General features: G+C 51.9%; 51 protein-coding genes, 7 tRNA genes, 1 pseudogene and 1 riboswitch (1 of these 60 running past the window's edge). Of the genes and pseudogenes, 22 read left to right on the plus strand and 37 right to left on the minus strand.

The features are described from left to right. Positions 1-217: 217 nt before the first annotated feature. The gene (locus tag ACNRUY_RS09110; RefSeq protein ID WP_488111346.1) at positions 218-1270 is read right to left on the minus strand and encodes a hypothetical protein; all 1053 of its coding nucleotides are present in this window, start codon (positions 1268-1270) and stop codon (positions 218-220) included. A 244-nt stretch (positions 1271-1514) separates the two neighbouring features. On the opposite strand from ACNRUY_RS09110, the gene acs reads away from it, so the two are divergent. The 10 genes from acs to ACNRUY_RS09160 all read left to right on the plus strand — a co-directional run bounded on the left by acs (position 1515) and on the right by ACNRUY_RS09160 (position 6712). Beyond that, a complete protein-coding gene (gene acs / locus ACNRUY_RS09115; protein WP_488111347.1) occupies positions 1515-3464 on the plus strand; it encodes an acetate--CoA ligase in 1950 nt (649 codons plus the stop codon). 132 nt (positions 3465-3596) lie between these two features. After that, positions 3597-3673, plus strand: a tRNA-Met gene (locus ACNRUY_RS09120). Between the two features lie 40 nt (positions 3674-3713). Next, positions 3714-3790 (plus strand) — tRNA-Met (locus ACNRUY_RS09125). Positions 3791-3839: 49 nt separating this feature from the next. Next, positions 3840-3916: transfer RNA gene (locus ACNRUY_RS09130), tRNA-Met, on the plus strand. Between the two features lie 49 nt (positions 3917-3965). Then, positions 3966-4042, plus strand: a tRNA-Met gene (locus tag ACNRUY_RS09135). Between the two features lie 49 nt (positions 4043-4091). Next, positions 4092-4168, plus strand: a tRNA-Met gene (locus ACNRUY_RS09140). Between the two features lie 48 nt (positions 4169-4216). After that, positions 4217-4293: transfer RNA gene (locus tag ACNRUY_RS09145), tRNA-Met, on the plus strand. Positions 4294-4449: 156 nt separating this feature from the next. Then, on the plus strand, positions 4450-5352 hold the full coding sequence (locus ACNRUY_RS09150) for a patatin-like phospholipase family protein (RefSeq protein ID WP_488111348.1): 903 nt from the start codon (positions 4450-4452) through the stop codon (positions 5350-5352). Positions 5353-5597: 245 nt separating this feature from the next. Beyond that, positions 5598-6176 (plus strand): DJ-1 family glyoxalase III, encoded by a 579-nt coding sequence (locus ACNRUY_RS09155; protein ID WP_488111349.1) that lies wholly within the window; start codon positions 5598-5600, stop codon positions 6174-6176. Between the two features lie 137 nt (positions 6177-6313). Further along, on the plus strand, positions 6314-6712 hold the full coding sequence (locus ACNRUY_RS09160; protein WP_488111350.1) for a hypothetical protein: 399 nt from the start codon (positions 6314-6316) through the stop codon (positions 6710-6712). 122 nt (positions 6713-6834) lie between these two features. Here the strand turns inward: ACNRUY_RS09160 and ACNRUY_RS09165 are convergent, their stop codons facing one another. Continuing rightward, positions 6835-8535, minus strand: coding sequence for an AMP-binding protein (locus ACNRUY_RS09165; protein WP_488111351.1), 1701 nt, complete (start codon positions 8533-8535; stop codon positions 6835-6837). A 311-nt stretch (positions 8536-8846) separates the two neighbouring features. Between ACNRUY_RS09165 and sctD the strand changes: the two genes are divergently transcribed. From sctD to ACNRUY_RS09185, 4 genes are read left to right on the plus strand one after another with little or no spacing between them, the layout of a single operon-like run. Beyond that, on the plus strand, positions 8847-10310 hold the full coding sequence (gene sctD, locus ACNRUY_RS09170) for a type III secretion system inner membrane ring subunit SctD (protein WP_488111352.1): 1464 nt from the start codon (positions 8847-8849) through the stop codon (positions 10308-10310). Beyond that, the gene (locus tag ACNRUY_RS09175) at positions 10288-10548 is read left to right on the plus strand and encodes a hypothetical protein (RefSeq protein WP_488111353.1); all 261 of its coding nucleotides are present in this window, start codon (positions 10288-10290) and stop codon (positions 10546-10548) included. Before sctD ends, ACNRUY_RS09175 begins: the two co-directional genes overlap by 23 nt. Positions 10549-10562: 14 nt before the next feature. After that, positions 10563-10832 (plus strand): EscF/YscF/HrpA family type III secretion system needle major subunit, encoded by a 270-nt coding sequence (locus tag ACNRUY_RS09180; RefSeq protein WP_488111354.1) that lies wholly within the window; start codon positions 10563-10565, stop codon positions 10830-10832. 28 nt (positions 10833-10860) lie between these two features. After that, positions 10861-11235, plus strand: a complete 375-nt coding sequence (locus ACNRUY_RS09185) for a tetratricopeptide repeat protein (RefSeq protein WP_488111355.1) — start codon at positions 10861-10863, stop codon at positions 11233-11235. Between the two features lies 1 nt (position 11236). Here the strand turns inward: ACNRUY_RS09185 and ACNRUY_RS09190 are convergent, their stop codons facing one another. The 5 genes from ACNRUY_RS09190 to guaB all read right to left on the minus strand — a co-directional run bounded on the left by ACNRUY_RS09190 (position 11237) and on the right by guaB (position 20427). Further along, positions 11237-14674: a DUF4135 domain-containing protein gene (locus ACNRUY_RS09190; RefSeq protein WP_488111356.1), complete on the minus strand. Its 3438-nt coding sequence runs from the start codon at positions 14672-14674 to the stop codon at positions 11237-11239. Positions 14675-14714: 40 nt separating this feature from the next. Further along, on the minus strand, positions 14715-15140 hold the full coding sequence (locus ACNRUY_RS09195) for a CesT family type III secretion system chaperone (protein ID WP_488111357.1): 426 nt from the start codon (positions 15138-15140) through the stop codon (positions 14715-14717). Between the two features lie 73 nt (positions 15141-15213). Beyond that, positions 15214-16806 (minus strand): Na+/H+ antiporter NhaC family protein, encoded by a 1593-nt coding sequence (locus ACNRUY_RS09200; protein ID WP_488111358.1) that lies wholly within the window; start codon positions 16804-16806, stop codon positions 15214-15216. Positions 16807-16948: 142 nt separating this feature from the next. Continuing rightward, a riboswitch (Lysine riboswitch) is annotated at positions 16949-17119 on the minus strand. Between the two features lie 123 nt (positions 17120-17242). Beyond that, entirely contained in the window at positions 17243-18820 is a 1578-nt protein-coding gene (gene guaA, locus ACNRUY_RS09205) for a glutamine-hydrolyzing GMP synthase (RefSeq protein WP_488111359.1), read from the minus strand. Positions 18821-18957: 137 nt separating this feature from the next. Beyond that, on the minus strand, positions 18958-20427 hold the full coding sequence (gene guaB / locus ACNRUY_RS09210; protein ID WP_488111360.1) for an IMP dehydrogenase: 1470 nt from the start codon (positions 20425-20427) through the stop codon (positions 18958-18960). A gap of 219 nt (positions 20428-20646) precedes the next feature. On the opposite strand from guaB, the gene xseA reads away from it, so the two are divergent. Further along, positions 20647-22008 carry an exodeoxyribonuclease VII large subunit gene (gene xseA / locus ACNRUY_RS09215; RefSeq protein WP_488111361.1) on the plus strand — a complete coding sequence of 454 codons (1362 nt, stop codon included), beginning with the start codon at positions 20647-20649 and terminating at the stop codon, positions 22006-22008. 52 nt (positions 22009-22060) lie between these two features. Here the strand turns inward: xseA and ACNRUY_RS09220 are convergent, their stop codons facing one another. The 12 genes and pseudogenes from ACNRUY_RS09220 to ACNRUY_RS09275 all read right to left on the minus strand — a co-directional run. Next, positions 22061-23530 carry a hypothetical protein gene (locus ACNRUY_RS09220; RefSeq protein WP_488111362.1) on the minus strand — a complete coding sequence of 490 codons (1470 nt, stop codon included), beginning with the start codon at positions 23528-23530 and terminating at the stop codon, positions 22061-22063. A gap of 84 nt (positions 23531-23614) precedes the next feature. Further along, a complete protein-coding gene (locus tag ACNRUY_RS09225) occupies positions 23615-23932 on the minus strand; it encodes a cupin domain-containing protein (protein ID WP_488111363.1) in 318 nt (105 codons plus the stop codon). A 78-nt stretch (positions 23933-24010) separates the two neighbouring features. Further along, complete coding sequence (gene der / locus ACNRUY_RS09230; RefSeq protein WP_488111364.1) at positions 24011-25453, minus strand: ribosome biogenesis GTPase Der; 1443 nt, start codon at positions 25451-25453, stop codon at positions 24011-24013. A 178-nt stretch (positions 25454-25631) separates the two neighbouring features. After that, positions 25632-26804: an outer membrane protein assembly factor BamB gene (gene bamB, locus ACNRUY_RS09235; RefSeq protein ID WP_488111365.1), complete on the minus strand. Its 1173-nt coding sequence runs from the start codon at positions 26802-26804 to the stop codon at positions 25632-25634. 4 nt (positions 26805-26808) lie between these two features. Then, entirely contained in the window at positions 26809-27492 is a 684-nt protein-coding gene (locus ACNRUY_RS09240; RefSeq protein WP_488111366.1) for a YfgM family protein, read from the minus strand. Positions 27493-27495: 3 nt separating this feature from the next. Continuing rightward, entirely contained in the window at positions 27496-28779 is a 1284-nt protein-coding gene (gene hisS / locus ACNRUY_RS09245) for a histidine--tRNA ligase (RefSeq protein ID WP_488111367.1), read from the minus strand. 293 nt (positions 28780-29072) lie between these two features. After that, positions 29073-30053 carry a RodZ domain-containing protein gene (locus ACNRUY_RS09250; protein ID WP_488111368.1) on the minus strand — a complete coding sequence of 327 codons (981 nt, stop codon included), beginning with the start codon at positions 30051-30053 and terminating at the stop codon, positions 29073-29075. Continuing rightward, the gene (gene pilW, locus ACNRUY_RS09255) at positions 30043-30804 is read right to left on the minus strand and encodes a type IV pilus biogenesis/stability protein PilW (protein ID WP_488111369.1); all 762 of its coding nucleotides are present in this window, start codon (positions 30802-30804) and stop codon (positions 30043-30045) included. Before pilW ends, ACNRUY_RS09250 begins: the two co-directional genes overlap by 11 nt. 206 nt (positions 30805-31010) lie before the next feature. After that, positions 31011-32171 (minus strand): dual-specificity RNA methyltransferase RlmN, encoded by a 1161-nt coding sequence (gene rlmN, locus ACNRUY_RS09260; RefSeq protein WP_488111399.1) that lies wholly within the window; start codon positions 32169-32171, stop codon positions 31011-31013. A gap of 115 nt (positions 32172-32286) precedes the next feature. Further along, the gene (ndk, locus tag ACNRUY_RS09265; RefSeq protein ID WP_488111370.1) at positions 32287-32718 is read right to left on the minus strand and encodes a nucleoside-diphosphate kinase; all 432 of its coding nucleotides are present in this window, start codon (positions 32716-32718) and stop codon (positions 32287-32289) included. A gap of 204 nt (positions 32719-32922) precedes the next feature. Beyond that, entirely contained in the window at positions 32923-35847 is a 2925-nt protein-coding gene (locus ACNRUY_RS09270) for a hypothetical protein (protein WP_488111400.1), read from the minus strand. Positions 35848-35874: 27 nt separating this feature from the next. Further along, positions 35875-36516 (minus strand): annotated as a pseudogene (locus tag ACNRUY_RS09275) (S1 family peptidase); the annotation flags it as partial. Here ACNRUY_RS09275 and ACNRUY_RS09280 point away from each other — a divergent pair. Continuing rightward, complete coding sequence (locus ACNRUY_RS09280) at positions 36409-36672, plus strand: hypothetical protein (protein WP_488111401.1); 264 nt, start codon at positions 36409-36411, stop codon at positions 36670-36672. The pseudogene ACNRUY_RS09275 and the gene ACNRUY_RS09280 sit on opposite strands and share 108 nt — an antisense overlap. A gap of 140 nt (positions 36673-36812) precedes the next feature. Here the strand turns inward: ACNRUY_RS09280 and iscX are convergent, their stop codons facing one another. From iscX to trmJ, 10 genes are all read right to left on the minus strand, one after another. Then, positions 36813-37010 carry a Fe-S cluster assembly protein IscX gene (gene iscX, locus ACNRUY_RS09285; protein ID WP_488111371.1) on the minus strand — a complete coding sequence of 66 codons (198 nt, stop codon included), beginning with the start codon at positions 37008-37010 and terminating at the stop codon, positions 36813-36815. Between the two features lie 18 nt (positions 37011-37028). After that, positions 37029-37367 (minus strand): ISC system 2Fe-2S type ferredoxin, encoded by a 339-nt coding sequence (gene fdx, locus ACNRUY_RS09290; RefSeq protein ID WP_488111372.1) that lies wholly within the window; start codon positions 37365-37367, stop codon positions 37029-37031. A 1-nt stretch (position 37368) separates the two neighbouring features. Further along, entirely contained in the window at positions 37369-39246 is a 1878-nt protein-coding gene (gene hscA, locus ACNRUY_RS09295) for a Fe-S protein assembly chaperone HscA (RefSeq protein ID WP_488111373.1), read from the minus strand. Positions 39247-39255: 9 nt separating this feature from the next. Continuing rightward, the gene (gene hscB / locus ACNRUY_RS09300; RefSeq protein WP_488111374.1) at positions 39256-39879 is read right to left on the minus strand and encodes a Fe-S protein assembly co-chaperone HscB; all 624 of its coding nucleotides are present in this window, start codon (positions 39877-39879) and stop codon (positions 39256-39258) included. Between the two features lie 178 nt (positions 39880-40057). Continuing rightward, the gene (iscA, locus tag ACNRUY_RS09305; RefSeq protein ID WP_488111375.1) at positions 40058-40381 is read right to left on the minus strand and encodes an iron-sulfur cluster assembly protein IscA; all 324 of its coding nucleotides are present in this window, start codon (positions 40379-40381) and stop codon (positions 40058-40060) included. Between the two features lie 140 nt (positions 40382-40521). Continuing rightward, positions 40522-40914 (minus strand): Fe-S cluster assembly scaffold IscU, encoded by a 393-nt coding sequence (iscU, locus tag ACNRUY_RS09310; RefSeq protein WP_488111376.1) that lies wholly within the window; start codon positions 40912-40914, stop codon positions 40522-40524. A 48-nt stretch (positions 40915-40962) separates the two neighbouring features. Beyond that, the gene (locus ACNRUY_RS09315; protein ID WP_488111377.1) at positions 40963-42177 is read right to left on the minus strand and encodes an IscS subfamily cysteine desulfurase; all 1215 of its coding nucleotides are present in this window, start codon (positions 42175-42177) and stop codon (positions 40963-40965) included. Between the two features lie 122 nt (positions 42178-42299). Beyond that, the gene (iscR, locus tag ACNRUY_RS09320; RefSeq protein ID WP_488111378.1) at positions 42300-42770 is read right to left on the minus strand and encodes a Fe-S cluster assembly transcriptional regulator IscR; all 471 of its coding nucleotides are present in this window, start codon (positions 42768-42770) and stop codon (positions 42300-42302) included. 328 nt (positions 42771-43098) lie between these two features. Beyond that, positions 43099-43941, minus strand: coding sequence for a serine O-acetyltransferase (gene cysE, locus ACNRUY_RS09325; RefSeq protein ID WP_488111379.1), 843 nt, complete (start codon positions 43939-43941; stop codon positions 43099-43101). A gap of 56 nt (positions 43942-43997) precedes the next feature. Next, a complete protein-coding gene (gene trmJ / locus ACNRUY_RS09330; protein WP_488111380.1) occupies positions 43998-44738 on the minus strand; it encodes a tRNA (cytosine(32)/uridine(32)-2'-O)-methyltransferase TrmJ in 741 nt (246 codons plus the stop codon). Between the two features lie 274 nt (positions 44739-45012). On the opposite strand from trmJ, the gene ACNRUY_RS09335 reads away from it, so the two are divergent. Then, positions 45013-45828, plus strand: coding sequence for an inositol monophosphatase family protein (locus ACNRUY_RS09335; RefSeq protein WP_488111381.1), 816 nt, complete (start codon positions 45013-45015; stop codon positions 45826-45828). Between the two features lie 51 nt (positions 45829-45879). On the opposite strand, the gene ACNRUY_RS09340 is transcribed toward ACNRUY_RS09335, so the two are convergent. From ACNRUY_RS09340 to queA, 7 genes are all read right to left on the minus strand, one after another. Continuing rightward, positions 45880-46098, minus strand: coding sequence for a hypothetical protein (locus ACNRUY_RS09340; protein ID WP_488111382.1), 219 nt, complete (start codon positions 46096-46098; stop codon positions 45880-45882). A 169-nt stretch (positions 46099-46267) separates the two neighbouring features. Further along, positions 46268-46936, minus strand: a complete 669-nt coding sequence (locus tag ACNRUY_RS09345) for a hypothetical protein (protein WP_488111383.1) — start codon at positions 46934-46936, stop codon at positions 46268-46270. A 209-nt stretch (positions 46937-47145) separates the two neighbouring features. Continuing rightward, positions 47146-48063: a protein translocase subunit SecF gene (gene secF / locus ACNRUY_RS09350; protein ID WP_488111384.1), complete on the minus strand. Its 918-nt coding sequence runs from the start codon at positions 48061-48063 to the stop codon at positions 47146-47148. A 10-nt stretch (positions 48064-48073) separates the two neighbouring features. Beyond that, positions 48074-49942 carry a protein translocase subunit SecD gene (secD, locus tag ACNRUY_RS09355; protein ID WP_488111385.1) on the minus strand — a complete coding sequence of 623 codons (1869 nt, stop codon included), beginning with the start codon at positions 49940-49942 and terminating at the stop codon, positions 48074-48076. Between the two features lie 131 nt (positions 49943-50073). Then, positions 50074-50412 (minus strand): preprotein translocase subunit YajC, encoded by a 339-nt coding sequence (gene yajC, locus ACNRUY_RS09360; RefSeq protein ID WP_488111386.1) that lies wholly within the window; start codon positions 50410-50412, stop codon positions 50074-50076. Between the two features lie 128 nt (positions 50413-50540). Beyond that, on the minus strand, positions 50541-51662 hold the full coding sequence (tgt, locus tag ACNRUY_RS09365; protein ID WP_488111387.1) for a tRNA guanosine(34) transglycosylase Tgt: 1122 nt from the start codon (positions 51660-51662) through the stop codon (positions 50541-50543). A 120-nt stretch (positions 51663-51782) separates the two neighbouring features. Next, positions 51783-52832 carry a tRNA preQ1(34) S-adenosylmethionine ribosyltransferase-isomerase QueA gene (queA, locus tag ACNRUY_RS09370; RefSeq protein ID WP_488111388.1) on the minus strand — a complete coding sequence of 350 codons (1050 nt, stop codon included), beginning with the start codon at positions 52830-52832 and terminating at the stop codon, positions 51783-51785. 375 nt (positions 52833-53207) lie between these two features. Between queA and ACNRUY_RS09375 the strand changes: the two genes are divergently transcribed. Then, a tRNA-Leu gene (locus ACNRUY_RS09375) sits at positions 53208-53294 on the plus strand. A 134-nt stretch (positions 53295-53428) separates the two neighbouring features. On the opposite strand, the gene ACNRUY_RS09380 is transcribed toward ACNRUY_RS09375, so the two are convergent. After that, the gene (locus ACNRUY_RS09380; RefSeq protein ID WP_488111389.1) at positions 53429-54142 is read right to left on the minus strand and encodes a transposase; all 714 of its coding nucleotides are present in this window, start codon (positions 54140-54142) and stop codon (positions 53429-53431) included. Positions 54143-54315: 173 nt separating this feature from the next. Here ACNRUY_RS09380 and ACNRUY_RS09385 point away from each other — a divergent pair, with 173 nt between their 5' ends. The 4 genes from ACNRUY_RS09385 to ACNRUY_RS09400 form a co-directional block, all read left to right on the plus strand. Beyond that, entirely contained in the window at positions 54316-55335 is a 1020-nt protein-coding gene (locus tag ACNRUY_RS09385) for a hypothetical protein (RefSeq protein ID WP_488111390.1), read from the plus strand. 203 nt (positions 55336-55538) lie between these two features. Next, entirely contained in the window at positions 55539-56273 is a 735-nt protein-coding gene (locus tag ACNRUY_RS09390; protein WP_488111391.1) for a hypothetical protein, read from the plus strand. A gap of 97 nt (positions 56274-56370) precedes the next feature. Further along, positions 56371-57384, plus strand: coding sequence for a hypothetical protein (locus ACNRUY_RS09395; protein WP_488111392.1), 1014 nt, complete (start codon positions 56371-56373; stop codon positions 57382-57384). A gap of 2 nt (positions 57385-57386) precedes the next feature. Next, positions 57387-57671 carry the 5' end (the start) of a hypothetical protein gene (locus tag ACNRUY_RS09400; protein WP_488111393.1) on the plus strand. Its footprint extends 636 nt past the window's final position, so 285 of the gene's 921 nt are visible here — the first part of the coding sequence; the start codon lies at positions 57387-57389; the stop codon falls past the right edge of the window.

The following is a 57671-nucleotide window of genomic DNA, read 5'->3' on the forward strand; positions in this document are numbered from 1 at the left end:
TGATTAGTATGAATCATAAGGGTTACCTTTTTACGATTTAGATTTCAGTGATTTCACCCTCTATCTAAATCGGTAACCCTTCCCTTTTTTGAAGAGGGAATTGTCAGATCAGATCTGAACTAATGCAAGTAATGAGTAGTCCTGAAAAGGAAGTTACACTTCCAAAAAGAAGAGGCCGAAAATCAAAACAAGCGGGACAGTTTCACTGCCCCATCAATTACTCTCGCTTTTCCACAAGCATTCCATACATAATCGCGACCATAATTGAACTCGAACCTTCTTTTTCATCTTTCATTAATTCACTTACTTGGCCATCCAATATAACCAGCAATTCTACCAAAACGCCCTCTAATAGTTCCTCCATACCCCTGCTGGAAGAAGAGTTCTTTTTTGACAAAAATCTAAAAAACTCCTCAACTGCCAATGACATTTTGGCTCTAGCCAAGCTGGCAAAAACATCTTTTAAAACCATCAACAGGCATGATTCACCGGTATCTATATATCGTTCAAACAGAGAAACAAAGATCTGATGATAAATTCTAACTACATCCTCATCCGACAACCCCGTACCATAGAGCATCCAATTAAAGCCGTCAGCATAAAATGCCTGAACTTGCAGGATGTATTTCTGTATTGCAATCACTTTCTGGTCAATATTTTCCTGCATACGAATTCTGTATTTTATAGTAGCCAGGCGAGTTATCATACTTTCACGAGGATCAAGCTGATCAAATACATCACTTTCGGCATCCAAAAGGGGTAATGGATAGTATTTATGCCCCGTTCTATTGCTAGAAAATGGGAGAACAGTCATTTCTTCAAAAGGCATTGAATAACCTCCAACCCCATTCTGAAATAATACCGCTCTATTCCAGACAGATAGAACCCCACCTATTACCTTTTCTCCATCAAATTCACATTTTATACCGAATACTGCCCCCCCTTTTCTTTCACTTCTCAAAGGCTCTAAACTCGCCCCATCTAAAGAGTAATTCGTGCTACTGGTTGAAATAAGGGCCGGTTTAACTGCCTTTTCCCCAGCAGGCAATAAACTGAACAACTTAGGTCGAATGTAATAAACCCAAACCGGTGCGAATGAAAACAGACCTTTGGCTAACTCTTTTTCAATATAAAAAAGCAGTCTAAACCCACTAACCTCTTCAGCTAACCCCTTATTAGAAGGCGTTAAAAAAATGAAAAACAGAAAGAAAGTTATAGCCCACTTTTTCTTAAAACCTCCATCAGTAGGATGGATCCGAAGGATAGACATAACTGGAATCTCCCATATCCGCATTGTCAACAGCCGTTATTCGACCAAGGTCTAATACCCGGCACTGAGAATAAAAGTAGACTGACAACAGGCAAAAACACACGTCTTATGACGCTTACAAGGGGTTTCATTCCCCCAACAATCAGGCACAATAGCGCTGTACAATTTTTATACTGCAGCTTAAATAGATCACAGTCCTACACTGGACGAGAGCCATAACAATAACAATGACAGGGGGTCAAGAATGACCGATATCTCCGTATACCCGGTAAAACCTGAAGCCAAAGAGCAGACCCTGGTGGACAATGATCAATACCAGGAAATGTATCAGCAATCCATTATCAACCCCGAGGGTTTCTGGCGGGAACACGGTCAACGAATAGACTGGTTCACCCCCTTTAACAAAGTCCGCAAGGTTTCCTTTGATGAGCACTTCGTCAGTGTCAACTGGTTTTACGATGGCACCACCAATGCTTCATGGAACTGCCTGGACCGCCACCTTGAAGAACGAGGGGACCAGGTAGCCATTATCTGGGAGCCCGATGAGGAAGGTGAAGCCAGAAAAGTCACTTACAGAGAGCTCCATGAACAGGTCTGCCGGTTTGCCAATGCCCTGAAAAGCCAGGGGGTCCGAAAAGGGGATGTGGTGGCCATCTACATGCCAATGGTGGTTGAAGCCACCGTCGCCATGCTGGCCTGCAGCCGGATTGGAGCCATTCATTCGGTGGTTTTTGGGGGATTTTCTCCAGAAGCCCTGGCCGGTCGCATCATTGATTCCAATGCCAAAATCGTCGTTACTGCCGATGAAGGTGTACGCGGGGGGCGTAAGGTATCCCTCAAAGCCAATGTCGATGAAGCCCTGACCCACCCGGATATCCGCAGCATTGAAAAGGTCATAGTCTATCGTCACACCGGGGCTGATATTGCCTGGCACCACCACCGGGATGTGGGATGGCAGGAGCTGACAGCCCTTTCCTCTCCCCACTGTGAAGCCCGGGAGATGAAGGCGGAAGACCCATTGTTTATTCTTTATACCTCCGGCTCTACCGGAAAACCCAAAGGGGTTCTTCACACCACCGGGGGCTATCTGGTGTATGCCTCAATGACCCATGAATACGTCTTTGACTACAAGCCTGGAGAAGTGTTCTGGTGCAACGCGGATGTGGGCTGGATCACTGGTCATTCTTATGTCACCTATGGCCCACTCCTTAATGGCGCAACCATCGTCATGCATGAAGGATTACCGAACTATCCTGAGACCAACCGCATCAGCAAAATCGTTGACAGGCACAACGTCAATATCCTTTATATTGCCCCAACCGCCATCCGGGCACTGATGGCTGAAGGCGACCGCTCCGTGATAGGAACCAGCCGAAAAAGCCTCCGTCTGCTGGGAACCGTAGGGGAACCCATTAATCCGGAAGCCTGGAGCTGGTACTACAAAACCGTAGGCGAGGAGCGCTGTCCCATTGTTGATACCTGGTGGCAGACAGAGACCGGTGCCGCGATGCTGACCCCGTTGCCCGGAGCCACAGACCTTAAGCCGGGCTCTGCCGCCCGTCCATTCTTTGGAGTACAGCCCGCCCTGGTGGACAACATGGGCCGTCTGATTCATGGCCCGGGAGAAGGCAACCTGGTCATTCTTGACAGCTGGCCCGGTCAGGCCAGAACGGTCTACGGTGATCATGACCGGTTTATCCAGACCTACTTCTCAACCTTCAAGGGGATGTATACCACCGGCGATGGAGCCCGCCGTGATGAAGACGGTTATTACTGGATTACCGGCCGGGTTGATGATGTTATCAATGTCTCCGGGCATCGGATGGGAACCGCAGAGATTGAGTCCGCCATGGTAGCCCATAACCAGGTAGCAGAAGCCGCGGTTGTAGGTTTCCCCCATGAAATCAAGGGTCAGGGGATCTATGTCTACGTCACTCTCAACTCGGGGACCGAAACCAGCGAAGAGCTGAAAAGCAGTCTCAAGCAGTGGGTCAGGAAAGAAATTGGCCCTATCGCTACCCCGGACATCATCCAATGGGCTCCCGGTCTACCAAAAACCCGATCCGGGAAAATCATGCGACGGATACTCCGGAAGATCGCAGCGGGTGAGCATGAAAGTCTGGGGGATACTTCAACTCTTGCTGACCCCGATGTTGTCAGTCAGCTGATAGCGAACCATTCTGTCGCCAGTTAACCTTTCTTCTACTTCTCACTTACACGACCATTCCCGGGCTTTTACAGCGGATCCGGGAATGGTTGAGCCTTTCACCTCAACGGTTTCCCTTGACATTACAACCAGCGTCCCTATAATTCGCCTCTCTTTTGATGCGGGGTGGAGCAGCCTGGTAGCTCGTCGGGCTCATAACCCGAAGGTCGTCGGTTCGAATCCGGCCCCCGCTACCAATTTCTGACAGTTGACGTTTTTTTACTGTCCAGCTTTAGTCGCGGGATGGAGCAGTCTGGTAGCTCGTCGGGCTCATAACCCGAAGGTCGTTGGTTCGAATCCGGCTCCCGCAACCAGTTTTAAGCAGTTGATGCACTTTTCAAAAGATCAGCTGAACAGATTTATCGCGGGATGGAGCAGTCTGGTAGCTCGTCGGGCTCATAACCCGAAGGTCGTTGGTTCGAATCCGGCTCCCGCAACCAGTTTTAAGCAGTTGATGCACTTTTCGAAAGATCAGCTGAACAGATTTATCGCGGGATGGAGCAGTCTGGTAGCTCGTCGGGCTCATAACCCGAAGGTCGTTGGTTCGAATCCGGCTCCCGCAACCAGTTTTAAGCAGTTGATGCACTTTTCAGAAGATCAGCTGAACAGATTTATCGCGGGATGGAGCAGTCTGGTAGCTCGTCGGGCTCATAACCCGAAGGTCGTTGGTTCGAATCCGGCTCCCGCAACCAGTTTAAGCAGTTGATGCACTTTTCAGAAGATCAGCTGAACAGATTTATCGCGGGATGGAGCAGTCTGGTAGCTCGTCGGGCTCATAACCCGAAGGTCGTTGGTTCGAATCCGGCTCCCACAACCAAATTCTTTGCCAGTAGGCCAACACTGAGAGCCAGGTCATTCACTCCTTCCATTGTTTTAAAGAGTGAGGCAATCAGCAAGGCTGTCGGACTGATTCATTCAACGACCAGGTCCGAGTTTTTCTTGTTACCAGTTAACTAAAGGTAGAAAAAAGCTGGTGTCAATTCTTCCTGCCCCCCCCCACCCCAATGATAATGACAGCCAACCAAAAACCGCTCTTGTGGTTGAAGGTGGAGGCATGCGTGGAATTTTCACTGCCGGTGTTCTGGATGCCTTTCAAGACAAGCGGGTTCATCCATTTGATGGCTATTATGGTGTTTCCGCCGGAGCACTGAATCTCAGCTCTTTTATTGCCGGTCAACGGGGTCGCAATCTTGACCTGTATACCAGCCTTTGTCTGTCACCGGAGTTCATCAGTCTGTCACGGCACCTCAAAGGAGGCAGCCTGTTCGACCTGGACTGGTTCTTTCGAAAAATCAACTTACAGCATTCACTGGATCTACGACGCTTCAGAGAAACCCTTAAGCAACGGAGCTTTACCGTTGTAACCAGTTGTATGGACACGGGTCAGCCGATTTATCGACAGATCACCGCTTCAACGTCCAGGGAAGAACTGATGGACACTCTGAAAGCCAGCAGTGCACTGCCCATGATTTACCGAAGACCGGTATCACTGGGTGATCACCGACTGATGGATGGCAGCCTTTCTGACCCCTTGCCTGTTCACAAGGCAGTAGAAGACGGTTACCGGAAAATCGTCCTTTTAAGAACCCGCCCATCCACCCATCGTAAAAAAAACACGGCTGCTGCCCAGGTACAAGCCTGGCAAAACCGGCGCAAGCCAGCCATAGCCCAACTGATTCGGCAACACCATCAGCTTTACAATGCCAGCACGGAATTCATTGAAAGCCTTGAAAAGCAGGGGGTCGAGCTGATTCAAGTGGCTCCGGAAAACACATTAAAAACCACAAGAAGCACCCGAAACCGAAATCTCCTGGTAGCGGATTACCATCAGGGCTACCAACAGGGGTATAACCTGGCAGAACAATTTAACCGCTAGATTGTGCTTTGCTGATAAGCCAGAAAGTAAAAAAGACCGCTCAGCCTGAAGCATTAAAGCCTCTGTAAAACCCGGCATGATAACCTCTTAACAATAACAACCAGAAAGCAATTGATTATCCCCCCTGCCTCACCAGCATCTGCTAGATTAAATCCTCTGTCACCCGGTTTTCCATCACCATAGATTCCGGCGGTTGATGGCGGAGTTGTTCGCTACCCAATGCCTGTTAATAAAGGGGGTCTGTCATGCCCAGAAAGGTTCTTGTCCCCATCGCCGATGGCTGTGAAGAAATTGAAGCGGTTACCATTATTGATACATTGCGCAGAGCCAGCGCAGAGGTCACTGTGGCCAGCTGCCAGGCTAACGGTAACCTGACTGTCACCGCTTCAAGAGGGACTGTAATAACAGCCGACACTCATATAGAAGCCTGTGTCAATCAGCCTTATCACCTGATCGCCCTGCCGGGGGGAATGCCTGGTGCCGAAAACCTGCGGGAGTGCCAGTACCTGACGACGCTACTGCTGGCTCAGAAGGCCAGTCATAAATGGTACGCTGCAATCTGTGCTGCACCCGCTGTGGTTCTGTCCCACCATGGACTTTTGGATAATGTTCACGCCACCTGCTACCCAAGTTTCATGGATCAGCTCGAAGGCGCCCTTCCCCACCCCGGAGACCCAGTTATCGTCGATGAGAAAAACCGGGTGATCACCGCCCAGGGTCCCGGCAATGCCATGGGATTTTCCTTTAAATTAATTAATGCACTCTATGGAAAAGACACTTACCGGCCGATAGCTAAGCAGATGATTGCCGATTGGGCACTCTGAAAACGCTTTCAAGCTTAACCCTCTGGTTCTCATGGAAATTTCACTTGAACTCAACCCTTAAAGAGCGTGTAGAATAGCAATAAGGGTTTTCCGAAATAGGCATGGAGGCCTGGAGCATCAACCTGAGAGGTACAAAAATGGAAAGTTTTCTCCTGATAGCCATAAGCGTATTTGCGCTTTACTACCTGAGCCAGAAACAGGACCGGATGGCGGATGGCATGATTGGCAGAGAGTTTACACGGTTTGAGCGCATTTATCACAATGTCACTTATTCCTGCCAGGATGCCACTGTCGTCAGAAAACAACTGGTCAGCGCCATGCCTTTACCCATGATTCCTTCCACACGGTACGATGCCAAAGCATTATGCCTCACAGAAGAAGGTCACTGGTTCTGGTTCGATGCCAGTATCCGGCGCATGAAACTTCATCGTACCAGCATTACCCCTGTTACGTCTGAAGAAGCTCTGAATGCCCTTAAAGACGACCCGGAAATTGTCCAGAGGTACTTTTCCAATTCCGATCAGCAGTCTGTCTGACTGCTATCCGCTTTCTTACTCTGAAGGACAAAACACTCAGTGAGTTAAAAAGTGGATTAGAAGAACATTTCCTCAAGACGCAAAGAAAGGCCATCCATGGCCACCTCTCCCATCTGCAGTAATCAGCCCTTAAGCACTTCCCTGCGCAGGTCTTTCCGAAGAATCTTGCCCACGGGCGTCATGGGCAGCTCATCGCGGAACTCCACACTTTTGGGAACCTTGTAAGCCGTAAGATACTGGCGAGACCAGCTGATCAACTCCTCTTCGGTCAGACTGTCATCCGCCTTGACAGCGAAAAGTTTGACTTTCTCCCCGGTGTTTTCATCGGGCACACCAATGGCTGCGCAGTTTTCAACCTTGGGATGGCCAGCCACCACATCTTCTATTTCATTGGGATAAACATTAAAACCCGATACCAGAATCATATCTTTAATCCGGTCAACGATCCGGACATAACCATCTTCCTGGATCAGGGCCACATCTCCGGTTTTCAGCCAGCCCTGTTCATCAATCACTTCCGCCGTTGCCTCAGGTCTCTGCCAGTAGCCAGGCATCACCTGGGGGCCTCTGACACAGAGTTCTCCAGCTTCGCCCTGGGGCATCTCGTTGCCCTGCTCATCAACCACTCTGAGCTCTGTGGATGGTATTGGCAGACCCACAGTTCCGGGCTGTGATAAATCTCCTGCAGGATTCATACAGACCGCCGGAGAGCACTCAGTCAGGCCATAAGCCTCAGAAACAACACACCCGGTTTCCTTATGCCACCTTTTTCCTGTTGCCTCCTGCAGGGCAGTCCCCCCGGAAAGCGTCAACTTTAACCCGGAAAGGTCGCACTCCTTAAACCTGGGATGATTCAACAAACTCACAAATAAAGTATTCAGACCAATAAAAGCGGTAAAACGCCAGGGCTTGATGAATTTGATAAAGGTGTTGGTATCCCTTGGGTTGGCAATCAAAACGCTGTGATTCCCCATAAACGGCATACACAACAGATGCACGGTAAAGGCATAAATATGGTAAAGGGGTAGAGGAGCCACAAGGATTTCCCGTCCTGGCTCCAGAACTTTCTGCCCCTGCTCATCTTCCTGGGAGAGCATCGACTTCGACTGAAGCATGTTGGCCACCAGGTTTCGATGGGTAAGAATGGCCCCCTTGGCGACTCCGGTTGTGCCTCCGGTATATTGTAAAACCGCCGGATCGGATAACTTCGCCCCTGGAGGTTGCTGATAAGACTGGCCCCGCCCCTGCTTCAGTGCCGACAGAAAAGGCACCGCTTGAGGAAGCTTGTATTTAGGCACCATTTTCTTCACATGCTTCACCAGAAAATTCACCACCTGGCGCTTCGGTGCAGGCACCATATCCCCCAGGCGGGTCACAATCAAATGCTCAATCCCCGTCTCGGCAACCACCTCCTCAACCAAATGACCAAAGTTCTCCATAAAAACCAGCGCTTTTGCCCCGGAATCTTTGAACTGGTGAAGCATTTCCCTGGCCGTATACAGGGGATTGGTGTTGACGATCACTAACCCCGCCCTCATTGCACCATAGGCAGCGATGGGATACTGCAGAAGATTGGGCATCTGAATAGCGATCCGGTCACCCGGTTGAAGGGTGGTGTAATTTTGCAGATAAGCGGCGAATTGCTGACTGTACTGATCAATATCCGCGAAAGTCATCGTATGACCAATGCCCGTAAAGGCCGGCCGGTCTGAGTGTTCGCCCAGAAAACCATTGACCACTTCAAGAGCATTGGGGAACTGGTCTGGGTTGATCGTGCTATCGACTCCAGCAGGTCTTTTGTCATTCCAGAAAGATGCATCCATAGCAACAGCGTCTCTTTTATTATGATTGTTTTAACAGGACATTTGCCTTTCCAAGGCCATTCTACCCTCTTAATTCCTTGCTCGTCAGCCATAAAATCACTTAATTTACCTTTAATTATCACCCGACATCTGGCAAACGGGGGGCATTTCCCTTAACCTAGGTTTATGGGTGCCCATGTTTAAGGGGATTCATGATCAGCAGCGCCTCAGGGATCGTTCACGGACAGGATGCTTCAACAGGATGTTGGCCTTAATACCCTTTTCAAACCCATTCAAAGCCACCTTGGCCGACTTTTTCCGGGAGGTCGGTGATGACTGAGTTTTATCTGAAGATACTCTCCGGTAACCATATTGGTGCTGAAATTCCCCTGGAGCCCGGACGCTACTCTGTAGGTACAGACGATAACTGTGACCTTGTACTGACTGATGCAAGCCTCCACGATATTGAGCTGATCATCGAGATATCCCCCGATGGCGCTCTGAAGGTTCAAACCAGCACACCGGACACCCCCCTCTATCTTAATGGAATCCCGTCTGGCTCAAGCATTCAGTGCAATCACTTTGACGTCCTTACTTCCAGCGGACTGTTCTTTGCCCTTGGCCCTTCGGATGCCCAGTGGCCCGACTTGCCTCTACCTGAGCTGGTGCGTCCGGAAGGAGGAGAAGAAACCGAAGAGAACGAACCCTCCGATGATGGCGATACTGAACAGAGCGAAGAGGAACTGATTTCCCCGGATTTTGAAAACACACTGTCAGATGAAGAAGACGACGATGAAAGTGAAGAAAATGAGGAGTATGAATACGAGGACGATGATGGTGAAAGCTCACTGTTCGAAAGGCTGAACCCTAAATGGTTACTCGCTATTCCTTTGGGCATTGTCAGTATCATTTTATTGCTACTGCTAATACTTCCCTCTCCCCCCGCTGAACCAGAGCCAGATACACCGGGCACAATTGAACAAGCAGAGCGGGCCCGGAAAGAACTGAAACTCAAAGACATCAAGTTCAAACAGCAGCCGGACCAGAGTTTGCTGATCACCGGGTATACCACCACCATTGAAGAAAAGAGTGAACTGCACAAACTCCTGAGAACCAGAGGCATCCCCTTCAATTCCCAAGTCGTGGCAATGAGTGAAATGCGATCCTATGCAGAAACGCTGCTGAAAAGCCTGGGTTATGAAAAGCTCAGCCTCGAACTGGATAACACTGCGGGATCCCTGGTTTTAACAGGGTATGTCGCCACATCTGAAGAGCTTGAGCGCATTATCGCCGCGTTAAAGCAGGAAATTCACGGCCTTGTTTCTGTGGTTGACCAGGTAGAAAACCAGGTCGGCAGAGTGAATACACTGAAATCCATGATTCGGGAAAAAGGGCTCAGCCCACGGATCCAGGCTATTGTCCGGGCAGACACGGTCACTCTGAAAGGCCATCTCCTGGATGAAGGCCAGGTCTACGACCTGCAGGAACTGGTCAGGCGTTTCAGGAAGCGCTACGCCAATAAACCGGCGGTTATCTTATCAACGAAATACGCAGGCGCTCCAATAGCCAATGAAAATAACCAGATTGTTCTGCCCTCACTGAATATTCGCGGTATCAGTATGGGAAAAGTCCCCTATGTTGTCCTGGTTGATGGTTCCAAATACCTGATCGGAGCAAAACTCTCCAACGGGTATATAATTGAAGATATTAACCTTGAGTATCTTTTATTAACAAACGGAACTGACCGAATCAAATACCGTCTTGGAGGGAACCGTGGCGGACAAGTCCAAAAATGATGACAAGATTCATCTATCCAGTACGGAAGAGCTTCTGATCAAAGACAGTGATGGCAGCTATCGGGATCAACTGCTTCAGGAGCTTTTTTCAGAAGCCGCACGACTGAAGTCACTGAAAGACCAGGGTGCCGCCCCAGAAGACTTCAGTAAAATTGACAGTCTGCTGACCGCGGTCGTAGCCGCCATGGAAGTGGTCGATAAGAGTTGGAAGCAACACCATAAAAACTCGAAAGCCTGAAAAGGAGTTGAGGCATGTCCTATCAAGATACCTACAACCAGCAATTCAACCAGCCCGGTAGCACCAGCTTCAGTTTCGACAAGGTCTCAGAAACCTTCGGGAGCCAGGCTGAAGCCCTGGATGCAGCCCTGAAAAACAAGGTTGCCACCATGGATCCGAACAGTACCAAGGACATGGTGGAATTCCAGGTTGAATTTAACAAATACATGATCGTTGAAGGGCTTCGCTCCAGTATTATCAAATCGATCAAGGACACCATCCAGAGCATCATTCAGAAACTCTGAATAAGATTATGAGCGGAGAGCGTGGACAATGATTAACGACAACCTTCTGAAAACCCTGGCGGATATTGGCTTTATGGCCAGCGGAACCGGACTCCCCAAACACGCATTTGGTATTTTTTCAGGCATTGAGGCGGCCCGTCCTGACAGCCCCCTGAGCACCATCGGGTTTGCCCTTGAATTCATGAACCGTAAGCGTCACCAGGAGGCCATCGATATTCTCCATAAGGAAGGCCTGGCCAGACACCCCGACCACCCTGCTATCAAGGCTTTTATTGGCATGGCGTTAATGTTTGAGGGCAGAAACAAGGAAAGTGAAGACTACCTTTCCCCTCTCACCGATAACGATGACCAGGAAACCGCTCTGATGGCCAGAGAACTTCTGAGCAATATCCACCAAAAATAAACTACCCTCGCTGTTCCCCCCTGAGGGCTTCAGGCAGGGATATTCCCGGTTGGAATTGTTCATTCAACCACTGCTTAAAGATGGCCGTCAGCACCGTAATAAACTGCTCACGACCGTCAGGATCTTCCGACATTCTTATTACCAGACTCATGACCCGATCCACAGGATCACATGGAAAATAATCCTCTTCAATCACTTTCACATTGCCACCATGAACGGTTCGCATCTGGACTGAAGAACAACCCAGCTCCCGGACAAAATAGGGTTCTGAACCCGATAGCAAAGCCCTTGAAACAGCATCCGCCAGCACACCACAGGACTCCTTCCACTCCGGCTCCACCCAGTGCTGCACTTCTTCACCGCCCAAGCAGATCCTTCTGGCCATTCGATTAAAGTACCCTTTCAACCGTTTTTGTGAAAACGATTGAAACCCTTGATAAGTCATCAAAGCACACTTCTGCCAGTGTATTTTTTCAAGATCCAGAAGCGGCAGGTGACCGACCTTCATGCCCTTGCATTGACGCAGCAGCTCCGACCAATCATCTGGGTGCTCACTGACCACCTCAATCACGTTCCGTATTCCCTGCTCCATGAAGGCATCGTATAAAGAAGCAAGAGGGGGCTGAACCGAATCCAGACTGGATCGCTCCCCCACCCTGATAAGATTATTCTGGTGGAGACAACATTGCTCAGGGGTCGAAGACCTTACTTCGCCATCATCGAGAGTGTATGAACAGGCCTTCAGCCAGCAGTAGTGGAAAGATTCCAGACCATGCTTCATCCCCGTCTTTTGAAGACTGCAATCCTCCATTCCCCGGGCAAAAGCGACCAGGGGGTTGGCCAGTTCAGCTTCAAATGCCCGTATCACCAGTGGGCTGAAAGCCACTTCCGCATCAATAAGGTAGGGATGTCCCTGGTTCGACACCAGATTTCGGTGATGTAAGTCTCCCAGGCCCAGCAATATGGCTAAACCCGATAACACACCCAGCTGTTGATAATAGCCAGCTGCCTGTTCTTCACTGAGATCATCATTCCCTTGGGGTGCAACGTATTCACAAAAGCCGTAGTTCCCCTGATCAGCCCCTGGCAATATTCTGTGGGTTTGTACGCCGGGCTTTCCACCCAGCCAGCGGTTAATACTGCCTGCGATATTGTTCTGACTCTCTGAAAAGCCAATGATATGGCAGTCGATTCTCACATCCCGGTTTTTGTAGATCAAATTCTCCCCATTATCGAGCTCAAGCAAAACCACTGAGCCGGGAGAGTGACCATAAGGAAAAGCGACCCTGACAATCTCATTGGCAGGCTGGCTCCAGACGGTTTCAAAGAGGCCATTAACGGCGTCACGGTCATGGTAAAAACGCCGGAACAGCCGCCGGCTATCCCTGAGCGTTCTCACAATGATGCGACGGTTCAGTCGGTACCATTGAGGGTAAGCAGCTGCCAGGTATTCCACCCCTCCCTTGCTGACAATATGATCCAGCACATCCGCATACCCACTGACACCCAACTCATTACTGATCCATCCGATCGCCTGGAGCAGCTGCTCGTCCAAGTGAGATACCAGATGACTCACCAGACCAGCACGCAACCATACATTTTCGGACTGCCCATGCATCGGAGCACAAAGATGGTCAAACCAGGCTAAAATCGGCTCAACCAGCTTGAAGCGGTGAGGTTCAGTACAATGAATCTGACTGAGCAGCTCCCGTGGCAGTTTGCCTTGATCCGACAAGACGAGCCCTCTCTGGGAAATCAGAGGAGGCCCTTGAGGTTTACCCGCCTCCAGCAACTGATACTTACACATCCAGAGAAGGGTAAAAACCAATCTGCTTGACTCACCTCCCCCATGAGAATATTGATTTTTTAACTCTCCCAGTGAACAACCTGAAAGACAAGCATTCGCCAGCTGATTAACCTGTTCAGGTTGCAGCAATCCCTCAAGTTCGGAGTAAAAAAAGCCTGGCTCGGAATTCAACAGCCTGCGAACGCCTCGATCCGTGGTAATGAACATCATCTCATCACTGACTTGCTCGCTGGGGTAATGGGCAAACACCTGCTGGTAGGGTAACCCCACAGGACGACCGCTGGCGCAGGACAGCTGTTCCGCTTCTTTATTCAGCCGACTTCCAAGCTCATGGTAGCTTTCTACCACCTGCTCCCAGCAGAAGTTCTGCAGCACCCGCTCCCGCCCCTGTTCGGCTACTTGCCGTAACAAGGTGTCATCGGTTAACAACTGGTGAACCACCTCAGCACACTGACTCAAATTCACCGCTGTTCCCTGGGCCTGAATCAAATGAGCCTGGCTACCAACCAGGGCTCCAGCGGGGCGGCTCAAACCATCATGGTCAGCGGAAAGCGTATGAATCAGAAAACCGCTATGACCGTCCTGAACCAGCTCTGAGTATCCGTTCCAGTCAGAGAGGACCACCGGCGCACCGTGAAGCATGGCTTCCAGCGGGGCAAGGCCAAAGCTTTCCTGAATGTTCTCCGCCAGAGAGATAAAAATATCGCAGGCTGCATACAACCAACGCTTGCGCTCATCATCAATGGACAGCTCAAAACGGATACTGTTTTCAAGGTTCAGCGCATAAGCCTGCTTTAACAGAGACTGAACACTCTCATGGGAGGCATCCCCTGCCCCGGCAATGACCAGCAGGACATCGCTGTGTCCATGTTGCTCAACCAGGTCATTCAGCACCAATAGCAATGGATGGAGATCCATTTTGTCCCCAGGAGAGATTCTTCCCAGAGTCAATATGACGGTTCCGTCAACTCGATAACCCAGCTGCTCACGGGCTTCGGACTGCGTTCCCTGATAGGCATCATCCGGTTCAACAGCCAGCGGCAACAACTCAACCTCGCCCTTATAGGGAATGGCAACAGCGATATGATCTGAAATACTGGCACTGGCTGCTGCCAGAAGTCGCTTCATCACCCTTTTCTGGGCCTGACTGCTGCACAGAATGGCATCACAACTTTTTAACGGAGACAACAACAGGTCCCTGGAACGGGAAAGGTGACTGTCTGTACTCAGGGTGTGCGCCCTGCCTGTCAATGGAAAGGGTTCACGGCTGTAAGCGTCTCGCAGGGAAGCCAGGTGACCAATATAGGGGTCCCCCTGATGAAACACCTCGTACCGGGTACTGGAAAAATAGCGGTAAAGTTCATGGGCCGGGAGGAAATGAATCTTTTTGTCGCTGCCATAGCGCCGGATAAAGTCTGACCAACTTGCCTTCACAGCATCCAGAGCGGCTTTCTCACAGAAAATATGGAGTTCCCTGAATCGGCTATAGCGAATCACCGCTCTCAGAAAATCATCATTAGCGCGCCGAAGGCCGTTATATCCGATCAGCTCAGAAGCCCTGTAAAGGCAACCAAAAACGGAACCGCGAACGCCTGGTTGTTGTGCCGGTGAACCACCGGGCTTTTTTTTCATTAGAGACATACCCTGTATATCGAACTTTCTGCTCGATCTGTTAGGGCATCATCATGAAGGAAGAAGGCGGAGACATATTATTCTGGTGGGCCCACTTTAAGAAAAGTTCAAAGTTATTGACCAACGTGGCAATGGAGGTCTCAATACTGTCCACATTCAATCCCTGCATAGGGCGGCAGAGATAGATCGCCAGCACACTTTGTTCGGGCTCAATACAAAGGGACACCCTTTCACTCATTAACAGGGCAAGGTTTTTCTGGAGCAGACCTTTAAGCAAGTCTTCCCGCTGACGGGCATCCTCGGGAAGCTCGGCAATGACACCATAAACATAAAATTTGCCATTAGCCTGGAAACAGGCCACTTCCATCTGACTGTCCACGGTCAGGTAAAAGCGGTTACTCCTGAATTCAAGTTCACCCATCTGCTTTTGGGCAGCAAAGGTCTTCATCAGGGCTTCAAGGCTCATGGCATCCGTGCTCCATCAGGAAAAAAGAACAGGGGAGGGTATCCTGCCCCACCCCTCTTTCAGTTCAGTGTAGCTACTCTCCGGCCAGAGGACGGGTGGTGGCCACAGAAGCATTAACGACAGAAAGCCGTCTGAACACAAGAATAGTGATAATGAAAGCCACCACTGCCGCCACAAATCCAGCCATAACGGAATGGCTGACACCCATCACCAGATAACCCACCATGGCTACCAACGCAATGCTGAGGGCATAAGGCAACTGGGTATTAACATGATCCATATGATGGCAGGAAGCACCCGTAGACGAGAGAATCGTAGTGTCAGAAATCGGTGAGCAATGATCACCAAACACCGCCCCAGCCAGAACGGCTGCCAACATAGGCAGCATCATGGAGATTTCAGCAGCGGCAGCCATATCACCGGCAATCGGCAACATAATCCCGAAGGTTCCCCAGCTGGTACCCGTAGCAAACGCCATTATGCCCGATACAACAAACAGAATCAGAGGCAGAAAGCTGGGAGAAATACTGTCACCCACCAGCCCTGCCAGATATTTGCCAGTTTCCAGCTCACCGATAATCCCGGTCAGCATCCAGGCCAGCACCAGAATATAAATAGCAGGCATCATTGAGCGCCCACCTTCAACAAACGCTTTCTTCCAGACGGCACCAGTAATACGCCTGGAAATCAACCTGCCAGCAGTAAACACCAGTCCAATTAACCCGCCCGTGATCAGGGATAACGTCACATCGGTGTTTTCAAAGGCGCCCAGAATAGAGAAAGGCAAATCCTCTCCCGCAAGGGCCTGCTGTCCAGTCCAGATCATGGCCGCCAGGGTGGCCAACACCAGCATAACAATGGGCGAAACCAGGTCAGACACTTGACCATTAGGATCCTCCTCCAGGCTGGGAGCACCGGGAGGGTTGCCCTTGTTGTGATCAAACAGCACCCCGGCCATGGCATTATTCTCATGGGTCTTCATTGGACCCACATTTAAATCCATTGAGGCTGTACACAAGACCAGTGCCAGTGCAAATACCGCATATAGGTTCATGGGCACCATGGACAGGAACGAAGATATCGGGCTGCCGCCATCCAGACCGTGACTGGCCATGATCGTGCCAATCAGGGCAATAATATAAGCCCCCCAGCTGGAAATAGGGGTAATCACACAAATGGGAGCTGCGGTTGAATCGATCAGGTAGGCCAGCTTGGCCCGGGAAACACGGTGGCGATCGGTCAGGGGACGGCTGATACTGCCCACGGCAAGGCTGTTAAAGTAGTCATCGATGAAAATGATCACCCCTAGAACAACCGTTAATAACTGGGACCCCTGGCGGCTCTTGACTCTTTTCCGGGCCCACTCCCCAAAGGCCTTTGCCCCCCCGGAAATACTGATCAGGCTGGTCAGGATACCCAGAACCACCAGAAACAGCAGAATATAAATATTGCTCAGATTGAGGCCTTCATCCCAGAACACCCCCACCAATGCCTGGGCAACATAAGACAGGGTTGCCAGAGGATTAAAGCCGGTCAGCAGCATGCTGCCCGTTAGAATACCCGCCCCCAGGGACCAGAGAACCTTGCGGGTCACTACCGCAAGGACAATGGCAACCGCTGGCGCCAGCAATGATAACGACGAATCACTGAAACTCGAAAATTCCATAAAACTGATCTCGCTTATGGGTTATTCATCACCATGAGAATCAGCGGACCCCCTCAGGATGAATAAGCCTTTTGTATTTGGATCAGGAGGCAGGTGTACATGGAGGAGACCTGTGCTGGAATCAGCACAAAGTTGCACTCTGGTACCCGTTAGCTCTCCACAGTAAAAACTGCGACAGTGATACACCTGTTCGATGCACCACCAGCAAGATCAATTGACCGTTGAACCTTGCTTCGGCGCCATTCCCTTTCAACTGGACTGCGGTGTCACCCTGTTCCAGCTTACTGATCAACGGCGCGCCTCTAACTTGGGAAGAGGATCACAGAGGGTAACCCGGTCATTCCTGACCAATGAGTCACCCCTGAAGTGATGTATTATGCACCACAACGACTCATATCAAAATGATATTAGCTCATCAGTTTATCTGATAGGCTTATCACTCCCACTCAATGGTCGCCGGTGGCTTGCTGGAAACATCATAGGTCACCCTGGACACTTGCTCAATTTCATTGATGATCCGGTTTGACACTTTCTCCAGCAATTCATAAGGCAAATGCGCCCAGCGGGCGGTCATGAAATCAATGGTTTCCACCGCTCTGAGAGCAATAACGTATTCATAGCGGCGCCCATCGCCGACCACTCCAACCGACTTGACCGGCAGGAAGACCGCAAATGCCTGGCTGGTTTTGTGGTACCAGTCCGCATTATGCAGTTCCTCGATAAAGATGGCATCGGCCTTTCGGAGAATGTCTGCGTAGGTTTTCTGAACCTCACCCAGAATCCTGACACCAAGACCCGGCCCGGGGAATGGGTGACGGTAAACCATGTCATAGGGCAGACCCAGCTCAAGACCAATCTTGCGGACCTCATCCTTGAACAGTTCCCTGAGGGGCTCCACCAGTTCCATCTTCATGTCTTCCGGCAGACCACCCACATTGTGATGAGACTTGATCACATGGGCTTTACCGGTCTTGGCACCAGCGGATTCAATGACATCCGGGTAAATGGTACCCTGGGCCAGGAAAGCGATGTCATTCAATTCACTGGCGTGCTGATCAAACACCTCAATAAAGGTATTGCCGATGATTTTCCGTTTCTCTTCCGGGTCCTGAACCCCTTTCAAACGCCCCAGGAACAGCTCTTCTGCATCCGCACGGATCACCCGCACGCCCATATTCTGGGCAAACATGGACATCACCTGATCCCCTTCATTCAGGCGAAGCAGACCATTATCCACAAAGACACAGACCAGCTGATCACCAATGGCCTTATGCAAAAGAGCCGCCACCACACTGGAGTCCACGCCGCCAGACAGACCCAGCAGAACCTGCTGATCACCTACCTGCTCACGGACCCGGACAATCGCATCTTCAATAATCTGCCCGGGGGTCCAGAGCTTCTGGCAACCGGCAATATCCATCACAAAGCGCTCCAGAATCCGCAACCCTTGCTTGGTGTGGGTGACTTCCGGATGGAACTGTACGCCATAAAACCGCTTTTCTTCACAGGCCATCGCCGCGATCGGACAGGAATCCGTGGACGCAGCAATAACAAAACCTTCAGGAATGGCTGAAACTTTATCGCCATGACTCATCCAGACATCCAGACTCAGTCGTCCCCCTTCGCCGACATGGTCTTCAATCCCTTCAAAGAGACGAACCTTCTCTTCCAGGTCCACCTGGGCATAACCAAATTCGCGCAGGTTGGATGTGCTCACCTTGCCACCCATTTGCTCCGCCATGGTCTGCATGCCATAGCAGATGCCAAGCACCGGTACACCCAGCTCAAACACCACACTGGAGGCTCTTGGGGAGTCATCACCGGTCACCGACTCCGGGCCACCGGACAAAATCACCGCCCTGGGCTGGAAGAAACGGATCGCTTCATCATCCATATCATAGGGATGAAGTTCACAGTAAACCCCGATCTCACGGACACGACGAGCAATAAGCTGGGTGTATTGAGAGCCAAAATCAAGAATCAGTATGCGCTCTGCGTGAATATCCTGGGACATGATTGTTCTCTGAGTCATCTAATGCCATGAATGGAACCGCCATGAGCGGGAAAAACCGCTCACCCGAACCATGAATAATGATCAGCCGGGTCAGGAAACCTGCCCGGCTGCTTTTAATGCCTGAACCTGAATACCCGTCAGCCAACCCGGTAATTGGGTGCTTCCTTGGTAATGGTGACATCATGAACGTGGGATTCGGCCATGCCGGCATTGGTCACCTTAACGAACTCCGGACGGGTTCTCATGGTGTCCATATCCCCAGAGCCGGTGTAGCCCATGGCCGCTCTCAAGCCGCCCACCATCTGATGGATAATGGCATGAAGAGGGCCTTTATAGGGAACACGGCCTTCAATGCCTTCCGGCACCAGTTTTTCGGCACCCTCATCGGCGTTCTGGAAATAGCGGTCACTGGAGCCGGAAGCCTGAGACATGGCCCCAAGAGAGCCCATGCCCCGATAGGCTTTGTAGCTCCGCCCCTGATAAAGCTCAACCTCGCCTGGCGCTTCTTCAGTACCGGCCAGCATACTTCCCAGCATGACGGTATTGGCTCCAGCCACAATCGCCTTGGCCAGGTCACCGGAAAAACGGATACCACCATCAGCAATCACAGGAACACCGGTTCCTTTCAGTGCTTCCACGACATTGGCTACGGCACTGATCTGCGGCACGCCAATCCCGGTCACAATCCGGGTGGTACAGATAGAACCGGGACCAATGCCCACCTTAACCCCGTCAGCACCCGCTTCAACCAACGCCTTACCCGCTGCAGCCGTAGCAATATTGCCACCGATAACCTGAACCTGGGGATAATTTTCCTTCACCCACTTCACCCGATCAATCACCCCTCTGGAGTGACCGTGAGCGGTGTCCACAATAATCACGTCAACACCAGCAGTCACCAGCGCAGCCACCCGGTCAGGCGTTTCCGGCCCGGTACCAACCGCCGCACCAACGCGGAGCTGACCGTGGCTGTCCTTGGAGGCATTGGGATATTCCTGGGCTTTCTTGATGTCCTTGACGGTCATCATGCCCACCAGATTGAAGTGGTCATCCACCACCAGCACTTTTTCAATCCGATGCTTGTGCAACAGCTTCCGGACGGTTTCCTGATCGGTACCTTCCTTGACGGTCACCAGGCCGTCTTTGGGGGTCATGATCTCGGAAACGGTTTTATCAAGATTGGAGACAAACCGGACATCCCGGCTGGTGACAATGCCCACCAGGTCATCACCGGAGAGCACTGGCACTCCGGAAATGCGGTGCCGGGCAGTCAATTCCAGCAGATCACGGACAGAAGCGCTGGCATCAATGGTAATGGGGTCTTTAACCACACCACTTTCATGCTTCTTGACCTTACGAACTTCATTGGCCTGCTGCTCAGGCGTCATGTTCTTGTGAATAATACCGATGCCGCCTTCCTGGGCCATGGCAATGGCCAGATTCGCTTCGGTCACGGTATCCATGGCCGCAGAGATGAGGGGGATATTCAGCTCTATGTCGCGAGTCAGTCGGGTTTTCAGGGAGACGTCTTTGGGGAGAACTTCGGAGTAGCCGGGGAGGAGGAGTACATCATCAAAAGTGAGCGCATCTTGTGCAATTCTCAGCATTGCCTGTTACCAAGATTAAAGGGATTACGGGGAAAAAATTCGGACAAGTATACCCTATTCAGGGCAGATAACTAAACCACTTCCACGCTTTTTTGTCAGCCCTGGCAGGCAACCCCTTGCAACCCACTTATTTCAACAGAGCCAGACCAGAAATGTCGCTTCACATCCTGACCAGATCAGGCAGAATAGAACCCGGCTCCCTGAACACAAGACCCCGGCATGCATACCACCCGATTCGCAAACAACAACCTTCCTGAAGCGCCATCCCCCCTCTCCGTCAGTGAACTGAACGGCAAAGCACGCCGCCTGCTGGAAATGAGTTTCAATAACGTCCGCGTTGAAGGTGAGCTGTCCGGCCTCGCCCGCCCCAGCTCGGGGCACTGGTATTTTACCCTGAAGGACAGCCGCTCCCAGGTTCGCTGCGCCATGTTCAGAAACCGGAACCAGGCACTGAAATTCATTCCCGCTGAAGGCATGCAGTTGCTGGTCAGGGGGCGGGTCAGCCTGTATGAAGGCAGAGGAGACTACCAGCTGATCGTTGATCACATGGAAGACGCCGGTGCGGGAGCCCTTCAGAAAGCGTTTGAGAAACTGAAACTGAAGTTGGCGGAAGAAGGGCTTTTTGACATCGAAAGAAAACGCCCTCTTCCGGAACACCCAAAACATATCGGGGTGATCACCTCCCCCACAGGTGCAGCCATCCGGGACATACTGACCGTTCTTAAACGTCGTTTCCCTTCTATACCGGTTACCGTCATCCCCAGCTCAGTCCAGGGCGACCAGGCAAAACATGAACTGGTGAAGGCATTGCAGATCGCCCGCCAGAGCGGACGCTTTGATGTCATCATTATCGGGCGGGGCGGCGGCTCACTGGAGGATCTCTGGCCATTCAACGAAGAAATGGTAGCCCGGGCGATTGCAGACTGCCCGTGTCCGGTGGTCAGCGCCGTTGGTCATGAGATTGATTTTACCATCTCCGATTTTGTCGCCGACTACCGGGCCCCCACCCCATCAGCCGCCGCAGAAGTACTGAGCCCTGATCGCCTGGCTCTGCTGGATCAGCTCAACCTGCTGGAAAGAAAGCTGACGACCATGACCCGCCATCACCTTCAGCTGGCCCGCCAGAAACTCACTGGCGTCAGCAGCCGACTTCGCCACCCGGGTGAGCGACTGAGAGAAAACAGCCAAAGGCTGGATGACCTGGAGATCCGGCTGAAACAGGCCATGATTCTAAAGCTGGAGCGAGCACAGTCACGGCTCAACAATAGCCGGGAACAAGTGCTTCATAACAACCCATCCCAAAAACTCAATGAGCTCAGCCTTCGGTACCAGCACCTGAAACAGAAACTCAGTCAATCCATCCTCAACAGTATCGGGAACCGCAGGCTTCACCTGAAAAGCCTGTCGGGGCAATTAAACGCCGTCAGCCCCCTGGCGACACTTTCACGGGGCTACAGCATTGCAAGGAAAGGAGAAGAGGTCATTCAGGACAGCCATCAGCTGAAAAAAGGGGATGAAATCACGACCCGGTTCCACCAGGGGGAGGCTCTGTGTGAGGTAAAAAAACTGGTTCACTCATAACAACAGTTTCAATCTCATTGAAAGGAGGCAGAAAAGCCTCCCGCTATGCCCTTCATTTCAACCCCTTCAGCAACCATCTCCCCAGAAAATCCCTGCAGGCCATACTCTTCCGCTGGTCACCATCAGCCTGCCCCAGGCTCTCAACCGGCTCCCACCCCCTTTCTATAAGCACTTCTTTCCTCTGCGTTTGATCTGCTTCGCTCAAGGCAATCAGAAACTTCGGCGTGATTGTTTTCACAGCTTTTATTATTAAGCCATCTTGTTCCAATTCGACCACACTCTCACCAACCATCATCGACGGCGGAAAACCTGGCAGCCTGTGCTTCCACAACCAGTCAACGGTATCCTGCACGGTTTCCGCTTTACTTAATTCAGCCGCAGCGTCAGGGGTTAGATATCGCTCATATTTAGAACTGGAAAGCTTATCAAACAACATCACTTTTCTTTCTGCGGGATTCTCAAACTGAAGGTTATACCGCTGAATTTCAGGCCCCAGATTCACATACAAGCGAGCCAGCTCTTCAAAGCCCTTAACGCCTTTGGATTTCTTCAGCAACAAGCTGGCCATTTTCCCCTGTATGGCATAAGCAACATCACTGGAATCATCAGGGTCACCACTGGGCTCAAGCCCCATAGTCTGAAACCCTGCAACCACCTCAGGAAGAATCTCCTTCGTGTCTGGCACTGCCGCCAAGTCACCCATCATTGCCAAATGACAAGCCCGATGCCAAATTGCATCCAATACAGCACCACTCAGCCCACCTCGCTCATGAGCGAGGGACAATAACTCAACGGCATTTTCAATAACCTTTTCTTGAGGATCAGCTCCTAAAAAAATGGTCATCAGATCAACAAAGCATTCTGCTTTAGCCTGATCGGTAAAATTGCCTGATGAAGCATCCAAACCACATAAAGCGGCGGACAATTCAACCCCTTGCTCCATAAACGGAAGGCCACTTTCAGCTCTCTCCTTCGCCAAAGATGCTACAAAATCAACCTGATATCTTTCATCAAATGTTTGCAGCCATGCCACCAGCACTACTCTCAGCTGATCATCATCAAGATTCCACAATTGATTGAAAAGACTGGTCGGCATACTGCTAATATCAGGCAGCCGGTTCTGAAGAGATAACTTAGACAAAGCTTCGCCAGCACACTGTAACAACTCCTGCTGGACAAGCATCGCGCCCTTGTAAGGAGGATTGGCCTGCAAAATATGGCAAACTCGTTCAAATGTTACTGCAGGGTTTTGATCATTGGCGACAACCTGTGTCAGCAGGTCAACCAGGGGTTTCACTTCCTTATCATTCGATTTAATAAGCTTGCCAATGCCGACATTGGCTGGAGGGGGAGGATCAGACACCTTTACTTTACAATCACGGAGGGACTTTGCATCCTTTCGCAAAGAGTCACCAGAAGGAATGTACTTCTCTCCCGGCGGGTTATTCTTTTTATCCACGGGGTCACCCGTTAACCCCCGGGTAACATGATTAGTGCTTCCTGCTGATTGAATACCTGCCATCCCTAGCTCCCTGCCTGGTGTTTATTGACAGTTTAGTTGCAAACTCAAGCCACAGAACGACAAAAACCTCAAAAGGCACAACGATCAGAAATGCACCGCCAGCCAGATGGAGTCTTTATCCGGATCAGTCCACTCCACCCGGTGCCGAAGCCCCGCTGGCAACAACAGGTAGTCCCCGGGCTTCAAGTCTACCGGTTGACTCTGCCCATCCAGGGTCAACCGCGCAGAACCGCTGAGCAAAACAACCCACTCACTCCAGGACTGGTCATACCACTCGCCCTCTGGCGTCCGGTGGCCACGAGAGACAATACGCTCAATTTTGACCTGGTCAGAACGCGCCAGAGTTTCAAACAACTCTTCTGGCAAGTCTGCCGGGATGTTCTCAAACAAGTTGCCTTCCATTACTCCCCCCCTATAAAGCGAAACGGGTAAGACAACTCAGACTTCCAGGCCAGAAGCCTGGAAATCACTTGAACTACCTTATGAAGACCGCTGTTTTCGCTTGCCTTTGGCATGCTGCGCTGACTTTTCAACACGGCGTTTGCGGTGATATCGGCGCTGATCCTCTTTTCCTGCTGCGCTTTCTGCAGCAAAAGGATTTTCAGAGGAACGGAATTCGATACGAATCGGTGTCCCCATGATCTTCAGCACCTTGCGGAAGGTGTTTTCAAGATAGCGCCGATAGGAATCCGGAACCGACTCTGTCTGGTTACCGTGAATGATGATGGTAGGTGGATTCATTGCCCCCGCATGGCAGTAACGTAACTTGATCCGGCGATTACGGACCATGGGTGGCTGATGTTCACTGACGGCATCTTCCAGAATTCGCGTTAGACGGTTCGTGGACAGTTTGGCAGTAGCGGACTCATAGGCCTCTTCAATGGAATCGTATAAATGCCCCACTCCAGTGCCATGCTTTGCAGAGATCATATGAAGACGGGCATAGTTAATAAAGCCCAGACGGCGCTTCAGCTCTTCCTTGACCTGGTTTTTCTGCTCTTCCTGCATGCCATCCCACTTATTGACCGCCAGGACCACTGCACGTCCGGCATCCAGCACAAACCCCAGAAGATGCAGATCCTGCTCAACGATCCCTTCACGGGCATCCATCACCAGAACCACCACATTGGCGTCTTCAATAGCCTGCAATGTCTTGATGACCGAAAACTTCTCAATGGCCTCTGATACCTTGCCACGGCGCCGGACACCCGCCGTATCAATCAGCGTGTATTCCTGCTCAAACCGTTCAAATGGGATATACACACTGTCCCGTGTGGTACCTGCCTGGTCATACACCACCACCCGGTCTTCACCCAGCATGCGGTTAACCAGGGTGGATTTACCCACATTAGGGCGTCCCACAATACTGATCTTGATCCCACGCGCTTTGGTCTCTGGCAACTCTTCAGCATCTTCAGAGGCCTCATCGACCTCCATGTGTCCAGAAAGCACCTCATTGATCATGCCACTGACACCTCGACCATGAACGGCAGCGATATGGAAGGCGGAACCAATACCCAGTGCCGCAAAATCCGCTTCTGCCTGATCCCCATCCACCCGGTCGACCTTATTCATGACCAGATGGTACTGCTTACCCTGTTTACGGAGGTGCATGGCGATCATTTCATCGGCGGCTGTCAGCCCCGCCCTCGCATCCACCAGAAACAGAACCACATCCGCTTCCTCAATAGCGGCCAGGGACTGTTCCGCCATGGCGGAGTCAATGCCTTCCTCATCGCCGGAAATCCCACCGGTGTCGACCACAATATAAGGGACCGACCCGACCTTGCCCTCACCGTATTTCCGGTCGCGGGTTAGCCCGGCAACGTTTGCCACCAATGCATCCCGGGAACGGGTAAGGCGATTAAACAACGTGGATTTGCCGACATTGGGACGACCCACGAGGGCTATAACAGGAACCATATTTTCTACCACAAACATCCTGGGAGAACGCCTCCCAGTCTACTGACAGCCATGAGCAGAAGCCCTGCCTCATAACCATCCAGAATCGAAAAGGGCTGACCCCAAACAGGGTCAGCCCGGCAACCACTTTAACAAGGCAAGCAACAGTCCAACGCAAGCTCCAGGAGCCTGCAGTCAGTTACTTCTTATCCGCTGCTTTCTGTTTAAGCGCTATTAACTCCCCATCGGAAGTCATGATAAAGATCAAATCGCCGTCCACCAGCGGCTGAGCCTTGATTGCAGAAGAGTCAACCTTGAACCGCCCGGACAGGCTGCCATCCACCTGAGAGAGCAGGTGAACATACCCTTCCAGGTCGCCAACCACCACATAGCTGCTGAACGCTGCCGGAGCCGTCAGTTGACGGTACTCAAGACTTTCCTGCCTCCAGCTGGAAGCTCCGGTTCTCTGGTCAAGGCCACTGACATAACTGTCTTCACTGGTCAGATAGAGAGAGCCAAATCCCTCCGCCATCCCCTTGTAGGTGGACATTTCCTTGGACCAGCGAACCCGGCCACTGTAAACATCCAGGTTCGCAACATTACCCTGGAAACTGGCCAGATAGAGAGAGTCTCCCACCATCAGGGGAGCTCCCTTGATATCCACCATCCTTTCCAGCTCAGTACTGCCTTTAGGAACGGCAACCCGACTGCTCCAGAGCGGCGCCCCGTTTTCCAGCCTGAATGCCTTTGCCTCGCCACTGGCAAAACCGGCAAAAACAGCCTCACGATACAACAGTGGTTCCGCGGACCCTCTCAGGGTCAGGGCCGGCTGAAGGGTATCCTGCCGCCAGAGCAATTCCCCGGTAAGGGCATTGAGCACCGTCAGACGGTCATCAATGCTCTGAACGGCCACAAAAGCACCGTCAGTCACCGGGGAACTGAGCACTTCACTACTGACACGGGTCTTCCAGAGGTCCTTGCCGTCTTCCTGGCTCAGCGCCACCACTTCGCCACTGAGCGTGCCCAGAAGAACCATGCCGGCCCCGGCACTGACACCACCGCCAACCCGGGTATTTTCCAGCCTCCGCTTCCAGAGCTCCTTACCGGTTTCCCGGTTCAGGGCAAGCACATTACCTTCAGCATCGCTGACAAAAACAACATCACCGGAAATCGCCGGCGTCAGGCTTTCGAAACGGTCACCAACCCCTTTCCCAACATTCCTGGACCAGGCCTTGGTCAATTGAACCGTCTCGGTAATGGCCTGGAGGGGTTTCGGAGTGCGCACTTCCTCTTCATCCGATGAAAACAGGCTACAGGCAGACAGGCCCAGCGCCATTAGCAGGATTAATGAGCCCCTGAAAAACCTCTCCATGCTGTTATCCCTCCTGTGGAGCCATTGCGGCCAGATCATCCAGTTTTAATTGCAGCAGAGGCCGGTTTTCACCGTTATCACGGGCCGTATCCAGGGCCTTTTGATAAGCGGCTTCCGCCTCCGCTTTCTGTCCCATAGCCAGATAAGCATCTCCCCGGGCTGACTCAATGGTCGCCCCATAGGCCTTATCCACCTTTAAACCGTCCAGAACATCCAGGGCCTTCCGGGCGTTATCATCGGACTCCCCCAGCAAGACACGGGCAAGACGTACACTGGTCATGGTCTCTATTTGATCCCCGGGCTTCCGGGCCAGCACCCATTCGAGGGATGCTCTTGCCTCAGTCAGCTGATCATCCAGCACCTGCTGCTGGGCCTGGAAAAGCGTTGCAAACTGGGCATAACGGCTATCCGTGAAATCATCCTGAAGGGTTTTCACCACATGGCTCACGGTGGCTTTCTGCTCTTTCGTCAAAGCAGCCTGTTGTGGTGCCTGCTGACCCAGGGTATCCAGCAGGTTCTGATAAAGGGCAGAAGCTTCAGCAGCTTGGTCATGCTGCACCTTATTCCAGTATTTATAACCTGAGACTCCAGCAAGGGTAATAGCTACGGCAAGAACAACCGGCTGCCCATAGTCTTTCCAGAGGCTTTTGAGCAGTTCCACCTGCTCTTCATCGGATTGGTAGCTCACCCTTTACTCCTGAAATTGTTCCCGCAAATAATTCGCCACGGCAGAGAGTTCCAACTGCTGCTGAGGCTCATCTGTTCTGAGTGATTTAACGGTGGCGGTTCCAGACGCCAGCTCATCCTCCCCGATAATAAGAGCAAAAGCTGCACCGCTTCGATCCGCACGCTTCATCTGGCTTTTAAAACCACCGCCGCCACAATTTACCATAAGCTTCAGGGAAGATAGCTCATCCCTGAGAGACTCTACAACCGGCAACACCTGATGACTGACCCGATCGCCCACCGCTACCACAGCAATATCCACATCATTGCTGACACGGTCAGGTACCCGGTTAACCGTTTCCAGCATCAGCACCAGGCGCTCTATACCCATAGCAAAACCCACCGCCGGGGTTGGCTTGCCACCGAGCATATCCACCAGAGCGTCGTATCGACCGCCGGCACAAACCGTCCCCTGGGCTCCCAGGCTGTCCGTCACCCATTCAAACACGGTTCGCCCATAGTAATCCAGCCCTCTCACCAGTCTCGGATTCACCGTATAGGCAATACCGGCCTGATCGAGAATCTGCTTTAACTGTTCGAAGTGAGCCTTTGATTCATCATCCAGATAGTCAAAAAGCACCGGGGCATCGGCAACAATTTTCTGGGTTGACCGGTCTTTACTGTCAAGAATTCTCAGGGGGTTGATTTCCAGACGGCGCTGGCTGTCTTCATCCAGCTGGTCTGCATACCCTTTCAAGTAACCCACCAGAGCCTCACGATAGCGCTGTCGGGCCTCAAGAGTTCCCAGGGAGTTCAGTTCAAGGGTGACATGCTCCGTTAACCCCAGCTGCCGCCAGAGCCTTGCAGTCATCAGTATCATTTCCGCATCAATATCCGGCCCTTTCATGCCGTAGGCTTCAACACTGATCTGGTGAAACTGGCGATAGCGACCCTTCTGGGGGCGCTCATAGCGGAACATGGGACCAGATGTCCAGAGGCGCTGCACCTGATTGTAAAGAAGGCCTTGCTGGATGCCTGAGCGAACGACCCCGGCGGTTGCCTCGGGACGCAGAGAAAGCCGGTCACCATTGCGATCTTCAAAGGTGTACATCTCTTTCTCAACAATATCGGTGCCCGCTCCTATACCGCGACTGAAAAGCGCAGAGTTTTCAACAATGGGCACCCGTATTTCCTGGTAACCATAGGTGGTCAGTACCGAGCGAACCTGGCTTTCCAGGTACTGCCAGACGGGTGTCTGTTCTGGCAGAATATCATTCATTCCACGGATGGCTTGGAGCTGCTTGGCCAAGTTAGTTTGTCCTCTGATACCTTGATACCAACACCACGTATACCCTCAAAGGCTTAGCGACAGAAAAGCGGCAACCTCCTCATGGAGCTACGCCAGATAACACTCATTCCTTTTCATCCGAAGGCCGGGCGGGTGTATGGCCCGAAAAAGTCAGCCACTATAACCGCTGAAGCCTTTCCCTGACAATCCCGAAAGGTCATTTCATTGGGAAAACAACCGCTCCCGAAAAGGCTCTGCATACATAAGAAACAACGGTTATTCAACCACTTTCTGAAACCACCTCAGGCAAGAACTCAACCCTGCCTTCCAGGCTTAAGCAAAAGGCTGGCGACTCTTTTTCCTGCCCCGGGAAGACCCACCGGTTTGCCATCAAACAGAATATTTGAAACACCCGGGGCATTACCCAGGCGAACACTGACCGGCGCCACCGCATGAAGGTTAATAGAGGTGCCGGCCTTCTGGACGCTTGAGATCAAAATTTTCCCGTCCGCATCCCGAATTTCAACCCAGCAGTCCTGGGAAAACGTCATGGAAAGCGGAGCCCCCGATTCCACAGCAGGCTCAGCCGGGACTGTCTCTACCTCCTCCTCAATGGCACTGGAAGAGGGCTCGGAAGACGGCGACTCAACAGGACTAACGGATAACTGTTCGTCCGTTGAGGCAGAATCAGGCTCACCGTTTTTGTCCGAGGTTTCTGCCCCGGTTTCCGGTGCCTGAGCCGGCACAGCCTCCTCCATTAATTCCAGGCTGGACTCAGAGCCCACCTGAACCTGGCTATCAGGGGTCAGCAGTTCATCGGATTCATCCACAAGAGCATCACCGGGCAACGCCTCACCCGACAGAGCTTCACCGGAAAGATAGCTATTCCAGACAAAGTAGCTGGCACCACCAAGAAGGATGATCACCAGCAACGCCAGGGCATACAAAGGGGACGGCGCAGAGTGAGCCCTGAGCTGCTCCTCAGGACTGCCACCCTTGAGCGTTGACAGCGCCTCACTGTCAAGCTCTGCAAAATTGTCGAATCCCCGGACCACAGCCTCCGCATCCATTTCAAGAAGCCGGGCATAATTTCGAATATATCCCCGGACAAACGCCAGCTGTGGTAAGTCATCGAAAGCATTTTCTTCCAGAGCCTGGACATAACGCTCAGTAATTTTCAGACTCTGGGCCACTTCTGCCAGGGAAAGGCCCTTACGGTTCCGCTCTTGTTTCAGAGCAGCTCCGGGGGACAGAGGTTCGGTGGAAGTGTCCACCGGAGGTGTTTCAGTAGTCATAGCCCGTCCGACTCCGATATTGCTTCAGCTCCCGGGATTGCGGATAAAGCCTTTCCAGCTGCAGCGCATAACTGGCCGATTTACTTCGATCCCCGTTGGCCCGGGCTATTTTAATCCCCAGCAACAAGCTTCGGGCATTTTGCTTCGACAACCCGGTAAAAGCCTGGTAATACTGCCACGCTTTTCTTTGATCACCGGCTTCAAAATAGAAGGAAGCCAGCTCAAGGTTGGCACGGGGCAGATTCCGGTTCAACCTCAAAGCCCGGATAAAATGCTCCTCGGCCCTCTGCCGGTTTCCCTGACGCAGGGAGACAACCCCCATATTCTCAAAGGTACGGCTTCTCTGGGAATAGGAAACATCCTCTGAAGCGATTTCAAACTGCCGGTAGGCTTCCTGCAGCCGGTTCTGACTGAACAGAAAAGCCCCGTAATTGTTGCGAACATCTGACGCCTTCGGATCCCTGGACAATGCCTTCTTGAAAGCTTCTTCAGCAAGGTCATACTCCCCTTGCAGCTGGTAAGCCATCCCCAGCATCCCAAGAGCACTGACCGAACCTGGTTCAATTTCAAGAGCCCGCTTCAAGGGCTTGACCGCTTTTTCGGTATAGCCCTGCTCAATGTAACCCCGGGCCAGCTTCATATAATCAGCCACCGCCTGATTTTCATTAAGCGGCCTACTGTCTGTGCTGACACAGCCACTGAGTGCCGAAAACAGCAGCCCTAATGCAATGGGCTTCAGTTTGCCCCCCATGCTTATCCCCGCAGTCAATCCTATGCCCCAGGCGCAAGCGAATCACTCTGCGCCACCCTTATCCGTGAAAAACGAGAAAGCAGACGGTTTTTCACGGCGATAATAATAAGCTCTAGAATATGCTGTTCAGAGCCTGTGATCCAGAGCAGAGTGCGATTCAACCTTCCCTGCCAGCTTCAGGCGCTCCCAGAGAACTCAAAAAGATCTCAACATTCTGCTGTGGCTTCACGCCCTGCCCGATACCGCTCACTCCGACGCGTTTTATCCATGACATTCCCCACCAGCTGACCACAGGCGGCATCAATATCATCGCCTCTGGTTTTGCGGACAGTCACATTAAAGCCTGCCTGCTGCAGGCCTTCCTGAAAACGCCTCACAGCGTTATTACTGGGCCTTTCGTAGCCGGAATGAGGAAATGGATTGAAGGGAATCAGATTAATCTTGCAGGGTACATCCTTCAACAGATGAATCAGCTGCTGGACATGAACCGGCTGATCATTGACACCCGCCAGCAGCGTGTACTCAATGGTAACCACCCGCTTACTGTCGGTCAGACTTCCCATATAGTGATCGATCGCGGCCAACAGCTCGCTCAGAGGGTACTTTCGGTTAATGGGAACCAGCTGGTTCCTGAGTTCATCATTTGGGGCATGAAGAGATACCGCCAGGGACACATTGGACACCTCACTCAACTTCCTCAATGCCGGAACCACGCCGGAGGTACTCAGAGTCACCCGACGCTTGGACAGGCCATAGCCAAGATCGTCCATCATCAGGTCCATGGCATCGACCACATTGTCAAAATTCATCAGGGGCTCGCCCATGCCCATCATGACAACATTGGTGATTGAACGGTCCGCTTTGGCAGGTACGTTGCCAAAATGCCGCGCGGCCAGCCAGACCTGACCAATGATTTCTGCCACTGTCAGATCGGAATTAAAACCCTGCTTTCCCGTTGAGCAAAAACTGCAGTCCAGAGAGCATCCTGCCTGGGATGAAACACAGAGTGTTCCCCGGCCACCGTCGGGTATGAATACGGCTTCCACACAGCTGCCACTGGCTACCCGAACAACCCACTTGCAGGTCCCGTCTTCAGAAAAGTGGCTGCTGACCACTTCTGGCCCACGGATCTGTGCAGTGGCTTTCAGCCGCTCACGCAGTGCTTTGCTGATATTGGTCATGTCATCAAAATCATCGACCCGGTGATGATGAATCCATTTCAGCACCTGCTCCGCCCGGAACTTTTTCTCACCAAAGCTTAGAAACCAGTCCTCCATCTTTTTTCTGGAAAGGCCCAGCAGGTTCACCTTCTCCTGAAATGAAGGGCTCTGGACTGAACACTCCTGATCGGGAACAAGCTCGATCATTTCTGACATTTCTATACCTCAAAGCCACCAGAGGTCCCCCTCTGATGGCTCAATGATCAACACAAACTGTTCTCGGGCTCAAGCAACCTGTCGGCTTACGACAGGCTCCCACGCGTTACCGCGTTCTTGGGCAGATTTCCGAATTTTCAAAGAAATAAGCCACCTCACGGGCCGCAGAGGCCGGTGAGTCAGAGCCGTGAACCGCATTTTCATCTATCGTCCGGGCAAAATCCGCCCGTATAGTGCCTGCAGCCGCTTCGGCAGGATTGGTGGCACCCATCAACTCACGATTGAGAGCCACCGCATTGTCACCCTCAAGAACAGAAACTACAACCGGCCCGGAGGTCATGAAAGCCACCAGGTCATTATAAAAGGGACGCTCTTTATGCTCAGCGTAAAAACCACCCGCCTGCTCCGTCGACAAATGAATCATTTTACTGGCTACGATATTCAGGCCCGCCTCTTCAAAGCGGCTCAGAATTTTACCGATGACACTCTTGGCTACTGCATCAGGTTTAATAATTGATAACGTGCGCTCAACCGCCATTACGCTCTCCAGATTGTCATTTTCGTGCCCTTGCGGGATTGTTATTACTTATTCGATACGTACGACTCTCACAGCCATCCATAGCTGGAGGTTAGGCGCCATTGTATACAATGGCAGTAACCTTGTCAGTCCTTTCCTCTCCTTCACGACTGGCTGAAATAGAAAGACCATAACAGCAAAACCCAGATCACGATCAAGCCTGCCCTAAAACAGCTGTAAGCCAGTAAAAATAACCAATAACATCACCTTTCCTGAAGCTGACAACCCACCAGCACTATTGGCATCTTCATAACTGGACACCTCCACAGTGATACCTGGCCCAGGGCCTTCATGGTCTGTGAGCAATGTTGCCGTGATATTTGCGCAATCAACCACAAAGACAGTATCGATACTGCCGGTTAATCGCTTCAACTCCTCACCGGAATCATCCAGAATCAATAAATAGTCCTGACCGTCCCGGAGATCACCCGCAACACTAACAAGCAACCTGCCCCCAGGTTCACCAGCGGTCAATACTGGAGACTGTCTGTTTTCATTCCCCCTGTGCATGCCAGCCCTCCAAACAACCTTACCGTCATTTTTTATAGCCCCGGAAGGAGTGACATACTTTATCAGGCCTGGCTCTTCTGGGAGAAGAGTGACGCTCAACGTCCTCTCTGGTATAGAGTTTGCCTCCAGCCTGATGCAGTCCCCCCAGACCCCCCTATCCCCATCCAGGTCACCACTAACCCGCGTGTCAAGATCACCATTCATATCAAAGATTGAGACAAAACCGTCCTGGGCCAACATTTGTCCTTTCAAGCGAACCAGTAGCGCTTTTTGTCCAGAAATCGACAACGGTGGAATAGACCAGGTCGCTGGAGCATTGCCACTCACCTGCCACCCGGAAACGGCAACTGAAAAGAGTGTTTGGCCAGTAGTCTCCACCAGAGGCGCTGTAAGCTCTACATTGTCCGTTTCAAAATTAACGGCCGTCGTAAGCCCCGTCAGCGGAATCATGAACTCCCCTTTGGGAGTGATGAAGCGCAGGTTACTTTCCTGATCAAGATTTTCCCCTTCCCCCTTGACCGCTATTGCCTGCGCATGAATAAAGGAAAGGGTAAACGGCTTGTCCGGCAACACACCCTGGCAGGCATCATCAGGCCATTCTACAGAGCATACATCGGGATTATGGAGGGTCAGAGTCAACATTACGCCTGCCAATGGTGTTTTATCCGTGGAAGCCAACACCCCTTTCACTCCGCCCACGGGAATATATAAACAGTGATTCAATTCACCCGTCAGGCGCTTGAGTTCAGCCCCCCCCAGACTATAGAGAGTCAGGAAGTCCTGCCCTGCATTCAGGCCCCCGGTAACACTGGCCCTCAGGGCACTGGCACCAGGAAGAACCAGGTCAGGTGAAGGCCTGTTTTCATTTTTTCCATACTCCCCCGTACTCCAAATGATGCTATCTTCTTCTACCTCGAAACCAGCCGCCTGTTTTCCAACCTCCTCACTATCAGCCGGTTTCACAGACACCAAGACTCCTGCACCTGAAAGATTTTCATCCGATACCAGCTTCGCAGTTATCGCGTCACCCTTTACATAAAATGCATCATCAATATCGCCACTAACCTGACGTACCAGATGCCCACTCCTATCATAAATAGAAATGAAGTCATACTTATGCTCTGTACTGCCTTTGACAACTACTCCCATGAACTGGGCCCCTGGCACCATCAAGTCCGGTGACCGAATCACCTGATTATTACCATAGTGTCCTGTGTACCAATGCGAAACTGGCCTTCCCTTATTATCAGTAACCGTCACCTGAGCGCCGGTTCCGGGCATTGAATCCCTGGATACCAGTCTCGCAGTAATTGTGTCTCCGGCAATCACCAGAGTAGTCCCCTGATCAATGTATCCATACATCCGAACCACTTCATTACCGGAAGCATCATTGATAGCAATATAATCCTTGGCACCAAGATACCCGTGCACCTGGACGCGTAATGATTCTGCCCCACGAATAGAAAGCGGCTTTGAAGCTCTGTTCTCATAACGACCATATATCCCCGTCTGCCAGGCTTCAGAATCTTCGGTGTACTCGTAGGCAGCCTGGTGTATAGGGTTGGAGGCCCGATAATAAGATGAGCCAGAATCCGGGTTATATTCCTCAACAGAAACGGATACGGCAGACTTATCCCCCTTATGGCGCCCATTCACTGTCGCAATCACCCGATCTCCCCAGACAAAGACCGTATGATCGATAGCACCACTAATTCGTGTCACCTCATTGCCAAATACATCATGAATGGACACAAAGCCCTGCATTTTTTTTGTCCGGCCTCTGATATGCACCTTCAATGCCTTGGCACCAGGCTTTGACAGCTCAGGGGAGACCACCTGATCATGACCACCCGATGCTCCTGCCATCCAGTCAGTCACTGGCGCACTGGTCTGATAAGATGAAACCGAAACCTTACCCCCGAGACTTTGCCCCCCCCTGTTACCGTTAGTTAACAACCTTGCAAAGACTTTTTTTGAAGACACCACGAAAGACGTTTTAACATCGCCGGTAAAACGATGAATCTCGTTATTATTCTCATCGTATAAGATCAGAGTGTCATCAAACACATGGTCGTTAAAAAGTATGGAGCCATCCTGATCCAGGCTCACATCAACTTCAACATAAAGGTTACTGCTATCTTCAGCCTCCAACCAAGGAGAGGCTCTATCTTCATTGATTCCATAGAAACCCGTTTTCCATAGAACTCGTTCGTCATTGGATAGAAATGACCCGAGCTCACTGTCTTCTGGAATTTGAGCAGGTGAAATAGCAACACTGAACTCATCTGTTTTTCGGTTACTATCCCCCCCTGACATTTCAGCAGTAAGGTAACTCCCGGCAACATCAAACGACTGGTCAAAACGGCCATGAACTCGACGAACCAGCAGCCCATTGCCATCATACAGGTTCAAATAGGCCCCCTCTCCCAAATAGCCTTTTATTTCTGCTTTCACTCCCCCCAGCCGGGATGGCGCATAGAGCGCACGCTTGCCATTTTTGCTTTGCCCACCATAAATACCTGTTTTCCAGGTGCGCAAATGACGGTCAATGAAAGGCCTGACATCTTCGACATCTGTCAACACCCCCCCTTCCCCTCGATTACATTCATTCACATCAAAGATGGAATGCATGGTATAACTGACAATACCAATCTGTACATTAAATCGCCCCGAGTAGCCCTTTATCAATAAAGGACCACCACTATCACCGTTACATTGTGACTTACCCCAGCCCCAAGCACAGATTTTTTTTCTGCCCAGTCCTCCCCTTAGCCCGCTGGATAACAACTGATAAGGTGCAAACCCATGAGGCGGAAAACACTCCCATCCATTTTTGACTTCTAAATCAGCTTCCTGCAACTTTTCAGGAGTATTTTTTTTATGCTCATCAGAATAGCCCCACCCAAGCAGCTTGGCATCCGCTCCGGCCAAGATTTCAACCCTGTGGTGTATTAGATGAACGTAAGGAATATGATACACAGGTTCCTTAAGCCTTAGTAAGGCAGCATCATATTCAAAGGTTCTGGAATTATATTCAGGATGGATGATAACTTCTTCAACCAGAGCAATATCTGAATCAAAGCTGTACCAGGAGTCACTATTACGAATGTGCTTATCCGCACCTAAATAGGCATACAGGCTTTGTTTATCATCAACACAGTGCGCAGCAGTCAGCAACCACTGAGGGGATATCAAGGTTCCCCCACAAAAATGGGCATTTTTACTTCTCCAGTAAAGCAAGGAAACCATCCATGGATACTGAGCGGGCTCCGCATCCTGGCCACCCACAATCCGTTTTACACGCTCTCTCCCTTCCTGGTCTACACCTATATCACCAAAGGAATAAAAACAGCACAGCACCAACAAGAAAAGAATGAAGCGAAAGAAAGGAGAAAGCATAAATGAGCTGCCTTTTCAGTCTGATATTCCATCGACCCCAGGCAGCCCAATTAAGTTCAAATCTTATTTGAAATCAAAGTGGTTCTATTTATGAAAAAACGGCCCTCATCATCACAAATAACAACCAACAGAACAAAAGTCCTGCATCAAACCTCCTCAATCCAGGCCATCTGAATCGCTTCCAGGATTTTTTCACCGCAATGGCCCGGTTCATCATCAAAGTTATCCAGGGCCACCACCCAGTTTCTCAGATCTACAAAATTCACAAACCGTGGGTCGGTTTCAGGGTAGGCTTCACTCAACTCTATGGCAATATCGTAGACATCGGTCCATTTTAATCCCATGATAAACCTCCGTTGCCATCAGTGGCGTTCAGATACCTGGTTCAAAGTGTATTTGGGAATCTCCACCACAAGGTCTTCATCCGCCACCACCGCCTGGCAGCTCAGCCGGGACTCTGGTTCCAGTCCCCAGGCTTTATCGAGAAGGTCGTCTTCAAGCTCATCCGCCTCCTCAAGACTGTCAAACCCTTCGCGCACCACCACATGACAGGTAGTGCAGGCACAGGATTTTTCACAGGCGTGCTCTATCTCAATGCCGTTCTCCAGAGCCGCATCACAGACAGTCACCCCTGGCTCAACCTCAATCACTGCCCCTTCCGGGCACAGTTCTTCATGGGGAAGAAAGACTATACGAGTCATCTCAGGACTCCTCCAAATCATCAATATTCTGTCCCGACAGCGCCTGCCGGATGCCCTGATTCATACGCCGGGCCGCAAACTCTTCACTACTCTTACCAATACGGTCGATCTCATCGGCAATCGCCACTGCATCACCGGACTGACGTACCTCTTTCAATCCAGCCAGATCCGCAGACAAGGCAGTAAACTCCTGATCATTCAAGAGCTGCCGGCCATCTTTCTCCAGCGCAACGTCCAGGGCTTCTGCCACACGATCCGCCTCAACCTGTTGCTCCCGGAGATTTCGCAGCGCTTTATCGTCTGCCGCATGGTCATAAGACTCCGTCAGCATTCGGGAAATTTCGCCATCCGTGAGCCCATAAGACGGCTTCACCTGAATACTGCTCTCAACCCCCGTTGACTCCTCCCGGGCAGAGACATTCAGCAAACCGTCCGCATCCACCTGAAAGGTCACCCGGATCTTTGCTCCACCCGCAGGCATGGGCGGAATGCCCCTGAGCTCAAACCGGGCCAGTGAGCGGTTATCTTTGACCAGCTCCCGTTCACCCTGGAAGACATGAACAGCCATTGCCGTCTGTCCATCCTTATAAGTAGTAAACTCCTGGGCACGACTGACGGGAATGGTCGTATTCCTGTGGACGACCTTCTCCATCAACCCTCCCATGGTTTCCAGGCCCAGTGAAAGCGGAATGACATCAAGCAACAGCATATCGTCCGCAGATTTGTTCCCGGCCAGAACATTAGCCTGCAATGCTGCACCCACCGCCACCACCTTGTCAGGGTCGATGCGGGTCAGCGGCTTCCGACCGGAAAATAACTCCACCCTTTCCCTGACCCGTGGCACTCTGGTGGAACCTCCCACCATGACCACCTCTTCAATCTCAGAGGGCTTGATTCGGGCATCTCTCAGGGCTCGCTTGAAGGCACGAACGGTTCGATCAATCAGGGGATCAACCAGCTCCTGAAACGCTTCTCTGGTAAGCACCCCGGTCCACTCACCAAAACTGGCGGCTGCGGAATCCTGTACGGTCAACAGCTCTTTTACACGACACCCTTCAACCATGGCCTCACGCAATTGCAGGGCATTGATTGAAGCCTCATCAACCCCGGCCTCACGAAGCATCCAGCGAGCCACTGCACGGTCGAAGTCATCGCCACCCAGGGCAGTATCCCCACCAGTAGCCAATACCTCAAACACCCCTTTTTCCAGCCGGAGAATCGAGATATCGAAGGTCCCTCCCCCCAGATCATAGACGGCAATGGTGCCCTCGCCTCCCTCATCCAGGCCATAGGCTACCGCTGCCGCTGTCGGCTCATTCAGAAGACGATAGACATTCAATCCGGCCAACCTGGCCGCATCTTTGGTGGCCTGCCTCTGGGCATCATCAAAATAAGCGGGCACCGTGATCACAGCCCCATCCAGATCCCCACCCAGGGTTTGCTCCGCCCTCTGGGCCAGGGATTTCAGAATTTCGGCAGACACCTCCACTGGACTGACAGCCCCTTTACGGGTTTCAATAAAGGGCATGCCTTCGGACGAAGCGCCTTCAGGAACCGAAAACCGATAAGGCATGACCCCTCCGAGAGAGTCGATGTCCCCAACTCCTCGCCCCATTAACCGCTTGACAGAAACAATGGTATTCACAGGATCAATCAAAGATCGCTCTTTGGCAGGCAGCCCCGTCAGTGTCGCATCTTCACCATAGTGGACAATCGAAGGAAGCGCATGACGACCATCCAGATCAGGCAGCGTTTCCGCCGCACCTGACCGGACACTGGCCACCAGAGAATTCGTGGTACCCAAGTCGATGCCCACCGCCCGCTTCTGCTGATGGGGTTCGGGAGTCTGTCCCGGTTCAGAAATCTGCAGTAATACCATGCCTGCCTCTCAGCCTTCCTCTAAGCCATCCAACCACTGGGATTCCAGTTGTTCCAGTTCCGCCGCCAGCTTTACCATGAACTGCAGCTTTCGTACAACCGTTTCTGCCTGATCAAGATCCTGGTCAGCACCTGACTGCCACAGCCCCTGAAACTGACCAAGAAGCGCCTCTCTCCCCTCATCCACCCTGGACATCAGGCGATCGAATTCTGCTTCAGGTCGGTCCGCGGTTTTAAGATCGGATGCCGCTTCCCTCAGCTCCATCTGCTCCATCAGAAATGCGGGATCCATAACGGTGTTGTTTTCCATATCCAGATCACGACCCGACAGCTTGAGCAAATAAACCGCCCTGGAAAGGGGCTCTTTCAGTGTATTGAAGGCTTCATTTACATGAGCAGCATACTGAACCGAGAGCCTCTGCTGACGCTCAGTGTCACCGGCAAAACGATCAGGATGGACCGCTTTCTGTAATTCCCGGTAGTGACTGGCCAGTTTCCGGGCATCCACTTCACAGGAAACCGGCAACTGAAACAACTCAAAATAATTTCGGGTTAAATCGACCACGTTGCTTTCTATCCCAAACTTCTCTATTTCAAACAGCCATGAGCGGGAATACAACCCACCCCGAACCATGAAAAGGGCTCTGATAGCGCTGTATTTTCATGGTAAAACGCGCAACCCTGACGCAGAAAGCCCGGCAAGCGTAAGCCAACCGGGCCGGACAGAGTGTTATTTACCAGGATCAAGGGGAAACGGATAAAAAGGCAAATGCCCACAGCAAAAGTGAAAGAATCCGGTTCCGCCAGAGGCATCAGACATTAAAGCTTTCACCACAACCGCATTCGCTGGAAGCATTGGGGTTATTGAACTGCAACCCCTCATTCAGCCCTTCCCGGACAAAGTCAAGTTCGGTGCCATCCAGATAAACCAGACTCTTGGGGTCAATAAAGACTTTAACACCGTCGTGTTCAAAGACTTTGTCGCTGCCATTAATCAGGTCGACAAATTCGAGCACATAGGCCATCCCCGAACAACCGGATGTCCTTACCCCCAGACGAATACCCTCGCCTTTACCCCTGCGACTTAGCTGCCCGCGAATATGCCGGGCAGCTGCTTCAGTCATGGTGATCGCCATTCAATACTCCCTAGCCTTGAAAAGGATGCCCTGAAAAGAGTGCCCTTAACCTGATCGGGCACATCATTCCCTCCAGCGCAACTGTTTTCCAAGAGCAACTACACTCAGTCCGAACCATCCACTCTACCAAAGCCTGGCGTTCAGGAGGCTTCAGAAGACTGCTTGGTTCGATAATCGTCAATCGCCGCCTTAATGGCATCTTCAGCCAGAACCGAGCAGTGAATCTTGACCGGTGGCAGCGCCAGCTCCTCGGCAATGTCGGTATTGCGGATAGCCGCGGCCTCATCCAGCGTCTTACCTTTCATCCACTCTGTTGCCAGTGAACTGGAAGCGATTGCAGAACCACAGCCATAAGTCTTGAAGCGGGCGTCTTCAATCACCCCCTCTTCACTGACCTGAATCTGCAGACGCATCACATCACCACAGGCAGGAGCGCCAACCATACCGGTTCCCACACTCTGGGAATCCTGATCCAGTTTCCCCACATTGCGCGGGTTCTCATAGTGATCGATGACCTTCTCACTGTAAGCCATTTTCCTCTCCTCCCGGACTGCCCCGTCAGAAGCAGTCCACGTAACCCGTTAGTGCGCGACCCATTCAACCTTGCTCAGGTCGACTCCATCCTTATACATATCCCAAAGAGGGGACAGTTCCCGGAGCTTTTCCACTGCCCCGCGAATTTGCTGAGCCGCATGATCCACCTCTTCTTCAGTGGTAAAGCGCCCCAGACTGATTCTCAGCGAACTATGAGCCAGCTCATCACTGAGCCCAAGCGCCCGCAGCACATAAGAAGGCTCAAGGCTGGCCGAGGTGCAGGCAGAGCCTGAAGAAACCGCGATATCCTTGAGTGACATAATCAGTGACTCGCCTTCCACAAAAGCAAAACTGACATTCAGGTTTCCAGGCACCCTCTGATCCAGGCTGCCATTCACATGCACTTCCTCAAGGTCCGACAGACGATCCATGAACCGCTGACGCAAAGCAATCAGCCGGTCATTTTCTGCAGCCATCTCTTCACTGGCCAGACGACAGGCCTCACCCATTCCAACGATCTGGTGAGTTGGCAGGGTACCGGAACGCATACCACGCTCATGGCCGCCCCCGTGCATCTGTGCCTCTAAACGAACACGCGGCTTGCGTCGCACATAAAGAACACCAATCCCCTTGGGACCGTAAAGCTTGTGAGCAGAAATGGACAACAGATCCACCTTCATGCTCTCCATGTCCAGAGGAATTTTGCCAGCACTCTGAGCCGCATCCACATGGAACAGCACTTTGCGAGAGCGGGTCAGGTCACCAATGGCAGCAATGTCATTGATCACACCAATTTCATTATTAACGTGCATGAGACTGACCAGAATGGTGTCATCACGCATCGCCTGCTGAACCGCTTCGGGAGTAATCAGCCCTTCACTGTCCGGCTCCAGATAAGTGACTTCAAAACCTTCCCGCTCAAGCTGACGACAGGGGTCCAGCACCGCCTTATGCTCAATTTTGGAAGTAATGATGTGCTTGCCTTTCTTACTGTAGAAATGAGCAACACCCTTGATCGCCAGGTTATCGGATTCAGTGGCACCAGACGTCCAGACAATCTCACGGGGGTCTGCCTTGATCAGGTCAGCAACATGACGACGGGCATCTTCTACCGACTCTTCCGCTCTCCAGCCAAAGACATGGGACCGCGAAGCCGGATTGCCAAAGTTACCCTCCAGGGAGAGACACTGCATCATCTTCTCGGCAACCCTGGGGTCAACCGGTGTTGTTGCGGAATAATCAAGATAAATCGGTAAGTTCATCTGGTACATCTCCAGGCGGTCAGTACGCTCAAAGCCCTTGACTGGATCAGGGCTGTCTTTTTCCTGCTTGCTGCATCCTGCTTTTCAAAGAAGGCTTTCAACGCAAAGCCTTCAAAAAAACATCAGAGGAGGCGCTCAGCAGCAATTTTGTTGTCCAGCTGCCCATCCTGACGACAGGCAACACTTTGCACTTCTCTTTGTGCTACGAGATCAGCCAGGCTGATCCCCCCTAAAAATGAGTGAATCTGGTCACTCAAATCCTGCCATAAATGGTGTGTCAGACAGGTGGCCCCCTGTTGGCAGATGCCCGCCCCCTTACATCGGGTGGCGTCCACTGACTCATTGACGGCATCAATCACTTCTGCCACGAAAATCTCTCCACCTTCCCGGCTCAGGCGATAGCCGCCTCCTGGCCCCCGGACACTGCAAACCAGGTCTCCCCGGCGAAGCTTGGAAAACAGCTGCTCAAGATAGGAAAGAGAAATTCCCTGACGTTCTGAAATATCCGCCAGCGATACCGGCCCCTGATCCCCATGAAGCGCCAGATCCAGCATGGCGGTTACTGCATAGCGTCCTTTGGTCGTCAATCTCATATACGGCATCCTGTGGCAATCAAGGCAGGGTTATCTTTACCTGCCGCCAGGCAGCCCACTGGAGCTCCTGAATAAAGCCATTATCCGCCGGACTCAGACAAAACCCCGGTCAGACGGCTGCAAGGCAAAAAGCTGACACATACTTGCGAAACGGATTATGAAATAACCCAGTAAATTAGTCAACTATTATTGAGAGTCTGGACCGCCGGGCACCAAAAGGAAGGGGAAATCAGAAAATGATCTAAAAATAACTATTAATATAATTTCCCGGCATTCTATAGAAACCCCGGGAAACATACAAAGAAAACCAGAAAATCCCAGAAAACGCTCAAGGAGCAGCGTTTTCCCCAACCTCCTCTTTTACCGGCTCGAAATCTTCACTTTTCAGCTCAGGAAGCGGTGCCACCTGGCAGTCCATTCCCTTCTCACGAAGCGTCCGGCACAACATGTCAAAGCGGGTATCCACCTCATGCAGGTGATCCAGCATGGCTGAAATAGCGTGAGCCGTGGGGTCTGGCATTTCAGAGGTAACCGCATAGGCATCAAACCCCATTTTCTCTGCCATGGCCTGCCTGCGTCCGTCCACTTCAGCCCGGGGTGCAGCCCCTTTAACAATCCGGCCGGGAATACCCACTACCGTAGCCCCCGGCGGTACTTCTTTCACCACTACCGCATTAGAGCCGACCCGGCCACCTTCCCCCACAGTGAAAGGCCCCAGTACCTTGGCACCCGCCCCCACAACCACACCGTCCGCCAGGGTCGGATGACGTTTCCCCTGATTGGCGGGATGGTCTTTACCTTTGTCCGGTGATGTTCCTCCCAGAGTCACCCCCTGATAAAGCGTAACGTCATCGTGAATCTCCGCCGTTTCACCAATCACCACTCCCATGCCGTGATCAATAAAAAAACGCCGACCGATGGTCGCCCCGGGGTGAATCTCAATTCCAGTCAACCAGCGACTAAAGGTGGACAGGGTCCTGCCAAGCCAGAACAGTCGTTTTGTCCAGAGTTGATGGGCAACCCTGTGCAGGAGCAGCGCATGCAGCCCCGGATAATTGGTCAGAACCTCTATGGTGCTCCGGGCCGCCGGATCACGCTCCATCACTGTGTTTACATCTTCTTTTATTCGCTCAAACATGGCCTGTGCCTGTCCGTTATTATCATCAACCACTCTTCACACAGCTCAATTCAGCGCAGCCGTATGGGCAGCGCTGCCAGAAAGCCTCTTTAATTCACATCCTTGACCGATAAACATCGCTGGGTTTCGGACAACACCCCCCGAAGAATGCCCAGTTCAACCCGGTCTGGTCGAATACGACCGTACAGACGCCGGAGCTTGGCCATGATTTTCTCATGACTGCTGTGATCCAGAAAGCCGATCTCCACCAGCGTCTGATGAAGGTGCTCATAGTAGCGCTCCATATCCTCCATGGTGGCTAACTCATGGGAGCGACATTCCGGCAGGGCCAGAGCATCCCTGAGAAGCAATTCGGTCATGCGCAACTCATAACACATTACCTGCACCGCTGCCCCCAGATTCAATGAACTGAACGCCTCATTGGTGGGAATGTGCACCTGAAGGTGACAACGCCTTAACTGCTCATTGGTCAACCCTTTGTCCTCACGGCCAAAAATCAGCGCCACCTGTTGATCCACAGCCTCTTTGACCATGGTTCCAGCACAATCCCTTGGGTCCACCAGAGGGAGGGAAACACCCCGAACCCGGGCGCTGGTACCCACCACAAAATGGCAGTCGGCCAACGCTTCATCCAGGGTATCCACCACCCTTGCATTCGCCAGAATATCATCCGCCCCACTGGCCAGGGCAGTAGCGGTTCCCGATGGGAAGTCATCCGGAGCTACCAGGCATAACCGGCTCAACCCCATGGTCTTCATAGCCCGAGCTGCGGCACCTATATTACCGGGATGGGATGGATTCACCAGAACAATGGATATATTGTTGAGCACCACAAAAATCTCTGAGTCAGTAAACTGCCCGCCAGTGTAACCAAAAACCCGACGATTCCAAACCGGCCTGTCCAGGAATAAGGCCCATACCGCCAGACCCAGCCCCATGTAAAACTGAAAGATAGATACTATTACGGATCCGCCAGGCCCTTATCATCATTGCAAGTTGCGCGCCTTCCTGTCAGAATCCTGCGAAATTTCGGGTGAAGACAGAACGGAGTTTTCTGTCTTCACCTCTCTTCGATCTTTCACAGTTCAGATGTAGTCCAAGCCTATGCAACCCATGGTTAATATGGCCCTGCGCGCAGCGCGCCAGGCCGGTGAAATTATTTCTCACGCGTTCAACGATCTCGATAATCTGAACATTGAAGTCAAAAGCCGCAACGACTTCGTCACCGAAGTGGACAGGGCTGCAGAAAAAGCCATTATCGCCTCCCTCAGCAAGGCCTACCCTGACCACGGTTTCTACGGTGAAGAAACCGGTCATCGTGAGGGCAAGGGAGAAGGCAAAGACTACCTCTGGATTATTGATCCTCTGGACGGCACCACCAATTTCATCAACGGCATTCCCCATTTTGCCGTGTCCATAGCCTGCCAGTACCGCGGACGCCTGGAGCACGCTGTTATTCTTGACCCTCTGAAAGAAGAAGAATACTGTGCCAGCCGGGGCCATGGCGCCACCCTTAACAGCAAGCGAATCCGTGTAGGCAATCGCCGGAGCCTGGAAGGCGCCCTGATTGGCACCGGCATTCCCTTCACCACTCCGGGCATCAACCACCTGGACAACTACCTCAATATGATGAGAGCCTTGCTGGGTGATACGGCTGGCATCCGTCGTGCCGGAGCAGCTTCCCTGGATCTGGCCTATGTGGCAGCCGGTCGACTGGACGCCTTCTGGGAAATTGGCCTGCAGGATTACGACATGGCAGCGGGTATTTTAATGATTCAGGAAGCAGGCGGCCTGGTGGGCGACTTCAAGGGAGGTCATCACTTTATGAAAAACAACCAGGTGGTTGCTGGCAACAGCCGCTGCTTTAAAGAAGTACTTAAGCGCATTCGCCCGTTTGTGACTGAAGGTATGTTCCGATAAAACCTGCCTTCAGAAGCCAGAGCCAGTTAACAGGCTCTGGCTTATCGCTCTTCACGGCCTGGACAAAACGGATCGAAAACCATTCAGCTCCCGCCTCAAGCTCTCAAGCTGATCTGGCGACATTTCCGCTACCTGCTTAGCCAACCGGGTACCCTCAATCCGATCAGACCAGCTCATAGACCGAAAGCGAATGGAAGGAAACTTCAATTTTGACAGCGTTTCAGCACTCCCCTCCCGAAAACGATCCATCTGCCTATCTATTTCTTTCACATTATCCCCCACCTCGTTCAAACAGCCGGTTTCAATCCGTTTTAAAGGCTCACACCAGTGAGCCATGTACTCACAAAAAGGTTTCCTATCTATTACCCTTTTAAACTGAGCAATAGCCGTGGAAACAACATCAACCTGAGGCAACATTCTGCAATTTCCAACATGCATACTACCTGCGCATGCATAAAGCGGCCTTAGCGCTGAGCTGAGCTGCTCCACCCCCCCAAAGCCCTGCCTCATAACGGATTCTCTGCTCTGCCAGCGCAGCCCCCCACTCCAAAACCTCTTTGCCGGAACCTTTCTTATTGGTGAAAAGCCGGGCAAAATCATCATAAACCTCCTGATCTAATTCAATTATTTTTTGCATATACTCATCGACTGTTTTACCCACCCAGTGAGGCGCTTTTTCGACATGCAACTGTGACTTCCTCCGAACCATGATACGCCCGATGAAATCATCATGCTCCGCCATGACCTGATCACGATCCTTTCCTGGAAAAACAGATGCATCAAAAAAAAGCTGTTTATCCCTGAAATAATCCGGCAACAACATATGAGAAGCCTGAGCCCCAATATCATAAGCTCTTTGTACATCCCCCACCGTCATCATCACACCGCCCTCAAGCTCACCTTTGAACCAACTCAATGCCGCTCTGCATAAACCACTGAATTGGGGAAAATAAGCCAGCATTTCATCGGCAGTAACTACCTTCTGCCCAGCCTTTTCATCCAATCTGATAGAAGCATCATCAGCACCATGAGCTACGTTAAGAACCATGAAAAAGATCATTAACAGGAATCTAAAAAAAACGGTATCACGTCCACTAGCCAAACTCATTGAACTCTAACCTTTAGTCAATAATCATAACCACCAAAGATAGAATCACATCATTCATAAACGCTGATTTTTTCTTAATAACCACCCATCCCTTTTATTCGCTTTATTCACCCCACACGCCCTTTGAAGAAATAAAATTCAGACCTATAAAAAAAGCCGGCAAAATGCCGGCTTTTTAAAACAAACATCAAAAAAGAGAAAACAGCCGCTCAGGGCATGCCATCCACATCCTGATTTTCCTTGACCGGAACAATCAGGTCATCACGATTGATGTTCATGTAGATCAGGGCATTGGAGGCAATATAGATGGAGGAGTAGGTCCCCACACCAATCCCCACAATCAGTGCCGTGGCAAAGTTGTGGATCATATCCCCACCAAACAGGAACAGGGCCAGCAGCACCATTAAGGTGGTACCGGAGGTGGCAAGCGTCCGCCCCAGCGTCTGGGTCAGGGAAACATTGATCACCTCTTCCGCATTGCCTTTTCTCAGCTTGCGGAAATTCTCCCGAATCCGGTCATAAACAATAATGGTATCGTTCAGCGAGTAACCGATCACCGCCAGAATGGCCGCCATGACCGTCAGGTCAAACTGAAGCCCCAGAGCCGAGAACAGGCCAAGCACAATAATCGAGTCGTGAGCCAGGGCACTGACCGCTCCCACAGAGAACTTGAACTGGAAGCGGAAAGCGATGTAAAGCATGACCAGACCAAGGGCCATCAACATGCCCAGACCGCCCTGCTCGCGCAGCCGCTCACCTACCTGCGGGCCAACATACTCAACCCGCTTGGCATCCACATGTCCTTCGTAGTTCTTATCCAGATAGGCCGCCACCCGATTTCCAAGGGCAGCATCGTCACCCGGAATCCGGACCAGAATATTTTCGGCAGAACCAAACTCCTGGACCACAGCATCATCGTAACCCTGAGCACCGAGCTGCTCACGAATGTCCGAGGTTTTCACCGGCTTATCGTACATCAGCTCAATCAGGGTCCCCCCCGTGAAGTCCAGGCCCCAGTTGATGCCCTTGGCGGCCAGGGAAACCACCGAGCCCACCAGCATCAGAATCGACAGCACCGTCGCGTAGGTGCGCAGTCGCATGAATCCTATGATTTTGTCATCGTTCACAGCTGCCACCTCAGATATAAAGTTTCTTCACGTTACGCCCGCCATACACCAGGTTGACCATGGAACGGGTCAACACCACAGCGGTGAACATAGACGTCAAAATACCGATACAGAGCGTCACGGCAAAACCTTTGATCGGACCGGTACCCACCGCAAAGAGGATAACACCCACCAACAGCGTGGTGATGTTACCGTCAAAAATGGAGACAAAGGCACGGTCGTAACCATCATGAATCGCCCGCTGAATCGGACGCCCCAGACGGATCTCTTCACGGATACGGGAGAACACCAGCACATTGGCGTCCACCGCCATCCCCAGGGTCAGGACGATACCGGCAATACCGGGCATGGTCAGGGTCGCGCCGAACAGGCTCATCACCGCCATCAGCAACATCAGGTTGGCGGCCAGGGCAACATTGGCCATCAAGCCAAACACCCGGTAAACCACCACCATAAAGATCACCACCAGCCCCAGACCCACCAGAGTGGAATTGATGCCCATCTCAATGTTCTCGGCACCCAGGCTTGGCCCCACGGTTCTTTCTTCCACAAAGTGCATGGGTGCCGCAAGGGAACCCGCTCTTAACAACAGCGCCAGCTCAGAAGCTTCCGCCGAGGAGTTCAGGCCGGTTATGCGGAACTGGTTACCCAGTGCACTCTGAATGGTGGCCAGGCTGATCACGGCTTTTTCTTCACGGAAGCTTTGCAGGGTTTGCTTTACAGGCTCTCCCTCCACCATTTTGGTGACGGTTTTGGTCACCGGCTTCTGCTCGATAAAGATAACCGCCATGGCCCGCCCCACATTATTGCGAGTAGCCCGATTCATCAGGGTGCCGCCGTGGCTGTCCAGGCTGATGTTGACCTGGGGCTGACCCGTCTGACCATCAAAATTGGATTGGGCGCTGGAGACCTGGTCCCCGGTAATGATGATGTCACGCTCCAGGCTCACAGCCGGACGTCGGGGGTCCCTGAAATCAAACGATTCGGTACTGGTTCTGGACGCATTGGGCAGCGCCTCCAGCCTGAACTCGAGATTCGCCGTCTTACCCAGAATCCGCTTCGCTTCCGCGGTATCCTGAACGCCGGGCAGCTCAACCACAATCCCGTTTCGACCCTGACGCTGAACCAGAGGCTCGGAAACACCCAGCTCATTCACCCGGTTACGGACCGTGGTCAGGTTCTGGCGAACCGCGTAATCCTCAATCTCTTTGGTGCCCGCTTCCGAATACTGGTAGGAGAGCACAAAGCGGTCATTCACCTCCTGGGTTTCAACCAGCAGGTCAGGAAAATCTTTGGTAATGCGCTTAGCCGCTTTATCCCGCGTTTGCTCATCATTAAAGGCCAGCTGACGGATCCCGCCAGGACGCTCTGGCATCGTGCGGTATCTCAGCTTTTCCTTGCGCAGCGTTGAACGAATCTCGGAAGTGGCAATATCCATCTTGATCTGGACCGCCTTGGCCGTATCCACCTCCAGCAGGAAGTGAACCCCGCCAGAAAGATCAAGCCCCAGCTTCATGGGGTAAGCCCCCATAGACGTCAACCAGTCAGGCGTAGTCTGCGCCAGGTTGATGGCGACAATGTAATCGTCACCCAGCGCTTCCTTGATCAGGGATTTTGACAACTGCTGCTGATCGGCCCGGTTCAGGCGAATCAACAGGGCATTTTTCTCCAGTTCAACGGCCTTGACATCAACGTCTGCCTTGGCCAGTGCCTGTTCTGCACGCTGGCGCACCGACTCCGTCATCGTTTCCGATGAACTGGCGCCAGTCACCTGTACCGCCGGGTCTGCGGGATAGAGGTTGGGAAGGGCGTAGATAAACCCGAGACCTATGACGACCAGAATCAACAGGTACTTCCACAATGGATATCGATTGAGCATGGCTCACCGGTTCCTGATTTAAAAGTGAAGTGCCGGACCCGGGGAAGGGTTACCGGACACGCTCCGTTTCGCCAGAAAAAACCGCGCACCGAACCGGGGCGCGGCATTCTCTGCCATCACACCTGACAGCCTTATTTGATAGCCTTGATGGTACCTTTAGGCAGTGTTGCTGCAACTGCACCTTTTTGAAAGTTCAGTTCCATATTATCGGTCACCTGAAGCGTCACAAACTCATCAGTGACATTGGTCACCTTGCCAAGGATGCCACCGGTGGTCACCACCTCATCACCCTTGTTCAGACCGGCAATCAGGTTCTTGTGCTCTTTGGCACGCTTGCTCTGGGGACGCCAGATCAGCAGCCAGAAAATCAGCACAAAGCCACCCAGCATAACCAGCTGGCCGACCATGCCGGGACCGGCTGCAGCACCACCTTCAGCAGCGGCATGAGCCTGACTGATGAATGGAATCATTCCAATACTCCTAATTGTGTTATTACTGTTGAAACGGTTCGCAGGAATCACGCTTGTCTGCCAGATTAATCACAACACTGGCATCCTTTCACTGCATTCCCCGATTCATTGGGGCATTCAGCAAAAAATCAAGACTCATCCCACTCAGGTACAGCCTGACCCCGCTTCTGATAAAACTCAGCTACAAAGTCGTTCAATGTACCCTGTTCGATCGCCCCTCGCAAACCAGCCATAACCCGCTGATAGTAGCGCAGGTTGTGAATCGTGTTGAGCATGGAGCCAAGAATTTCCCCACACTTATCCAGATGATGCAGATACGAGCGACTGAAATGCTGGCAAGTATAGCAATCGCAGTGAGCTTCCAGGGGGCGGTCGTCTTTCTTGTGAACCGCGTTGCGGATTTTGATCACACCCTCATCCACAAACAGATGGCCATTGCGGGCGTTACGGGTGGGCATCACACAGTCAAACATATCCACGCCACGGCGAACCGCCTCGACAATGTCTTCCGGCTTGCCGACGCCCATCAGGTAGCGGGGGTGGCCTTCGGGAATTTTAGGCGTGATATGGGAGAGAATCCTCATCATATCTTCTTTGCTTTCTCCCACGGAGAGACCGCCAATGGCATAACCATCAAAACCGACCTCCGTCAGACCTTCAAGGGAGGCATCACGCAACCCTTCATACATCCCCCCCTGAATAATGCCAAACAGGGCAGACGGGCTATCACCATGGGCCGCTTTGGACCGGGCCGCCCAGCGCAGCGACAGCTCCATGGACTCCCGCGCCTGATCTTCGGAGGCATCCCCGGGCGTGCACTCATCGAAAATCATCACAATGTCCGAGCCCAGATCTCTCTGAACCTCCATGGAAATTTCAGGACTCAGAAACACCTTGGAGCCATCTACCGGTGACTGGAAAGAAACCCCTTCTTCGGTAATTTTCCTTAACTTGCCCAGACTGAACACCTGAAAGCCGCCGGAGTCGGTGAGTATAGGCCCCTGCCACTGATTAAAATCGTGCAGATCACCGTGCTCACGGATAATTTCAGTCCCTGGGCGCAGCATCAGGTGGAAGGTATTGCCCAGAATAATCTCGGCCCCTATTTCCTTAATATCCCTGGGCAGCATGCCCTTAACCGTGCCATAGGTTCCCACGGGCATGAAACAGGGGGTTTCAACGGTACCACGGGGAAATGTCAGCCGTCCCCGACGGGCATTCCCATCGCTGGCCAGCTGCTCAAACTGCATAAAGCATTCTCTTGTCATGGGTTCAAACTTGCTTGATTAGACGTGTATTTCGTTGTTTTACAAGACTCCGGGAGAGGATCCCCCCCCAAAGCCAAAATGGTTTTACGCCGCAGGCTTTTTCTAGGCCGAAGGCTCTTTTGAAGCCAGTGGCTTCCGGGTCAGGAACATGGCATCGCCATAACTGAAAAAGCGGTACTTATTGGCCACCGCTTCACCATAGGCATGAAGCACTTCCTCCCGTCCGGAAAAGGCACTGACCAGCATCAACAAAGTGGATTGCGGCAGGTGAAAGTTGGTAATCATGGCGTCCACACTGCGAAACTCATATCCCGGATAAATAAAGATGCTGGAATCCCCATAAAACGGGGCAATTCCTCCGGAAGCCGAGGCTGACTCAAGGCTTCTAACGGAGGTGGTCCCCACAGCAACCACCCGATTCCCCCGGGAACGGGTCTCCCTGACGGCCTGGCAAACCTCCTCGGACACTTCAATATACTCAGCGTGCATCACATGGTCTTCAATATTGTCGACCCGAACCGGCTGGTAAGTGCCAGAACCCACATGGAGTGTCACAAAGACTTTTTTGACCCCCTTGGCGGCCAGTCGTTCCAGCAGGGATTCATCAAAATGCAAACCAGCAGTGGGGGCAGCTACCGCCCCATCCCTGGCGGCAAACACGGTCTGGTAACGAAGGCGGTCACTGTCGCCATCTTTCCGGTCAATATAAGGAGGCAAAGGCATATGCCCGAATTTCGTCAACAGGGGCAACACGGACGATTCAAAACGGAGAATAAACAGAAAGTCCTGCCGCCCCTCGACGGTTACCTTAATGGCGCCATCCGCAAGAAAAAGAGTGGCCCCTGGCTTGGGAGACTTGCTGGCCCGAACCTGAGCCAGCACCAGAGTGTCCTCCACCACCCGCTCAACCAGAACTTCGATCTTACCCCCGGTCTCCTTCTGCCCATAGAGACGGGCGGGAATCACCCGGGTATCGTTCAGAACCAGCAGATCCCCCGGCTCCAGCAGGGACTCAATATCCGCAAACTGACGATGCTGGACAGCACCGGTGGCACCCTCCAGGCACAGCAAGCGGCTGCCGGTGCGATCCCTGGCGGGAAAACGGGCAATCTGCTCATCGGGCAGATCAAAATCAAAATCACTGACTTGCATGGACAATCCGGTAGCGGGCCCCTTCACACGATACCAAAGCCAGAAACCGCCGGAAGTCACCGGAAGTCCTCGTCTCGTTGCCGGGAGCCAAAAACGCGATCACTCTAAAGATCACTGTAAAAAAGCGCAGAGGATACTTGAAAAAGCAGGGGGTGTCAGGAGGACCATCCCGATACTCACTGCGTAACTTCACGGAGTCACGCCTCCGTTCAATAACCCCTTGATCTCAGAAATCCGTTTGATATACTGCGCCGCAGTTGGACGAGCCCCCTACTTCCTCAGAACGACTCTGCCTTGAGCACAAACAGCCTTGAGCAAGAAAAGTTTTGAATTCAGACCGTGGTTTGCTTATGATCCAGCTTCACTGAACACTCTGCCGGTGTGATGGAATTGGTAGACATAGGGGATTCAAAATCCCCCGCCTTTGCGGGCGTGGCGGTTCGAGTCCGCCCACCGGTACCAGCTTTTTTTGATCATTTTCTCCGTTGTACCCACATAACCTTCAGGTTATGTCTCCTCCTATCCTTTTAGTGTTCCCCCTATTATTCACTGTTCTTTTCTGAACAGGGTAATAACATACTCGCACGGGAGCTGTTTTACGTCAGTGGTTCCCCCTCCTCAACCCCTTTTTTCTTTGGTCTTCCCCGGCGCAAGGGTCTGACCCGGTGATTGGCGATTTTCTCGATCTTGTCCTTAAACGCATCCCCTCCCAGCACCTGCCCCATATTCACCGTTTCAGCAATAAAATCAATCAACCGCCGGTCGAAACGGTAGCGGAAAGACTCGCTGTAGGCATTGCATCGCGCCTCCCGACTTTCCCCCAGTGCCGTATAGAGGCGGTGATCCCTGATCAGCCAGGATGTGCTGTCACCACAGTGATGGTGATAACTGGACCAGGGATAATCAGCGAGATTATCCACCAGCCCCAGATGCAACGGACGAAGTTCAACGTAGCGATAGCAGGTCAGCAGATAGTTTTCAGAATCGATCAGACTGGACTTGTAACGGCCTTCCCAGAGGGTACCGGAGCGTTTATAGCGGTGATTAATGTACTGCACATAACGCCGCCCCAGGGACTGCATCATGGAGGAAACCCCTTTATCAATACGGGGCGTAGCGATGATTTGGATGGAGTCAGGCAGAAGTACGTAAGCATGAATTTCCACCTGATACTGGTCCGATGCGGCCCGAAGGCTGCTCAGGTAGAACTCAAAATCCTCATCATCAAAAAAACACGGCAGACGATTATGACCGGTTTGCACAATGTGTTGAGGCACTCCAACGATGTTGATTCTTGACGGGCGACCCATAACTGCAAGACTTCCTGTCAGGTTTATTTTTGTGATCCTATAGTGCCATGAACAGAACAGGCTGAAAACTGCTGCCCCAAACATTGGGAACTCACACCCGATGCGTTATGATCGTCGGGCATCACAATAAACAATAAGAAAACCCTAAAAATAACACGGGTACAGGCCGTCCCATGAGTCTTTTCAACCGGGTGCGGGTTCGATGTCGTTCCGGCCACCTCTATACTTTTGCTACCAGCGCCATGCTGTCCCCAGGGCAACGTCTTCGATTCCAGTCAGACCTTAAAGCCCGACACTTTCTGTATAACTTTTCCCAAAGTGAACAGACCTCCATCGCCCGCCTGCTGGCGGCTAACGGGCATGCCCCCATGGGCCAGCGCCCGGCTATGGGGGCTTACCCGGTTTCCTGGGCATTGGTTCGGGGACAGCTCATGGCATTCACCGAAAAAACAGGGCGTTCCCCAACATCCCAGAGCCAAACACCCCATACAACAGAATCGGCTGCGGCATCCTCCCTTTATGAGCAAGGAAACGTGATTGGTACCGGAACCTATACCACCAGCCCGCCCCCAAGAAGCACTTCTCGAAGCAAGGATGTAGCACCTGGACTGGAAGACCGCAGTGTTCGATTTGCCCTGTTCCAGCAACACGGAGTTGAGGTAGGCACCTACCGTGAGCTGCAGAAAATCACCAAAGAAGGGTATCAGCGGGAACACTTTATTCCCCACTCAAACTATATGACCCGCTCAAAACGCCCTGATGAGCAGCGAAGCGATGTTCCCATTGGGGATGCGTTTGGCCGCTATAACGAAGCCGATGCCATCACCTACTTTGTCTATGACGACCAGAGCAAGGGCACGGAGCATCGGTATTTGACCGATGTAGAAAAAGAGTTTGCTGAAAGTCTGCACGAAAAAGGAGAATATGCGACCGTTAATCAGTGGTTAGACCACATGGAAAAAGAAACGGCGAAATCCTTCCCCATGGACAAAATAGAGCGCGCTCCCGGCATCTTTGAGGCCAGAATTTCTGAAGAAGATGCGGCTGCTGTTGCCAGGGCTATCCGGCTTGAATACGAGCACTCCCTTGATCAAATGGGAGTCAATAAAGAGTCGCAAATGTCGAATCTTGTTGGGGGCGGAGGCTCTCCATTTTCAGACGATGACAGCGACTTAGGCAGTGATGAATTCTAATTGGAGGTATTTTTATGGCTGAATATGAAATCAATCACATTATAGACATTACTGAATCAGCTTTTGGCTTACATCTGATGTCTACACACTATGACGAGATAGACCCACATGGCGCTGTTGGGCAAATTAAGCAAGTTAATAACGATCGAGCCAAAACCTGCTTGGGAGCAAACTGTCAACTAAACGCAATGTGGAGCTCTCCTGTGGGAAACCTTTGGGTTGTAGACGACCATGGAGACGTATTTACCACCGCTGACGTTCATTTCCAGAAACCGGCCTTTAATCTACTCAAGTACAGCACAGGTAAATTTGATACAAAGTGGCAAATTACCAGAGTCTATACAAGGCAGCTAAATGGCATTTGGGGAACTTCCGATCACGATGTCTGGGTTACGTCGTTTTCAGGCCCCGCACTTCACTGGAACGGCAAGCAATGGAATGAATATGTATTACCCAAAGCCCCCAACAACATCCACGGCTCTGCCCCTGATGATATCTACGTGGTCGGCTACCATGGCAACATCCACCACTGGAATGGCTCTGTCTGGCAACCGGTTCCACTGCCTGAAGGTGTACCTGCCAATGACTCCTATACCGATGTCCGGGTCATCAGCAAAGAGCTTGCCTACATCACAGCACGCAGCGGCTGCTTGCTGAAAGGGTCTGCCAAAAACGGTTTCATCAACATTGGCAATGGCAACTACGAATGGTATGGCGTGGGCTGTCTTGACCAGCGGGTCTTTCTGGCTGGAGGCCGAAACGGCATTTTTGAGCTGATTGACGATCAGTTTGTCTGTTTGAAAGACAAAGGGCATCCGGTAGGCGTTTTCGAAACCCCGGGAGCGGTCAATTTTATTCCGGCAGAGCAGCAACCCCGCCCCTGGTTTGCCCGCTATCAACCCGGGGCTGACCGGGAGTGGGCAAAAATCAGCACCTGATCCAGCATTTGGAGTGCCCACCCATTGCGTTATGATCCGCAGGCATCAGAACAAAAACGGGGAAAACCCCAAAAATAATAAGGGTACAGGCCGTCCCATGAGTCTTTTCAACCGGGTGCGGGTTCGATGTCGTTCCGGCCACCTCTATACTTTTGCTACCAGCGCCATGCTGTCCCCAGGGCAACGTCTTCGATTCCAGTCAGACCTTGAAGCCCGACACTTTCTGTATAACTTTTCCCAAAGTGAACAGACCTCCATCGCCCGCCTGCTGGCGGCTAACGGGCATGCCCCCATGGGCCAGCGCCCGGCTATGGGGGCTTACCCGGTTTCCCAGGCATTGGTTCGGGGGCAGCTCATGGCATTCACCGAACAAACAGGGCGTTCCCCAACATCCCGGAGTCAAACACCCCATACAGCAGAATCGGCTCCGGCATCCTCCCTTTATGAGCAAGGCGATGTGATTGGTACCGGAACCTACACCACCAGCCCGCCCCCAAGAAGCACTTCTCGAAGCAAGGATGTAGCACCCGGACTGGAAGACCGCAGTGTCCGATTTGCCCTGTTCCAGCAACACGGGGTTGAGGTGGGCACCTATCATGAACTGCAGAAAATCACCAAAGAAGGGTATCAGCGGGAACACTTTATTCCCCACTCAAACTATATGACCCGCTCAAAACGCCCTGATGAGCAGCGAAGCGATGTTCCCATTGGGGATGCGTTTGGCCGCTACAACGAGGCCGATGCCATCACCTACTTTGTCTATGACGACCAGAGCAAGGGCACGGAGCATCGGTATTTGACCGATGTAGAAAAGAAATTTGCCAAAACGCTCCATGACAGGAGAGAGTATGCGACAGTTACCCAATGGCTGGATCACATGGAGGCCGAAACGGCGAAATCCTTCCCCATGGACAAAATAGAGCGCGCTCCCGGTGTATTTGAGGCCAGAATTTCTGAAGAAGATGCAGCGGCTGTCGCAAGGGCCATCCGCCTTGAATACGAGCACTCCCTTGATCAGATGGGCGTTAATAAGCAAGCACTAATGTCGAACCTTGTTGGGGGTGGGGATACTCCGGGAAGTGACTACATAGATACCGAAGGAAACTTCTAATCATGAATTACGAAATAGAGCACATTATAGAACTCACGGCCTCTCGTTTTGGACTACACAGGCTCTACACCTACTACGATGAGGCAGACCCTTTATCCGCTGTTGGAGACCTCACTCTTGTAACTGAAACAGCATCAAAGACGTTTCTTGGGGTGAACTTTCAGCTCAATGCCATGTGGTCTTCACCAGAAGGAAACCTCTGGGTAGTAGACGACCACGGCGATGTGTTTACTACTGCGGATGTTCATTTCCAGAACCCACCCTTTAATCTAATGAAGTACAGCACA

This window comes from Endozoicomonas sp. Z74 (genome assembly GCF_057680865.1).

Coding starts and splice junctions, on each gene's coding strand:
- ACNRUY_RS09110 (WP_488111346.1), bottom strand. CDS start 1,270: ATGTCTATCCTTCGGATCCATCCTACTGATGGAGGTTTTAAGAAAAAG.
- acs (WP_488111347.1), top strand. CDS start 1,515: ATGACCGATATCTCCGTATACCCGGTAAAACCTGAAGCCAAAGAGCAG.
- ACNRUY_RS09155 (WP_488111349.1), top strand. CDS start 5,598: ATGCCCAGAAAGGTTCTTGTCCCCATCGCCGATGGCTGTGAAGAAATT.
- ACNRUY_RS09160 (WP_488111350.1), top strand. CDS start 6,314: ATGGAAAGTTTTCTCCTGATAGCCATAAGCGTATTTGCGCTTTACTAC.
- ACNRUY_RS09165 (WP_488111351.1), bottom strand. CDS start 8,535: ATGGATGCATCTTTCTGGAATGACAAAAGACCTGCTGGAGTCGATAGC.
- sctD (WP_488111352.1), top strand. CDS start 8,847: ATGACTGAGTTTTATCTGAAGATACTCTCCGGTAACCATATTGGTGCT.
- ACNRUY_RS09180 (WP_488111354.1), top strand. CDS start 10,563: ATGTCCTATCAAGATACCTACAACCAGCAATTCAACCAGCCCGGTAGC.
- ACNRUY_RS09185 (WP_488111355.1), top strand. CDS start 10,861: ATGATTAACGACAACCTTCTGAAAACCCTGGCGGATATTGGCTTTATG.
- ACNRUY_RS09190 (WP_488111356.1), bottom strand. CDS start 14,674: ATGAAAAAAAAGCCCGGTGGTTCACCGGCACAACAACCAGGCGTTCGC.
- ACNRUY_RS09195 (WP_488111357.1), bottom strand. CDS start 15,140: ATGAGCCTTGAAGCCCTGATGAAGACCTTTGCTGCCCAAAAGCAGATG.
- ACNRUY_RS09200 (WP_488111358.1), bottom strand. CDS start 16,806: ATGGAATTTTCGAGTTTCAGTGATTCGTCGTTATCATTGCTGGCGCCA.
- guaA (WP_488111359.1), bottom strand. CDS start 18,820: ATGTCCCAGGATATTCACGCAGAGCGCATACTGATTCTTGATTTTGGC.
- guaB (WP_488111360.1), bottom strand. CDS start 20,427: ATGCTGAGAATTGCACAAGATGCGCTCACTTTTGATGATGTACTCCTC.
- xseA (WP_488111361.1), top strand. CDS start 20,647: ATGCATACCACCCGATTCGCAAACAACAACCTTCCTGAAGCGCCATCC.
- ACNRUY_RS09220 (WP_488111362.1), bottom strand. CDS start 23,530: ATGGCAGGTATTCAATCAGCAGGAAGCACTAATCATGTTACCCGGGGG.
- ACNRUY_RS09225 (WP_488111363.1), bottom strand. CDS start 23,932: ATGGAAGGCAACTTGTTTGAGAACATCCCGGCAGACTTGCCAGAAGAG.
- der (WP_488111364.1), bottom strand. CDS start 25,453: ATGGTTCCTGTTATAGCCCTCGTGGGTCGTCCCAATGTCGGCAAATCC.
- bamB (WP_488111365.1), bottom strand. CDS start 26,804: ATGGAGAGGTTTTTCAGGGGCTCATTAATCCTGCTAATGGCGCTGGGC.
- ACNRUY_RS09250 (WP_488111368.1), bottom strand. CDS start 30,053: ATGACTACTGAAACACCTCCGGTGGACACTTCCACCGAACCTCTGTCC.
- pilW (WP_488111369.1), bottom strand. CDS start 30,804: ATGGGGGGCAAACTGAAGCCCATTGCATTAGGGCTGCTGTTTTCGGCA.
- rlmN (WP_488111399.1), bottom strand. CDS start 32,171: ATGATCGAGCTTGTTCCCGATCAGGAGTGTTCAGTCCAGAGCCCTTCA.
- ndk (WP_488111370.1), bottom strand. CDS start 32,718: ATGGCGGTTGAGCGCACGTTATCAATTATTAAACCTGATGCAGTAGCC.
- iscX (WP_488111371.1), bottom strand. CDS start 37,010: ATGGGATTAAAATGGACCGATGTCTACGATATTGCCATAGAGTTGAGT.
- fdx (WP_488111372.1), bottom strand. CDS start 37,367: ATGACTCGTATAGTCTTTCTTCCCCATGAAGAACTGTGCCCGGAAGGG.
- hscA (WP_488111373.1), bottom strand. CDS start 39,246: ATGGTATTACTGCAGATTTCTGAACCGGGACAGACTCCCGAACCCCAT.
- hscB (WP_488111374.1), bottom strand. CDS start 39,879: ATGGTTCGGGGTGGGTTGTATTCCCGCTCATGGCTGTTTGAAATAGAG.
- iscA (WP_488111375.1), bottom strand. CDS start 40,381: ATGGCGATCACCATGACTGAAGCAGCTGCCCGGCATATTCGCGGGCAG.
- iscU (WP_488111376.1), bottom strand. CDS start 40,914: ATGGCTTACAGTGAGAAGGTCATCGATCACTATGAGAACCCGCGCAAT.
- ACNRUY_RS09315 (WP_488111377.1), bottom strand. CDS start 42,177: ATGAACTTACCGATTTATCTTGATTATTCCGCAACAACACCGGTTGAC.
- iscR (WP_488111378.1), bottom strand. CDS start 42,770: ATGAGATTGACGACCAAAGGACGCTATGCAGTAACCGCCATGCTGGAT.
- ACNRUY_RS09335 (WP_488111381.1), top strand. CDS start 45,013: ATGCAACCCATGGTTAATATGGCCCTGCGCGCAGCGCGCCAGGCCGGT.
- ACNRUY_RS09345 (WP_488111383.1), bottom strand. CDS start 46,936: ATGAGTTTGGCTAGTGGACGTGATACCGTTTTTTTTAGATTCCTGTTA.
- secD (WP_488111385.1), bottom strand. CDS start 49,942: ATGCTCAATCGATATCCATTGTGGAAGTACCTGTTGATTCTGGTCGTC.
- yajC (WP_488111386.1), bottom strand. CDS start 50,412: ATGATTCCATTCATCAGTCAGGCTCATGCCGCTGCTGAAGGTGGTGCT.
- tgt (WP_488111387.1), bottom strand. CDS start 51,662: ATGCAGTTTGAGCAGCTGGCCAGCGATGGGAATGCCCGTCGGGGACGG.
- queA (WP_488111388.1), bottom strand. CDS start 52,832: ATGCAAGTCAGTGATTTTGATTTTGATCTGCCCGATGAGCAGATTGCC.
- ACNRUY_RS09380 (WP_488111389.1), bottom strand. CDS start 54,142: ATGGGTCGCCCGTCAAGAATCAACATCGTTGGAGTGCCTCAACACATT.
- ACNRUY_RS09385 (WP_488111390.1), top strand. CDS start 54,316: ATGAGTCTTTTCAACCGGGTGCGGGTTCGATGTCGTTCCGGCCACCTC.
- ACNRUY_RS09395 (WP_488111392.1), top strand. CDS start 56,371: ATGAGTCTTTTCAACCGGGTGCGGGTTCGATGTCGTTCCGGCCACCTC.